Origin of the sequence: Brevibacterium sp. 2SA (assembly GCF_005502845.1) — a bacterium.
Taxonomy (GTDB): Bacteria; Actinomycetota; Actinomycetes; order Actinomycetales; family Brevibacteriaceae; genus Brevibacterium.
Map to the genome: position 1 here is coordinate 1 of NZ_SCMW01000023.1, position 50,086 is coordinate 50,086.

At 68.5% G+C, this 50,086-nt stretch carries 47 protein-coding genes; 20 read left to right on the plus strand and 27 right to left on the minus strand.

Annotated elements, in window-relative coordinates:
• Positions 1-105: 105 nt before the first annotated feature.
• Positions 106-1,116, plus strand: coding sequence for a trehalose-phosphatase (locus tag FFS20_RS09790; protein WP_137825664.1), 1,011 nt, complete (start codon positions 106-108; stop codon positions 1,114-1,116).
• Here FFS20_RS09790 and FFS20_RS09795 read toward each other — a convergent pair.
• Together FFS20_RS09795 and FFS20_RS09800 are read right to left on the minus strand one after the other, a co-directional pair.
• Entirely contained in the window at positions 1,064-2,161 is a 1,098-nt protein-coding gene (locus FFS20_RS09795) for a LacI family DNA-binding transcriptional regulator (RefSeq protein WP_137825665.1), read from the minus strand. The genes FFS20_RS09790 and FFS20_RS09795 overlap by 53 nt on opposite strands.
• Positions 2,158-3,138: a LacI family DNA-binding transcriptional regulator gene (locus tag FFS20_RS09800; protein ID WP_137825666.1), complete on the minus strand. Its 981-nt coding sequence runs from the start codon at positions 3,136-3,138 to the stop codon at positions 2,158-2,160. Before FFS20_RS09800 ends, FFS20_RS09795 begins: the two co-directional genes overlap by 4 nt.
• 406 nt (positions 3,139-3,544) lie before the next feature.
• On the opposite strand from FFS20_RS09800, the gene FFS20_RS09805 reads away from it, so the two are divergent.
• From FFS20_RS09805 to FFS20_RS09820, 4 genes are all read left to right on the plus strand, one after another.
• A complete protein-coding gene (locus FFS20_RS09805) occupies positions 3,545-4,252 on the plus strand; it encodes an ABC transporter ATP-binding protein (RefSeq protein WP_249356775.1) in 708 nt (235 codons plus the stop codon).
• A 3-nt stretch (positions 4,253-4,255) separates the two neighbouring features.
• Positions 4,256-5,554 carry a DUF4032 domain-containing protein gene (locus FFS20_RS09810; protein WP_137825667.1) on the plus strand — a complete coding sequence of 433 codons (1,299 nt, stop codon included), beginning with the start codon at positions 4,256-4,258 and terminating at the stop codon, positions 5,552-5,554.
• 161 nt (positions 5,555-5,715) lie between these two features.
• The gene (locus FFS20_RS09815; protein ID WP_249356776.1) at positions 5,716-6,561 is read left to right on the plus strand and encodes an SDR family NAD(P)-dependent oxidoreductase; all 846 of its coding nucleotides are present in this window, start codon (positions 5,716-5,718) and stop codon (positions 6,559-6,561) included.
• Between the two features lie 269 nt (positions 6,562-6,830).
• Positions 6,831-8,315 carry an amino acid permease gene (locus FFS20_RS09820; protein WP_137825668.1) on the plus strand — a complete coding sequence of 495 codons (1,485 nt, stop codon included), beginning with the start codon at positions 6,831-6,833 and terminating at the stop codon, positions 8,313-8,315.
• Between the two features lie 34 nt (positions 8,316-8,349).
• Here the strand turns inward: FFS20_RS09820 and rlmB are convergent, their stop codons facing one another.
• Positions 8,350-9,291, minus strand: coding sequence for a 23S rRNA (guanosine(2251)-2'-O)-methyltransferase RlmB (gene rlmB, locus FFS20_RS09825; protein WP_137825669.1), 942 nt, complete (start codon positions 9,289-9,291; stop codon positions 8,350-8,352).
• A gap of 65 nt (positions 9,292-9,356) precedes the next feature.
• Positions 9,357-10,808 carry a cysteine--tRNA ligase gene (gene cysS / locus FFS20_RS09830; RefSeq protein WP_137825670.1) on the minus strand — a complete coding sequence of 484 codons (1,452 nt, stop codon included), beginning with the start codon at positions 10,806-10,808 and terminating at the stop codon, positions 9,357-9,359.
• 188 nt (positions 10,809-10,996) lie between these two features.
• Between cysS and FFS20_RS09835 the strand changes: the two genes are divergently transcribed.
• The 8 genes from FFS20_RS09835 (at position 10,997) to FFS20_RS09865 (ending at position 17,775) form a co-directional block, all read left to right on the plus strand.
• Positions 10,997-12,586, plus strand: coding sequence for a sodium-dependent transporter (locus FFS20_RS09835; protein WP_137825671.1), 1,590 nt, complete (start codon positions 10,997-10,999; stop codon positions 12,584-12,586).
• On the plus strand, positions 12,586-12,696 hold the full coding sequence (locus FFS20_RS09840; protein ID WP_137825672.1) for a methionine/alanine import family NSS transporter small subunit: 111 nt from the start codon (positions 12,586-12,588) through the stop codon (positions 12,694-12,696). The genes FFS20_RS09835 and FFS20_RS09840 overlap by 1 nt, the downstream gene beginning before the upstream one ends.
• A 248-nt stretch (positions 12,697-12,944) precedes the next feature.
• Entirely contained in the window at positions 12,945-14,036 is a 1,092-nt protein-coding gene (locus FFS20_RS09845) for an S-(hydroxymethyl)mycothiol dehydrogenase (RefSeq protein WP_137825673.1), read from the plus strand.
• Positions 14,036-14,707 (plus strand): MBL fold metallo-hydrolase, encoded by a 672-nt coding sequence (locus FFS20_RS09850; protein WP_137825674.1) that lies wholly within the window; start codon positions 14,036-14,038, stop codon positions 14,705-14,707. Before FFS20_RS09845 ends, FFS20_RS09850 begins: the two co-directional genes overlap by 1 nt.
• 187 nt (positions 14,708-14,894) lie before the next feature.
• Positions 14,895-15,260, plus strand: a complete 366-nt coding sequence (locus tag FFS20_RS09855) for a VOC family protein (protein ID WP_137825675.1) — start codon at positions 14,895-14,897, stop codon at positions 15,258-15,260.
• Positions 15,261-15,431: 171 nt separating this feature from the next.
• Complete coding sequence (locus tag FFS20_RS09860; protein ID WP_249356777.1) at positions 15,432-16,856, plus strand: amino acid permease; 1,425 nt, start codon at positions 15,432-15,434, stop codon at positions 16,854-16,856.
• Between the two features lie 144 nt (positions 16,857-17,000).
• Positions 17,001-17,489, plus strand: a complete 489-nt coding sequence (locus FFS20_RS18340) for a hypothetical protein (RefSeq protein WP_249356778.1) — start codon at positions 17,001-17,003, stop codon at positions 17,487-17,489.
• Positions 17,482-17,775, plus strand: coding sequence for a transcriptional regulator (locus FFS20_RS09865; RefSeq protein WP_249356779.1), 294 nt, complete (start codon positions 17,482-17,484; stop codon positions 17,773-17,775). Before FFS20_RS18340 ends, FFS20_RS09865 begins: the two co-directional genes overlap by 8 nt.
• Before the next feature lie 60 nt (positions 17,776-17,835).
• Here FFS20_RS09865 and FFS20_RS09870 read toward each other — a convergent pair whose 3' ends face one another.
• The 4 genes from FFS20_RS09870 to FFS20_RS09885 all read right to left on the minus strand — a co-directional run bounded on the left by FFS20_RS09870 (position 17,836) and on the right by FFS20_RS09885 (position 20,863).
• The gene (locus FFS20_RS09870) at positions 17,836-18,903 is read right to left on the minus strand and encodes a hypothetical protein (protein ID WP_137825677.1); all 1,068 of its coding nucleotides are present in this window, start codon (positions 18,901-18,903) and stop codon (positions 17,836-17,838) included.
• Positions 18,900-19,379, minus strand: a complete 480-nt coding sequence (gene ispF / locus FFS20_RS09875; RefSeq protein ID WP_137825678.1) for a 2-C-methyl-D-erythritol 2,4-cyclodiphosphate synthase — start codon at positions 19,377-19,379, stop codon at positions 18,900-18,902. The genes FFS20_RS09870 and ispF overlap by 4 nt, the downstream gene beginning before the upstream one ends.
• A gap of 93 nt (positions 19,380-19,472) precedes the next feature.
• On the minus strand, positions 19,473-20,384 hold the full coding sequence (locus FFS20_RS09880; RefSeq protein ID WP_171007048.1) for a 2-C-methyl-D-erythritol 4-phosphate cytidylyltransferase: 912 nt from the start codon (positions 20,382-20,384) through the stop codon (positions 19,473-19,475).
• Positions 20,381-20,863, minus strand: a complete 483-nt coding sequence (locus FFS20_RS09885; protein ID WP_137825680.1) for a CarD family transcriptional regulator — start codon at positions 20,861-20,863, stop codon at positions 20,381-20,383. The genes FFS20_RS09880 and FFS20_RS09885 overlap by 4 nt, the downstream gene beginning before the upstream one ends.
• Before the next feature lie 319 nt (positions 20,864-21,182).
• Between FFS20_RS09885 and FFS20_RS09890 the strand changes: the two genes are divergently transcribed.
• Entirely contained in the window at positions 21,183-21,830 is a 648-nt protein-coding gene (locus FFS20_RS09890) for a hypothetical protein (RefSeq protein WP_137825681.1), read from the plus strand.
• A 182-nt stretch (positions 21,831-22,012) separates the two neighbouring features.
• Here the strand turns inward: FFS20_RS09890 and FFS20_RS09895 are convergent, their stop codons facing one another.
• Positions 22,013-22,693, minus strand: coding sequence for a response regulator transcription factor (locus FFS20_RS09895; protein ID WP_137825682.1), 681 nt, complete (start codon positions 22,691-22,693; stop codon positions 22,013-22,015).
• A complete protein-coding gene (locus FFS20_RS09900) occupies positions 22,690-24,090 on the minus strand; it encodes an ATP-binding protein (protein ID WP_249356781.1) in 1,401 nt (466 codons plus the stop codon). The genes FFS20_RS09895 and FFS20_RS09900 overlap by 4 nt, the downstream gene beginning before the upstream one ends.
• 229 nt (positions 24,091-24,319) lie before the next feature.
• On the opposite strand from FFS20_RS09900, the gene phoU reads away from it, so the two are divergent.
• The gene (gene phoU / locus FFS20_RS09905) at positions 24,320-24,982 is read left to right on the plus strand and encodes a phosphate signaling complex protein PhoU (protein WP_137825683.1); all 663 of its coding nucleotides are present in this window, start codon (positions 24,320-24,322) and stop codon (positions 24,980-24,982) included.
• Positions 24,983-25,176: 194 nt separating this feature from the next.
• Here phoU and FFS20_RS09910 read toward each other — a convergent pair whose 3' ends face one another.
• Positions 25,177-26,121 carry an EamA family transporter gene (locus tag FFS20_RS09910; RefSeq protein ID WP_137825684.1) on the minus strand — a complete coding sequence of 315 codons (945 nt, stop codon included), beginning with the start codon at positions 26,119-26,121 and terminating at the stop codon, positions 25,177-25,179.
• A 71-nt stretch (positions 26,122-26,192) separates the two neighbouring features.
• Between FFS20_RS09910 and FFS20_RS09915 the strand changes: the two genes are divergently transcribed.
• On the plus strand, positions 26,193-27,104 hold the full coding sequence (locus tag FFS20_RS09915) for a LysR family transcriptional regulator (RefSeq protein ID WP_137825685.1): 912 nt from the start codon (positions 26,193-26,195) through the stop codon (positions 27,102-27,104).
• Positions 27,105-27,174: 70 nt separating this feature from the next.
• Here FFS20_RS09915 and FFS20_RS09920 read toward each other — a convergent pair whose 3' ends face one another.
• Positions 27,175-27,918, minus strand: a complete 744-nt coding sequence (locus tag FFS20_RS09920) for a phosphoglyceromutase (protein ID WP_137825686.1) — start codon at positions 27,916-27,918, stop codon at positions 27,175-27,177.
• 96 nt (positions 27,919-28,014) lie between these two features.
• On the opposite strand from FFS20_RS09920, the gene FFS20_RS09925 reads away from it, so the two are divergent.
• Positions 28,015-29,034 carry a bile acid:sodium symporter family protein gene (locus FFS20_RS09925; RefSeq protein ID WP_171007043.1) on the plus strand — a complete coding sequence of 340 codons (1,020 nt, stop codon included), beginning with the start codon at positions 28,015-28,017 and terminating at the stop codon, positions 29,032-29,034.
• Between the two features lie 4 nt (positions 29,035-29,038).
• Here the strand turns inward: FFS20_RS09925 and FFS20_RS09930 are convergent, their stop codons facing one another.
• From FFS20_RS09930 to FFS20_RS09960, 7 genes are read right to left on the minus strand one after another with little or no spacing between them, the layout of a single operon-like run.
• Entirely contained in the window at positions 29,039-29,425 is a 387-nt protein-coding gene (locus FFS20_RS09930) for a DUF1801 domain-containing protein (RefSeq protein ID WP_137825687.1), read from the minus strand.
• Positions 29,425-30,177 (minus strand): YbjN domain-containing protein, encoded by a 753-nt coding sequence (locus FFS20_RS09935; RefSeq protein WP_137825688.1) that lies wholly within the window; start codon positions 30,175-30,177, stop codon positions 29,425-29,427. The genes FFS20_RS09930 and FFS20_RS09935 overlap by 1 nt, the downstream gene beginning before the upstream one ends.
• The gene (locus FFS20_RS09940; protein ID WP_249356782.1) at positions 30,177-31,562 is read right to left on the minus strand and encodes a glycosyltransferase; all 1,386 of its coding nucleotides are present in this window, start codon (positions 31,560-31,562) and stop codon (positions 30,177-30,179) included. The genes FFS20_RS09935 and FFS20_RS09940 overlap by 1 nt, the downstream gene beginning before the upstream one ends.
• A 10-nt stretch (positions 31,563-31,572) precedes the next feature.
• Positions 31,573-32,397 (minus strand): alpha/beta hydrolase, encoded by an 825-nt coding sequence (locus tag FFS20_RS09945; RefSeq protein ID WP_137825689.1) that lies wholly within the window; start codon positions 32,395-32,397, stop codon positions 31,573-31,575.
• A 7-nt stretch (positions 32,398-32,404) separates the two neighbouring features.
• Positions 32,405-32,716, minus strand: coding sequence for a DUF2516 family protein (locus FFS20_RS09950; RefSeq protein WP_137825690.1), 312 nt, complete (start codon positions 32,714-32,716; stop codon positions 32,405-32,407).
• Between the two features lie 45 nt (positions 32,717-32,761).
• A complete protein-coding gene (locus tag FFS20_RS09955; protein WP_137825691.1) occupies positions 32,762-33,217 on the minus strand; it encodes an AzlD domain-containing protein in 456 nt (151 codons plus the stop codon).
• A complete protein-coding gene (locus tag FFS20_RS09960; protein WP_171007044.1) occupies positions 33,214-34,014 on the minus strand; it encodes an AzlC family ABC transporter permease in 801 nt (266 codons plus the stop codon). Before FFS20_RS09960 ends, FFS20_RS09955 begins: the two co-directional genes overlap by 4 nt.
• An 83-nt stretch (positions 34,015-34,097) precedes the next feature.
• On the opposite strand from FFS20_RS09960, the gene FFS20_RS09965 reads away from it, so the two are divergent.
• Positions 34,098-34,862, plus strand: coding sequence for an XRE family transcriptional regulator (locus FFS20_RS09965; RefSeq protein WP_249356783.1), 765 nt, complete (start codon positions 34,098-34,100; stop codon positions 34,860-34,862).
• A gap of 75 nt (positions 34,863-34,937) precedes the next feature.
• Here the strand turns inward: FFS20_RS09965 and FFS20_RS09970 are convergent, their stop codons facing one another.
• Complete coding sequence (locus FFS20_RS09970; RefSeq protein ID WP_137825693.1) at positions 34,938-36,080, minus strand: FUSC family protein; 1,143 nt, start codon at positions 36,078-36,080, stop codon at positions 34,938-34,940.
• Positions 36,081-36,165: 85 nt separating this feature from the next.
• Between FFS20_RS09970 and pepN the strand changes: the two genes are divergently transcribed.
• Entirely contained in the window at positions 36,166-39,150 is a 2,985-nt protein-coding gene (pepN, locus tag FFS20_RS09975; RefSeq protein ID WP_137825694.1) for an aminopeptidase N, read from the plus strand.
• Positions 39,151-39,312: 162 nt separating this feature from the next.
• On the opposite strand, the gene FFS20_RS09980 is transcribed toward pepN, so the two are convergent.
• From FFS20_RS09980 to FFS20_RS09990, 3 genes are all read right to left on the minus strand, one after another.
• Positions 39,313-40,395, minus strand: a complete 1,083-nt coding sequence (locus FFS20_RS09980; RefSeq protein ID WP_137825695.1) for a C40 family peptidase — start codon at positions 40,393-40,395, stop codon at positions 39,313-39,315.
• A 294-nt stretch (positions 40,396-40,689) separates the two neighbouring features.
• Entirely contained in the window at positions 40,690-41,763 is a 1,074-nt protein-coding gene (locus FFS20_RS09985) for an LLM class flavin-dependent oxidoreductase (protein ID WP_171007045.1), read from the minus strand.
• 154 nt (positions 41,764-41,917) lie between these two features.
• Positions 41,918-44,272 carry an HNH endonuclease signature motif containing protein gene (locus FFS20_RS09990; protein WP_171007046.1) on the minus strand — a complete coding sequence of 785 codons (2,355 nt, stop codon included), beginning with the start codon at positions 44,270-44,272 and terminating at the stop codon, positions 41,918-41,920.
• 282 nt (positions 44,273-44,554) lie between these two features.
• On the opposite strand from FFS20_RS09990, the gene FFS20_RS18110 reads away from it, so the two are divergent.
• Positions 44,555-45,823, plus strand: a complete 1,269-nt coding sequence (locus FFS20_RS18110; protein ID WP_212743321.1) for an NAD(P)/FAD-dependent oxidoreductase — start codon at positions 44,555-44,557, stop codon at positions 45,821-45,823.
• A gap of 245 nt (positions 45,824-46,068) precedes the next feature.
• On the opposite strand, the gene FFS20_RS10005 is transcribed toward FFS20_RS18110, so the two are convergent.
• The 4 genes from FFS20_RS10005 to FFS20_RS10020 form a co-directional block, all read right to left on the minus strand.
• On the minus strand, positions 46,069-46,464 hold the full coding sequence (locus FFS20_RS10005) for a universal stress protein (protein WP_137825698.1): 396 nt from the start codon (positions 46,462-46,464) through the stop codon (positions 46,069-46,071).
• Between the two features lie 241 nt (positions 46,465-46,705).
• Positions 46,706-48,136, minus strand: a complete 1,431-nt coding sequence (locus FFS20_RS10010) for an APC family permease (RefSeq protein WP_137825699.1) — start codon at positions 48,134-48,136, stop codon at positions 46,706-46,708.
• A 42-nt stretch (positions 48,137-48,178) separates the two neighbouring features.
• Positions 48,179-48,991, minus strand: a complete 813-nt coding sequence (locus FFS20_RS10015; protein WP_137825700.1) for a type 1 glutamine amidotransferase — start codon at positions 48,989-48,991, stop codon at positions 48,179-48,181.
• On the minus strand, positions 48,988-50,016 hold the full coding sequence (locus tag FFS20_RS10020) for a dipeptidase (protein ID WP_137825701.1): 1,029 nt from the start codon (positions 50,014-50,016) through the stop codon (positions 48,988-48,990). Before FFS20_RS10020 ends, FFS20_RS10015 begins: the two co-directional genes overlap by 4 nt.
• Positions 50,017-50,086: the final 70 nt, after the last annotated feature.

The following is a 50,086-nucleotide window of genomic DNA, read 5'->3' on the forward strand; positions in this document are numbered from 1 at the left end:
GGCCTCGACGTCGCCGGCATCGCCGGCCCGTCCCGCCGCGCCGGCGTCGAGCGCCGAACCGCAGCCGCCCGCCCCTGAATCCCGTTCCGCGACTTAGGAGACCCCGTGACCTCGGACTCGACCTCGATGCCGCCTGCCGTTTCCGATCCACTCGTGCCCCCGCTCGTCGATCCCGGCGAGATCGATCTGCGCCCGCTCGCCGAGGCGGACGTCCTCCTCGTCGCCCTCGACTTCGACGGGGTGCTCGCCCCCCTGCAGGACGATCCGTCCCGGAGCCGGGTGGTGCCCGCCTCGGCGGCGGCGATCGCCGAGCTCGCCGGACTGCCGCGCACCCAGCTCGCCCTCGTCTCCGGTCGTGACGTCGAGACGCTGCGCAGGCTCGCCTCTCCCCCGCCGGAGACGATGATCGTCGGCTCCCACGGAGCGGAGATCGACCTCGGCGACGGCGGTGACGACTCCTCCGACGAGGCGGGCGCGACTCCGGCGGAGACGTCCGCCGCCGAGGTGAGCATCGCCAATGCCGAGGACAGCGACGACGAGGCGGCGGCTGAGCAGCGGGCCGCGGAGGCGAGCGCTCTGACCAGCGACGAGACCGCTCTGCTCGCCGCGATCGATGACCACCTCACCGAGCTCGCCCGGGTCAGCGACCGCGACGGCTTCGACCTGCGCATCGAGTACAAGCCGTACTCGCGGACCGTCCACACCCGGGGCATGGCGCCGGGGCTGGCGAAGGAGCTGCGCAAGCACGTCGTGTCCGTCCAGTCCGAGCACGGGGGCATCCGCGTCATCGAAGGCCACGACATCACCGAACTCGCCGTGAGCCAGGCGACGAAGGGCACCGGCATCCGCGCCCTCGTCGGCGCCGTCGACCCGACGGCCGCGCTCTACCTCGGTGACGACATCACCGACGAGGACGCCTTCGCGGAACTCGCCGACATGGACGACGAGCTCACCGGGGTGGGCATCAAGGTCGGGGAGGCGCCGACGCAGGCCGAGTTCCGCGTCGCCGATCCCGACGCCGTCGCCGCGCTGCTCACCCGGCTCGCCGAGCAGCGGCGCGGGTTCACCGCCGCTGCGGGGGAACCGCACTCGCCCGCAGGACGAGATCAGGAGTGACCGAGTAGTCGACCCGCGCCGCAGTGCCGGGATTCGCGATCATCGCGAGCACCTCGTCGAGGGCTGACGCCGCGACCGTCTCCCAGTCGTAGCTGACCTGGGACAGGGGCGGGGCGATGACGTCGGCATCGGGCATGTCGCCGACCGTGAGCAGGGAGAGGTCGCGAGGCACATCGAGTCGGGCCCGCGCGGCCGCCTCGAGGATGCCGAACGACAGGGACGGGGCACACGCGATGACGGCGGTGCAGCCGATGTCGAGGAGCTCCTCGGCGGCGGCCACTCCGGCCATCGGCCCGCCTGCGGCTTCGACGACGGGTGCCTGGTCGCGGGTCGCGGGGATGTGGAGGACCGCGGCCATCGACTTCCGGAATCCCGCGATGCGCGCGGCCGCCGCGGTGTCTCGGAGCACCGCGAGCCCGATCCGCCGATGTCCGAGGTGGACGAGATGCTGGACGGCGGTGGCGATGCCGTCGGTGGCGTCGAGGATGATCCGTGAGAGTCCGTCGCCGTGGCGGGCGTTCGAGACGCGGATGAGCGGCAGTCCCCGCGTGGAGAGGCGGGCCGCGAGCGCTCCGGCCGCGCCCCCGCCGAGGACGATCGCCCCGGCGATCTGCGGGCCCGCCGCCTGCGCGGCGCCGTTCGCCGCCGACCCGGAGGTCTGCGCAGCCTCCGGCCCGGAGTCGTCGGGGCGCGGTCCGAGCAGGGATTCGGTGAGCTGGTCGAGGCGCTCGGCCTCGGCTTCGACGTGGACGACGGCGATGCCCTGGGCGAACATCCGATTGGTGAGGATCTCGAAGAGATGCGTGTACGGGTCGACGTTGCCGGCCGGGGCGGCGGGACGCACGAGCGCGATGAGGGGCACCGCGGCGGACTCGGCCGCCGGGACCTCGACGCCGAGGACCGCGAGCGCCTGGCGCACCGCGGCCAGGGAGGACCCGGAGACGGCCTGCGGGTCGCGCAGGGCCCGGGAGACCGTGGCCTTCGAGACTCCGGCGAGGTCGGCGATGTCGGCGAGGCGGACTTGCCGGGACTGACCGGCGCTCACTGTCGGGCCGCCGCGGTCGAGCCCCTCGCCAGGAGGCGGGGACGGAAGACGGGAGGCACCGACGGCAGCGGCGCATCGGTGAGCTTGAGCGTGCTCAGGGTGGCGTCGATGAGGGCGGTGGAGAGACCGTCGACGTCGATGCCGAGCACGGTGGCCGGTGGGCCGGTGAACTTCATCGTCGGGGAGTCCCCGAAGCCGACGAGCGACATGTCGCGCGGCACCTGGAGGTGCCGGTTGCGCAGCCCGTGGAGCGCCCCGTGGAGTTGGAGGGCCGATTGGACGATGACGGCCGTGCACGTCGCATCCTTGAGTTCGAGGACCGCCCGCGACCCGCCCGAGAACGACTTCGGCACCGGGGCGATCCAGTCCTCGAGCGGCAGACCGAAGGAGCGGGCGGGATGTTCGGCAAGGAACCGCTTGATCAGCTGCGCGGCGAGTTCGCCGGTGTCGTTGCAGATCAGTCCGATGCGGCGGTGGCCGATCGCCCGCAGATGCTCGAACGCGGTCGTCATTCCCCCGCCGAGGTCGAGGCGGGCGGCGATGATGTCGCCGCTCGCGTTCTCCCCACCGCCGGCCGACTGCTCGTCGACGCGGATGCAGGGGACCGTCGTCTCCAGTGAGGTCAGTGTCGGGGTGACGAGGGCGACGGCACCGGCGGCGATCGCGAGGTCGAGCGGGGCCGACTCTGTCTCCACCGGCGGCCGGGTGATGAGCAGGCCCCGGTCCTGCAGGGCGGTGGCGACTCGGGTGCACACCTGGGTCTGCCAGTACTCGGGGTTGCCGGGCGCGCCGACGGCCACGAGCCGCCGCGGCGCCTCGGGCAGCAGCGTCGAACGGGTGTAGCCGAGGGCGTCCATCGCCTCGAGGACGGCGGTGCGCGTCGTCGCTGAGACGGTGCCGCGGCGCCCGATGACCCGTGAGACCGTCGCCAGCGACACTCCCGCCCGGGCGGCGACCTCCTCCAGCGTGACCCTCATACCGCGAGTGTACGGTCAGTGGCCCGCCCACCGGGAACTGCGCGGTCACGGCTCTGCCGACCGTCACGGGAGACGTGCCCGGATCCGTGCAGGGGGTGCCCCGCCCCGCACCCGAGAGACGGTGGCTGGGACACCCGGGCCCCACCTCGGCGCGGGGACCAACCCTCATCGCACGGCCGTCCGTCTGATTCCCCGGCAGGACACCTGACTTGCGGCAAGGCACCTGGTCGCGTTCAGCCCGTCCTCAGGCGGGAGGGCGGGGCCTGTCACAGTGCTGAGAATCACTCTACGCCGTGTCGAATTTCCTATCGTCGCCCTGCGCGCACCGCATAGGATGAGGGGTGTTGGGCAACTCCGCCGGGGTACCGGCGATCATCTGCTCACGATCGATGGAGAAGGAGTTGGCATGTCAACAGTGTCGTTGAACGGTCTCAGCCATGTGTATGAGAACACCGTGTCGCCCTCGGTCCATCCGTTCAATCTCTTCATCGACGACGGCGAGTTCCTCGTCCTCTACGGCCCGTCCGGGTCGGGCAAGTCGACGATCCTGCGGATGCTCCACGGACTCGAGGCGCCGAAATCGGGCACGATCCTCATCGACGGCGTCGATGTCACGCACGCGGCGGTCAACGACCGCGATGTCACGCTGGCGCTCGAGTCCTACGCCCTCTACCCGCACATGAGCGTGCGCGACAACCTCGGGTTCGCTCTCCGCGTCGACGGCCTGCCCGCCGAGGAGATCGCCGCCCGCGTCGAATCCGTGGCCGCGACGATCGGGCTGCGCGACCTCCTCGACGCCGTTCCCGGTGATCTCTCCCCGCTCCAGCGGCAGACGATCGCCCTGGCCCGCGCGGTCGTGCGCCAGCCGAAGGTCCTCATCATGGACGAACCCGTCGTCAACCTCGTACCCGAGCACCAGGCCGACACGATCCGCCTCATCAAGGACCTCCAGCAGGACTTCGGGCTGACGACGCTCTACGCGACGTCGAACCTCGAGGACGCGAAGGTCCTCGGCGACCGCATCGCCTTCCTCGACCGCGGTCGGCTCATCGGCGTGGAGAAGCCGGAAGTCGCCGAGGCGCTCGTCGCCTCGGCTGCCGACCCGGAGGTCTGAGCCGTGGCCGGCTCCCCGCCCGCACCGGCCGCTCCCCCGACCGAGACCGGCCCGCTCATCCACGCCATCGACCCGACCGACCAGGCGGCGCTGGCCGGCCTGCCCTGGGAGCTCCCGCTCGAAGACTGGCCGGCCGACATCATCGGCGGGATCCCGCGCGGCATCTCCCGGCACATCGTCCGGTTCATCGAGAACGGCGCCGAGGTGCTCGCGATCAAGGAGACCGAGGACCGACAGGCGCTGCGCGAGTTCGACATCCTCGGCGTGCTCGAGAACCTCGACGTGCCCAGCGTCGAACCGCGGGCCTACATCACCGGCCGCCGCACCCCCGACGGCGAGTCCCTGCCCGGGGCGCTCGTCACCTCGCACCTCGACTTCTCCCTGCCGTACCGGGCGCTGTTCTCCCGGTCGCTGGCCGAGGACACGGCCGGTCGCCTCGTCGACGCGCTCGCCGTACTGCTCGCCCGGCTCCACCTCGTCGGGTTCTACTGGGGCGATGTCTCCCTGTCGAACACGCTCTTCCGCCGGGATGCCGATGCCTATGCCGCGTACGTCGTCGATGCCGAGACCGGAGAACTCCACGACCGCCTCTCCGACGGGCAGCGGGAGATGGATCTGCGGATCGCTAGGACGAACATCGCCGGGGACTTCCTCGACCTCCAGGCCGCCGGGCTCATCGAGGCCTCGGTCGATCCCCTCGCCGCCGGTGACCGCCTCTACGAGGCGTACAACGGCCTGTGGGCCGAACTCACCCGCGTCGAGGAGTTCTCCGTCAACGAACGGTGGCGCATCGACGAGCGGATCCGCCGGCTCAACGATCTCGGGTTCGACCTCGGCGAGCTCACGGTGACGACGGACCTCGACGGGGTCAGCCTCCTCGTCGAACCGAAGGTCGTCGAACCCAACCACCATTCGCGGCGCCTGCTGCGGCTGACGGGGATCGGGGCGAACGAGAACCAGGCGCGGGCGATGCTCAACGACCTCGACTCGTACCGGACGGCTCCCGGGTTCACCGGGGGTGCGCACGGTTCGGGTGAGCACCCTGCGGAGCTGAGCGAGGAGGAGGCCGCGCGGATCTGGCTCGACGAGGTCTACAAGCCGCTCTTCGGGGCGATCCCCGAGAGCCTGATGAACAAGCTCGAACCCGGGCAGATCTTCTACGAGTTCGCCGAGCACCGGCGGGTCATGGCCCACGCCCGGCAGCGCGACATCCCGCTGCGGGAGGCGATCGCGTACTTCATCATGGACGATCTCGCGAAGCTGCCCGACGAATCCCGGTACGTCCAGCCCCCGCCGCGGTGAGGTGCCCCGCGGACGCGGCGGCAGTGACGCGGACAGCAGGGCGAACCTCGGTGAGGTGAACTAGGGTGAGCGCAACGGCACCCGCAGGCAGGCACCACGCGTTCGCGGGCGCGCACCACCGCACCCTGACCGGCGACGATGCCGGACGGAAAGGACCTCCGATGACCCCGGACCCCACCATGCCGACGAACGCGGCCAACCCGTCGATCCCCTCCCTGTTCGACCTCGGCGGGCGCACCGCCGTCGTCGTCGGCGCCGGGTCCGGGCTCGGGCAGGCGAGCGCTCTCGGCCTCGCCGACGCCGGCGCCCGCGTCATCGCCGCCGACCTCAGCCCCGAGGGCGCCGCCGAGACGGTCCGCCTCATCACCGAGCGCACCGGCATGGGCCGACATGACGGTGCGGGCGGCAGCGCCGAGGCGGCCGTCGTCGACATCACCGACCCGGTCTCCGTCGACGCCCTCCTCACCGCTCACCCCGACGCCGAGATCCTCGTCATCACCCCCGGGGCCAACGTCCGCAAACGCCTGACGGCGACGACCGACGACGAGTTCGATCGGGTCATCGACATCAACCTCAAGGGCACGTACCGGCTGATGCGCGGGTTCGGTGCGCAGATGGCGCAGCGCGGACGCGGGTCGATCGTCACCTACGCGTCGTTCAGGGCGCTCACCGTCGAACCGGGCCAGGGCCTCTACGCGGCGGCGAAGGCCGGGGTCGTCCAACTGACGAAGACCCTCGCGAGCGAGCTCGGGCCCGACGGCGTGCGGGTCAATGCGATCCTCCCCGGCCCCTTCGACACTCCCCTGACCCAGCAGATCAAAGCCGACGAGGCGTGGTGGGAGGCCTACGCCGACAAGACGGCACTGGGCCGGTGGGGACGCCTCCACGAGATCGCCGGGCCGGTCCTCTTCCTCGCCTCCGACGCGTCCTCGTACGTCACCGGCACCTCCCAGCTCGTCGACGGCGGGTGGATGGCCCACGACGGTCGGTTCACCCCCGACGTGTGAGCGGCCTGCACGATCACCCCCGCACAGCCACCCTGCCTGTCTCTGCCCACATCGCCACCGTGGGCGAGCACCCCAGGACGACCCGCTGCATCACTCTCCACGAACCACCGTCCCGCATGAGCGGATCGGCCCAGCCGCCTCGGCGAATGTGATCTGAACCTCATCGTGCACGGTCACTGCGGGCGTCGTCCCAGGTGTGAGGCGGTTCACCCTGATCACGGTCAAACCTCGGTGTCAGCGGCCTGTGAACGACATGTGACAATGGCTCAATGAGTTCTCCGCAGCACACGCCTGCCCCACCGTCGGGGCAGGGCACAGGAATCGTCCGCCAATTGGGACGACGCAAGTCGATCACGAGCATGATCAAGGACACCGAGGATGCGAACTCGAAGGAGCTGCGGCGCACCTTCGGTGTCTTCCAGCTGACGATGATCAGCGTCGGCGCGACGCTCGGCACCGGCATCCTCGTCATCCTCGGCGAGGCCGTGCCGATCGCCGGACCCGGAGTGTGGATCGCGTTCATCCTCGCCGGCGTCACGGCCCTGCTCTCGGCCGTCAGCTATGCGGAGATGGCGGGCATGGTGCCCGTCTCGGGGTCGAGCTACTCGTACACGTACGCGACCCTCGGTGAGGGCGTGGCCTGGGTCTGCGGATGGTGCCTCGTCCTCGAATACGCCGTCTCCGTCGCCGCGGTCGCCGTCGGCGCGGCCGACTACGTCAACGAGACGCTGCGGATCTTCGGACTCGAGCTGCCCCCGGCGCTCGCCTCGGGCCCCGAACAGCCCGGCGGGGTCATCAACCTCTCCGCCCTCATCGTCGTCGCCCTTGCCACGATCCTGCTCATGCGCGGGGCGAAGGAGTCCGGCATCGTCAACACGATCATCGTGTTCGTCAAGATCGGCATCCTCGTCTTCTTCTCGATCGTCGCGTTCACCGCGTTCCAGGCCGGCAACTTCGAACCGCTGCTGCCGATGGGCGCGGCCGGAGTCACGGCGGCGGCCTCGGTCGTCTTCTTCTCCTACATCGGCTTCGACGCCGCCTCGACCGCCGGTGAGGAGGCGAAGAACCCGAAGCGGGATCTGCCGCGGGCGATCATCCTCTCGATGGTCATCGTCACGACGATGTACGTCCTCGTCGCCGTCACCGCGATCGGTGCCCGCGAGTGGGAGTGGTTCGAGACGTCGACGGCGCCGCTCGTCCAGATCGTCCACGAGATCACCCAGTCGAACTTCGCGGTCTTCCTCTTCGCCGCCTCCTCGGTGCTCGCGATCTTCTCCGTCGTCATCACCGTCCTCTACGGACAGTCGCGCATCCTGCTGACGATGTCGCGCGACGGCATGGTCCCGCGCCTCTTCGGTGTCGTCTCCCCGCGCACCGGCACCCCGCTCGTCGGCACGCTCGTCACCGGCACCCTCGTCGCGATCACCGCGGCGCTCATCCCGCTCGGCGAGCTCGCGAACGCCACGAGCATCGGCACGCTCTTCGCGTTCTGCCTCGTCAACGTCGCCGTCATCTACCTGCGCGCGACGAAGCCGGAGCTCGAGAGGACCTTCAAAGCGCCGCTGGGGTACACGATCCCCGTGCTCGGCGCGCTCGCGTGTGCGTTCCTCATGCTCAACCTCGGCGGCGTGACCTGGGCGGTCTTCGGCATCTGGATGCTCGTCGGGGCGCTCATCTACTTCGGCTACAGCCGCCGCCACTCCCGCGTCGGTGCGATGAGCGAGCAGGACTACCGCACGAGCCTCAACGCCTGAGGCGCTCAGCGCCCGGACCGGTGACTGAAACCGCTCACCCCCGACGGGCGCGGGCGACCTCGTAGAGACTCACGGCTGCGGCGATGCCGGCGTTGAGCGATTCGGTCGTCGCGGCGATCGGGATCGAGACGATCTGGTCGCACTTGTCGGCGATGAGGCGGGAGAGCCCCTTGCCCTCGGAGCCGACGACGATGCACAGCGGGTCGTTGCTGAAGGTGAGCTCGGGCAGGTCGACGTCGCCGTCCATGTCGAGGCCGACGACGAAGACGCCCTGCTTCTTCAGCTCGTCGATCGCACGGGCGAGGTTGACGACCTGCGCGACCTTGATCCGCGAGGCGGCCCCGGCCGAGGTCTTCCAGGCCGCCGCGGTCATCGATGCCGCGCGGCGTTCGGGGATGATTACCCCGTGCCCGCCGAAGGCCGCGACAGAGCGGACGATCGCGCCGAGGTTGCGCGGATCCGTGATGCCGTCGAGGGCGACGATGAGCGGAGCCTCGCCCCGATCGGCGGCGAACTCGAGGAGATCTCGGGGATCGGCGTAGTCATACGGGGGGATCTGCAGGGCGATGCCCTGGTGGATCGCATCGTCGGTGAGCCGATCGAGGTCGGACCGGCTGGCCTCGAGCATCGAGATGCCGCGGGCCGAGGCGAGCTTGATCGCCTCCTTGACCCGGTCGTCGGAGTCGATGCGGCTGGCCACGTAGAGCGCGGTCGCCGGCACCTCCTCACGGAGGGCTTCGACGACGGAGTTGCGCCCGGCGACCATGTTCGGCCCGAGCTCCTTCTTCTTCCGCTTCGCCTGCGCCGAGGCGTTGGCGGCCCGCTTCGCCTGCGCGGCCTTGTGCGCCTTGTGGTAGACGCGGTCCTCGGCCTTGGGCGTGGGCCCCTTGCCCTGCAGGCTGCGGCGGTGCTTGCCGCCGGATCCCTTGGGCGGGCCCTTCTTCTTCGACCCGCCGGAGCGTGGGTTGGAAGCCATGTCAGTCCTCTTGGTTCGTCGGTGCTGGGTGCGGTGCCCGGGTCTGCCCGGGCGCGTCCGCGGTCTCAGCTGTTCTTGAGATGGTAACGGTAACCGTCGGTCGTGTCCTCGATCGCGACACCGGCGGCGGCGAGCTGATCGCGGATCGCGTCGGCCTGTGCGTAGTCCTTCTCCGCCTTCGCCGCGATCCGCTTGGTCGCGAGGTCGCCGACGAGTGCATCGAGGGCGGCCACGGCCGGTGCGCTGCCGTCGGCACTGCCCCACACCTCGGCGCTGGGATTGACGCCGAGGATGTCGAGCATGAGCTCCACCTCGGCGACGATCCGGGCCAGGTCCGGCTTGTCGGAGCCGGCGTCGAGGAGCTTCGCGCCCTCGGTGACGCGGGCGAAGACGACAGACAGCGCACGGGGCACGCCGAGGTCGTCGTCGAGGGCGGCGGCGAAGTCGACGGGGACGTCGATGATGCGGTCGGCGTAGGAGGCTGCGACGTTCGGCAGCGGCGGCGCCTCGTCCCCGAGCGCCTGCCGGGCCCGGTCGAGGAAGTTCGAGAGCCGCTCGAGCGACGCGGCCTGGCGCTCCATCGCCTCGGGTGAGTACTCGAGCACGGAGCGGTAGCTCGCGCTCGTGAGGAAGTAGCGCACCGCGAGCGGGCTGAAGCGGGCGAAGAGGTCGGAGGCGAAGACGGAGTTGCCGAGCGACTTCGACATCTTGTCCCCGCCGACGTTGAGCAGTCCCGAGTGCATCCAGATGTTCGCGAACTCGTCACCGGCGGCGCGGGACTGGGCGAGTTCGTTCTCGTGGTGCGGGAAGCGCAGGTCGAGCCCGCCGCCGTGGATGTCGAAGTGCGACCCGAGGTACTTCGTCGACATCGCCGAGCACTCGATGTGCCAGCCCGGCCGGCCGCGTCCCCACGGGGACGGCCACGACGCGGTCTCGGGCTCGCCGGGCTTGTGCGCCTTCCACAGCGCGAAGTCCCGGGGGTCCTTCTTCCCGCGCATGTCCGAGTCCTCGGCCGGCTCCATGTCCGTCAGCCGCTGGTTCGTCAGCTCCCCGTAGTCGGGCCACGAGGTCGTCGAGAAGTAGACGTCGCCACTGTCGTCGAGCGCGGTGTAGGCGTGACCGGCATCGATGAGGCGGCTGATGAGCTCGTGCATCTCCGTGATGTGGCCGGTCGCCCGCGGTTCGTAGCTCGGCGGGAGGACGTCGAGGGCGTCGTAGGCGGCGGTGAAGGCGCGCTCGTAGAGGTAGGCGTGGGCGAACCAGGGCCGTCCCTCCTCGACGGACTTCGAGAGGATCTTGTCGTCGATGTCCGTGACGTTGCGGATGAGGGTGACGTCGTAGCCGCGGTAGAGCAGCCAGCGGCGGAGCACGTCGAAGACCGACGCGGACCGCAGGTGCCCGATGTGCGGTTCGCCCTGCACCGTGGCACCACACGCATAGATCCCGACATGGCCGTCAGTGACGGGCCGGAGATCTTCGGTCGTGCGGGTGGCGGTGTTGTACAAGGCGATAGTCACCCGCCCAAGTCTACCGGGGATGACGCCGATGCGGCTCGCTCCCGAACCGAGACCATTCGGTGCCGAATTGTGACCCGGGACACGTGATGTGCGCCACCACTCACAAGCAACTCCCAGTAAGCTGGAGGTCGATCATCCGCAATCAGGGGGCATCGACGCCTCCTGGCGGTGAACTACGAAAGGTCATCATGTCTACCACCACACCCCAGAGGGAGGTCTTCGCCACCCGCGGCGCGTTCATCTTCGCGGCCATCGGATCGGCAGTCGGCCTCGGCAACATCTGGCGCTTCCCGTATGTCACGTATGAGAACGGCGGCGGCGCCTTCATCATCCCTTACCTCGTCGCGCTGCTGACGGCGGGCATCCCGCTGCTCTTCTTCGACTACGCGATGGGTCACCGTTCCCGCGGCTCGGCGCCGCTGGCGTTCCGCATGGCGACGAAGGTCGCAGAGCCGATCGGCTGGTTCCAGACCGGTGTGGCCGTCGTCATCGGCATCTACTACGCCGCGATCATCGGCTGGGCCGGCGCGTACATGTTCTTCTCACTCAACCAGGCGTGGGGCGATGACGCGGAGACCTACTTCTTCGGCAGCTTCCTCCAGATGGGCGATCCGGGGGTCTCGTTCGAGTTCGTGCCGATGATCCTCATCCTCGTCATCGTCGTCTGGGTGATCACCCTCGCTGTGCTCCTCGGCGGCGTTCAGGCAGGCATCGCCCGCTTCTCGAAGATCTTCATCCCGCTGCTCATCATCCTCTTCCTCGCGCTCGTCATCCGCGCGCTGTTCCTGCCCGGTGCGGCCGAGGGACTCAATGCGCTGTTCACCCCGGACTTCTCGGCACTCGCCGACCCGACGGTGTGGATCGCCGCCTACGGGCAGATCTTCTTCTCACTGTCGATCGCGTTCGGCATCATGATCACGTACGCGTCGTACCTCAGGCGGAAGACGAACCTCACCGGCTCCGGCCTCGTCGTCGCGTTCTCGAACTCGGGCTTCGAGATCCTCGCCGGCATCGGCGTCTTCGCCGCGCTCGGATTCATGGCCGCGGCGTCGGGCTCGCAGGTCTCGGACGTCGCGACCAGCGGCATCGGGCTGGCGTTCGTCGCGTTCCCGACGCTGATCTCCGAGATGCCCGGTGGCGGGCTCTTCGGCTTCGCGTTCTTCGCGTGCCTCGTCTTCGCCGGCCTCACCTCGCTCATCTCGATCGTCCAGGTGCCGATCCAGGCGCTGCGTGAGAAGTTCGGGATCGGCAACAAGGCCTCGATCCTCCTCGTCGGCGGTGGCATGGCGATCATCTCGATCCTGCTCATGTCGACCGTCACCGCGCTCTACGTGCTCGACACGATGGATGCCTTCGCCAACAACATCGGCATCGTCGGCGCAGCCGTCGTCGGCCTCATCGTCGTCGGCTGGTTCGCCCGCAAGCTGCCCGTGCTGCGCGACCACCTCAATGCGATCTCGAGCTTCAAGGTGGGCTGGTTCTGGATGATCATCCTCGGCGGTGTCACCGCTCTGGTGCTCGCGTACATGCTCATCACCCAGATCATCACCTATGCCACCGAGGGCTACGAGGAATACCCTGCACTCATCATCGGCGTCTTCGGCTGGGGCATGATCGCGCTGCTCATCGTCGTCGCGATCGTCCTCTCGCTCATCAAGTGGCCGAGGAAGACGCTCGAAGAGGCGGACGCGGCGATCGCCGATTCCGTCGCCGAGGAGCAGAAGGGCCACCACACCGGTCGGCATGCCGCCGATGAGACCACCCGAGGAGGGAACTGATGGAACCGTCAGCCATCATCATGATGATCATCGCGATGGTCACGGTCTGGGGCGGCCTCATCGCCGCGATCGTGCACCTGCGCAAGCATCCGGACACCGACGTCGACTGATCACCACCTGATCAGCGCCAGCGGGGCGTCTCCCATCCTCGGGAGGCGCCCCGCTGCGCATGCGCGCTGACGTCGCCCCACCTCGGCGAGGACGTCCCGTCCATCCTGATCCCACGGAGGCCGGACGGACGTCACACGATGCGGACGCGCTGGTCGGCGGCTGCGTGACGTGGTTAGGGTGGACAGCGTACGAACCCCATCGGCGCGCAGCCGCCGCGGTCGCGCACCGATCACCTCTAGGAGGCGCAATGCCACAGACTGTCAAGGGCGTCATCGCGCGCAGCAAGGGCGCACCGGTCGAGCTCACCGACATCGTCATTCCCGATCCCGGCCCCGGTGAGGTCGTCGTCGACGTCCAGTCGTGCGGGGTCTGCCACACGGACCTCCACTACCGCGAGGGCGGGATCAGCGATGACTTCCCGTTCCTCCTCGGGCACGAGTCGGCCGGCGTCGTCTCGGAGATCGGCGAGGGGGTGACGAATGTCGAGGTCGGCGATTTCGTCATCCTCAACTGGCGCGCCGTGTGCGGCGAGTGCCGCGCGTGCAAGCGCGGGGAGCCGTGGTACTGCTTCAACACACACAACGCCGAACAGAAGATGACACTCACCGACGGCACCGAGCTCACTCCGGCCCTGGGGATCGGGTCGTTCGCGGAGAAGACGCTCGTCGCCGCCGGCCAGTGCACGAAGGTCGATGAGTCGGATCCGGCGGTCGTCGGTCTGCTCGGCTGCGGAGTCATGGCCGGCATCGGCGCGGCGATCAACACCGGCGGGGTCACACGCGGCAAGTCGGTCGCGGTCATCGGCTGCGGCGGCGTCGGCTGCGCGGCGATCGCCGGGTCCTACCTCGCCGGATCGGGCACGATCATCGCCCTCGACATCGACGACCGGAAGCTCGAGTGGGCGAAGGAGCTCGGCGCCACGGAGACCGTGAACACGAAGGGGATGAGCGAGGACGAAGTCGTCGCCGCGATCCAGGAGCGGACGAACGGCTTCGGCGCCGACGTCGTCATCGATGCGGTCGGTCGGCCGCAGACGTGGCGGCAGGCGTTCTACGGGCGCGATCTCGCCGGCACCGTCGTCCTCGTCGGCGTGCCGACCCCGGAGATGGAGCTGACCGTGCCGCTGCTCGACGTGTTCGGTCGCGGCGGCAGCCTCAAGTCCTCGTGGTACGGCGACTGCCTGCCCGAACGCGACTTCCCGATGCTCGTCGACCTCTATGAGCAGAAGCGCCTGCCGCTCGAGAAGTTCGTCACCGAGCGGATCGGCATCGGCGACGTCGAGGCGGCGTTCGCGAAGATGGAAGAGGGAACCGTGCTGCGATCGGTGGTGGAGGTCTGATGGCTGGGATCGATCATGTCGTGACGTCCGGGACGTTCTCGCTCGACGGCGGGACCTGGGATGTCGACAACAACGTGTGGATCGTCGGGGATCAGTCGGAGGTCATCGTCATCGACCCCGCCCATGATGTCGATGCCATCGCCGAGGCGGTCGGACCGAGAGAGGTCAAGGCCATCCTCCTCACGCACGGTCATGACGACCATGTCGGCGTCGTCCGTGACTTCGCGAGCCGGGTGGGCAATCCGACGATCTACCTCAACCCGGATGACTACGTGCTCTGGGACATGACCTACGAGGGCTACCGTCCCGAGGGGCAGATCGCCGATGGCGACACGTGGCGGGTCGGCGGGGTGACGATCAGGGCACTGCACACGCCGGGTCACTCCCCCGGATCGACGAGCTTCTTCATCGAGACCGGGCTGCCGGTTCCCGCCTCGGCGGGGGCGGGGTCTGCGGTCGGGCCGGTGCTCTTCTCCGGGGACACGCTCTTCAACGGCGGTCCCGGAGCGACGGGTCGCTCGCATTCGAGTTTCGAGACGATCATCGAGTCGATCAGGGATCGGCTCTTCACTCTGCCCGATCCGACGATCGTCCTCACCGGCCACGGCGAGTCGACGTCGATCGAGGCGGAGAAGCCGAGCCTCGAAGAATGGATCAAGCGGGGGCACTGAGGGTCCTGCACCGGAGCGCCTGAAGACGCAGTGTCTGCAGACTCCGCCCGGCTGCCGAGGCGCCGCGACACCGCTCACCCGGTGTCGCGGCGCTTCGGCATTCAGCCTCCGGCACGCCCACCCCGCACAGGGCAGTCCCGCCCTCACACCCCTATACACCGCGCGGCGCGTCGACCACACTGGTCTCATGGCCAAGACGAGCAGAATCATCAGCGTCTCCGTCCCCGTCAGCGACCTCGACGAGGCAACCCGCTTCTACACCGACGTCCTCGGATGCTCGGTGACCTACGACGGTGAGCCGATGCCCGGCAACCGCATCGTCGAGGTGGCACCACCGGGGTCGGACATCGCGATCGTCCTCATCCCGCAGGGCAGTCAGATCCCCGTCGCCATCCGCCTCGAGACACCCGACGCCGAGGAGGCGCACGAACGCATCTCGGCCGCCGGTGTGACGATCCACAACGACGAGGTGCTGCGCTGGCCGGGCGTCCCGCCGATGTTCTCGTTCACCGACCCCGACGGCAACGGCCTCGTCTACCTCCAGGACGACTGAGTCCCGCCTGACCTCCAGGACGACTGAGCCCCACCTGACGTCCGCGACGACCGAGTCGCGCATGCAGCCCGCGACGACCGAGCCCTGCACCCCTACACCACAACGACGGATCACCGTGTCGCACCCCACCCCGTGAGACGGGCATCACCCTGCGCCCGTTAGACTGCTCTGGTGCCTGATTCACATTCGCAGTCGCCAGTGACCGCCGACTCCGCCAAAGCCAGCCCCCAGTCCACCCCCGACGGCTCCGGCCTCAAGGCCGGAATGCGGCCCCGCCACCTCGTCATGATGAGCCTCGGCTCGGCGATCGGCGCCGGCCTCTTCGTCGGCTCCGGGGCGGGAGTCCAGGCCGCTGGGCCCGCGGTCCTCGTGTCCTACGTCGTCGCCGGCCTCATCGTCATCTTCGTCATGCGGGCGCTCGGCGAACTCGTCGCCGCCGATCCCAACCCCGGTGCGTTCTCCCACTACGCCGGCAAGGCCATGGGCCCGGCCGCCGCGTTCGCCGTCGGTGCCCTGTGGTGGGTGCAGCTGTGCCTCGTCGTCGCCGCCGAGGCGACCGCCGCCGCGCAGATCGTCGCCGGCTACCTGCCATCGGTTCCGCAGTGGGTGCTCGCGCTCATCATCATGATCGTCTTCACCGCGATCAACCTCACGACCTCCGGCAGCTTCGGTGAGTTCGAGTTCTGGTTCTCCCTCATCAAGGTCGCGTTCGTCGCCCTCTTCGTCGTCCTCGGCATCGCCTACCTGCTCGGCTGGACCCCGGCGGCTCCCCCGACCGAGATCTTCGCCGACGGCTTCATGCCCACCGGCATCCCCGGTGTCGCCGCCGGACTCCTCGTCGTCGCGTTCGCCTTCGGTGGCATCGAGATCGTCGCGGTCGCCGCCGCCGAGACCTCCGACCCCAGCCGCTCGGTGTCGAAGGCGATCAAGACGATCGTCTGGCGCATCCTCTTCCTCTACATCGGCTCGGTCGCGATCATCGTCCTCGTCCTCGACTGGACCGACCCCCGCCTCGCCGACTCGCCGTTCGTCGCCGTCCTCGACACCGCGGGACTGCCGTTCATCGCCTCCCTCCTCGCCGCCGTCATCGTCATCGCGCTGCTGTCGTCGATGAACGCGAACATCTACGGCGCCTCCCGGATGTCGTTCTCGATGGCCCGCCGCTCGATGCTGCCGTCCGGCCTCGGCCGCACGAACCGGCGCGGCGTGCCCGTCGCCGCAGTCCTCGCGACGTCTGTCTTCGGCTTCATCGCCGTCGCCCTCAACTACTTCTGGGCCGCCGAGGTGCTCGGCATCCTCCTCCAGATCGTCGGCTCGACGCTCATCGTCACGTGGGTCGCCACCCTCGTCTCGCAGCTCATCCTCCGCCGCCGCGCCGAGGCCGCCGGCACCCCGCTGCCGCTGAAGATGTGGCTGTTCCCCTGGCTGACGTACGCGGCCCTGGCCGGCATCGCCGTCATCATCATCCTCGGCCTCACCGTCGAATCGGTCCGCACCCAGATCATCGGCACGCTCATCTTCACCGTCGCCCTCTACCTCATCGGCATCGCCGTGACCCGCCGCAACCGGGCGAAGGGCATCGCCGCCGAGGTGTGACCCGAACCCTGCCGTCAGAATCGGCGTCCGTCGGCATCCTCGCCGAGGTGGTCCTCGAGTCGGTCCCTGCACCGCGCAGTCAGTGCGGTGCAGGGACCGACTCTTGTGTTTCCATCATGGAAACATTGAGGTAGAGTTTCCTCTATGGAAACACAACAGGTCTCAGACCACGACCGAGAAGAGGCGCGCCGAGCACTCCTCGCTGCGCGCCGGGAGGAAAGGAAGACCTCCTCCGGACACATCCCCAAGTGGCTGCTCGTGTACGGCGCAACCCTGAGCTTCGGCTTCGCCTGGACCAACCTCGCACCACCACCCGATTCAGCGATCACCGTCGGCGCGGTCATCGCGCTCACCACTGCCATGATCATCCAGATCGTTCTTCTCGTGAGGTATGTGTGGCACCCGAAGGGGTATCGGTTCGTCAGGATCCGGTGGAAGGTCCTCCTCACCATTGCCTGCATTGCGATGCTGCTTGTCGGCGGGACATCCGTGGTGGCGGCACTGCTCGGCAATGACAGAAACACCGTGTCCGGCGTCTGGTCGATCATCGCCGGCGTTCTCTGCCTCCTCCCGGTCCTCCTCGACGCAGCCGAGAAGCGCTGGCCGAAGCGCAAAGGACACCGCAGTGCCTGACGCCGAATTCAATCCGCTCATCCACGCCCCGATCCGCTTGCGCATCTGCGCAATGCTGTCGCAGGCGAAGGGCATCGAATTCGCCGAGATCCAGTCTCGCCTCGACATCTCCAAATCGGCGCTGAGCAAGCACCTGTCACAGCTCATCGACGCGGGCTACGTCGACGAGACGAGCATCGTCCGGCTCGGCCGCTCGCGGCAGTGGCTGTCACTGACACCGGCGGGCCTCGCCGCCTACAGATCCCACCTCGCCGCGCTGCGCCGCATCATCGACGCCGACGACTGATGGCGTCGCCCGACTCGACTGGAGTGACCCTGCGGCCTCTGCCCGGCGGACGCTGAGTTCTCAGCGCCCGCCGGTGTGCGTCCGCAGCTCAGCGGCCAGTGCGCTCAATGCCTCGTGTTCGCGGGCTGCGCTGATCCACCCGTCGAGCATCGCGAGCGTCTGGCCCTCGTGCCTGGCGAAATGGCGACCGGCATACTCGCGCATCGGGATCGGCGAAATCCGGTCGGCGGCCTCGAGCACCGCGCGAGCGACCGCCGGCACGACCGGCACCGGGACCCCGGTGACGGCACGGACCGCCTCGGCGGCGGCATCGCTCGGCAGCCGCAGATGATCGAGCAGCCGCTCCCACTCCCCTCCCCCGGCACTCAGCTGCGCGACGTACGGGATGAAGAGGGTCGGTGAGGAGATGAGGAGGTCGAGCGGCACGGTGACGACAGTCGGACCGAGCTCACGCGCCAGGGCACGCAGCGGATGCTTCGGACCGGCGGCGAGGAAGACCGGTGCCCCGAACGGTGACCAGAACCGCACTTCATGACCAGGCTCGATGTCCGGTGAGGGGGCGAGTCGTTCGGAGAGGAACGCTGGGGAGAACACGACGACCTCGGCGCCGGGAAAGAGCCCCTTCGCGACGCCGACATCCCCGCCGACCTGGCTTGTGATCGCCAGCCACCGCGGGGCGACGGCCCTGATCGCCGAGGCGACCGCCGCGTCGAGATCACCCGGCCGGGTGGTGAGGACGACGAGATCCCACGTCGTCGGCACACGGCTGCGCGTGCGCTTCCCGTGTTGCGCAGCGGCGCGGGCCCGCGCCACCGAGACTCCGGACCCGAGGGGTCCCGAGGCGACCGGGTCATCGTCGGCCGACGCGATCCGGAATCCTCCCGCATCGTCGATGCCGGCCCAATCGGTGATCGTCACCCGCCTCGTCGCGGCGACGTCGGTGACACTCCAGCCGGGTTCATCGGTGTCCGAATCGGTGGGCGCATCCAGCCACCGCACCCGCCGCGGGTAGGCTGCCCGCGGTCGCTCGAGCGGGGTTCGGGTGACGACGACCGTCTCGTGCCGACGACCGAGCAGTGCGGCACCCGCGATGCCGACGGCACCCGCACCTTGGAAGAGGATCCTCATGGCCGGTACACCAGCGCATTCGCGATCGCGGCCACGCCTTCGCCGCGGCCCGTGAGCCCGAGCGCATCCGTCGTCGTCCCCGACACGGACACCTCGGCCCCGGCCGCAGCGGACAGCGCTTCCTGCGCCTCGCTGCGCCGCTTGCCGATCTTCGGACGGTTCCCGATGACCTGGACGGCGATGTTGCCGATCTCGAACCCGGCGGCGCGGACGAGTCGGCCCGCCTCGGCGAGGAGACTCACTCCGGACGCCCCGGCGAATTCCGGGCGATCGACGCCGAAGTGCGCGCCGAGGTCGCCGATGCCGGAAGCGGAGAAGAGCGCATCACAGCAGGCGTGCGCGGCGACATCGGAGTCCGAATGGCCGTCGAGCCCACGCTCACCCGGCCACAGGAGGCCCGCGACCCAGAGTTCACGGTCGGGGTCGTCGGCGAACGCATGGACATCGACACCGATTCCGGTCCGGGGAATGGTCATCGCGGGGCTCCTAATCGGTGAGGCAGTCGCCTGCTCGGTGAGGCGGTCGTCGACTTCCAGAATAGGTGCCGGCCGGCGCGAACGCCCGAGCGCTCACACCGAGTCGGGATGCGACCGACCGCGCTCGCGGGCGATGTGCTCGGCGAGGACGAGGTCGAGCGGGTACGTGATCTTCAGCGATTCCTCGTCGCCGGGCACGGCAACGACATCGACGCCGAGGCGCTCGACGAGCCCCGCATCATCGGTCGCCGCGCGGGCGGCCTCACCCAGCGTCCGGACTTCCGCCCGGTAGCTCGCATGCGCACGGCGCAGCGTCTCGGCGGCGAAGCCCTGCGGCGTCTGGACCCGGCGCAGACTCCCCCGGTCGAGGTCGCCGCGGAGGACCTCGACATCGGCAGGCTGCTCCCGAGGTGTGTCCGGATACTCCCGAGGTGAGTCCGGCTGCTCCCCAGGTGAGTCCGGCTGCTCCCCAGGTGGAACCGGCTCGACATCGGCGTCATTGTCCAGCGGGATCCACCTCGGGGACTCTTCGGCCCGGCGGACGGTGTCGATCATCGGCAGGACGGGCACGACCGCCTCGGCGCCGGACGACACGGCGGCGGTCACCCGATCGAACACGGATGGCGGGGTGAGCGCGCGGGCGGCATCGTGGACGAGGACGGTGTCCGGGTCCCCGGCAGCTGCGAGGGCCGCTTCGACGGACTCGACACGGTCGGCGCCACCCTGGACGACGATGATCTCGATGGCCTCCGGAGGGACGCGGCCCTTTCCGGACCCAGCACCCCCGGCGAACCGTCGGCGCACCTCGGCGACCTCCGCCTCGGCCAGGGACACGAACACCTCGGGAGCCGCGACCACGATCGTGGTGGCGACTCCCGAGGTGATGATGGCGTCAAGACTGTGCGCGAGCAGAGTGCGGCCGTCCACCTGGACGAAGGCCTTCGGCTCGGTGTGCCCCAAACGCGTGCCCGACCCTGCGGCCGGGACGATGACGCAGGTGCTCAGGACGCGAGCACTTCGTCGAGGAGCGCTTCGGCTTCGGACTCCTCTTTCTTCTCCGCGAGGGCGAGCTCGGAGACGAGGATCTGGCGTGCTTTCGACAGCATGCGCTTCTCACCGGTCGACAGTCCGCGGTCCTGTTCGCGGCGCCAGAGGTCACGGACGACCTCGGCGACCTTGATCACGTCACCGGACTGCAGCTTCTCAAGATTCGCCTTGTACCGGCGAGACCAGTTGGTGGGTTCCTCGACGAATTCCGCCCGCAGGACGTTGAAGACCTTCTCCACACCCTCTTCGCCGACGACGTCACGGACGCCGACGAGATCGCAGTTCTCCGCGGGGACCTCGATGACGAGGTCACCATGGGCGACCTGGAGCTTGAGATACAGTTTCTCCTCACCTTTGATGGTTCGTTGCCTGATTTCTTGGATTGTCGCTGCACCGTGATGTGGATAGACAACAGTGTCGCCGACCTGGAAACTCATATTCTCTTCAAACCCCTTTCGCGGAATCCCAGTTTACCATGAGGCGCGCCACAGAAATCGCCCAGGATGGGGTTTCCTCATGCTAGGCTCGGCCTTTTTGGCCGCAGTCATCAGGATCTCGCCGAGGCGGCGCAGGCGTCCCAGCGGACGCGCAGAGAACACCGGTCAGGTTGTCGTCTTCGTCACCGTCGGTCACGTCGTCAGCCCGGCAACTCGGGTTGGCGTCAGCGCCTCGGGAAGTTCACAGACAAGGTTCTACAGCTGGTCAAAAACCGGGTAGTATACAGACGGATCTTGTATTGCCACTTCAAGGAGCACAATGAAACGGCACAACCGCGCAGCTCTCGCACTTGCCGCCCTCGCGCTCGTCATCCCCGTCAGCGGATGCGCGAGCCTGATCTCCCCTCAGCAGACGGCTGAGTACCGCTACAACGGCGGCGACGGCGCGTGGGGATCGGTCGGCGATGTCGAGGTGCGCGGCCTCCTGCTCATCATGGACGAGAGCGGCGAGGGCCCGGCCCAGCTGTTCTTCACGCTCATCAACAAGGGCACCGAGGCGGCCGATGTCACGGTCGCGGTCTCCGGAGACTCCTTCTCCGAGACGGTTCCCGCCGGCGAGACCTTCATCCAGGATCCCGAGAGCCCCCAGTCGACCGACAGCGAGCAGCTCATCGTCGACCCCATCGACGCGAAGCCCGGTGACCTCATCGACGTCACCGTCTCCACGGGCGGCCAGGAGCAGACCATCGAGACCCAGGTCCTCTCGAACGTCCTCCCCTACTACGAGGAGTACCTCCCGTCGGAGTCGCCGTCGGCGGTGCCGACCGACGACGCCACCGAGGAGACCTCGACCGAGGGCACCGGTACGGAGACCTCGACCCCGACCGAAGGCGCTGCGAGCACCGAAGGCACGACGTCGACCGAGGGCACGACCGCGACCGAAGGCACCGCAGCCGCCAACGGCTGACGCCGCCCACCGGGCCTCACCGGCCTTCCGGCACGCACGAACCTCCCGGCGCGCACCATCTGCGCCACAGCACGAAGGAGCCGCTCACCACAGGTGAGCGGCTCCTTGTGTATGGGTCTGTGCTCTTGGGGTGCCGGTGCTCGCGCAGGTCCTCTGTGCCGAGGCCCCGCACGCCGCAACCGTTACGCCTCGAACTTGTACCCGAGGCCGCGGACGGTGGTGAGCAGCTGCGGCTCGGACGGATTCTGCTCGACCTTCGCGCGCAGGCGCTTGACGTGGACGTCGAGGGTCTTCGTGTCCCCGACGTAGTCCTCGCCCCAGATCCGGTCGATGAGCTGACCGCGGGTCATCACGCGCCCGGAGTTGCGGACGAGGATCTCGAGGAGTTCGAACTCCTTGAGCGGCATCGACAGCTCCTCCCCGCGGACGGAGACGACGTGGCGCTCGACATCGATGCGGACTCCCCCGGCTTCGAGGATCGAATCGTCGAAGCTCTCGGCTTCGACATTGCGCCGCAGCACCGCGCGGACGCGGGCGAGGAGCTCGCGCGAGGAGTAGGGCTTCGTCACGTAGTCATCGGCACCGAGTTCGAGCCCCACGACCTTGTCGATCTCCGAGTCCTTGGCCGTGAGCATGATGATCGGCACGTTCGACTTCGCCCGCAGCTCGCGGCACACTTCGGTGCCCGAGGCACCGGGCAGCATGAGGTCGAGGAGGACGAGATCGGCGCCGTTCCGGTCGAACTCCGCGAGGGCCCTGAGGCCGTCATCGGCAACGGTCACCTCGTACCCCTCCTTGCCGAGCAGGTACGACAGCGGATCCGAGAACGAATCCTCGTCCTCAACAAGCAGAATTCGAGTCACGTCGTGAGCTTCCTTTGTTCGCTTCCAGTGGGCAAAACCTGGGCGGTCCCATTCTCCTCCGGACCCTCACCGTTGTCACCGCCGCCCGCCGAGGCGGTCCCCGGGTCACCATCGACCCTATCGCCACCGGCCTGGCCGGCACCGGGCCGCTCGTCAGCGGCCTGTGCGTCGGCGTTCTGCTCGTCCCCGGCCCGGACCGCGTCGCCCCCGGCCTGCGCCGAATGCTCGAGCAGCACCCCTTCGGGGGCGGTCGAGGTCGCCTCGGCGACGGTCTGCGTGCCGGCCAGCGGCAGGACGATCGTGAACGTCGACCCCTTGCCGAGCTGGCTCCACACCCTCACCTCGCCGCCGTGGGTGGCGACGATGTGCTTGACGATGCTGAGCCCGAGACCTGTGCCGCCGGTGATCCTCGAACGGGCGGGATCGACGCGGTAGAAGCGCTCGAAGACCCTCTCAGTGTCCTGCCGGGACAGGCCGATGCCCTGGTCGGTCACGGAGATCTCGACGCGTTCGTCGACGAGTTCGACGCCGACGCCCACGCGGGTGCCGTCGGGCGAGTAGTTGATCGCATTGTCGATGAGGTTGCGCACCGCGTTGACGAGGAGCTCGTAGTTGCCTTCGACGAGGAGGCTCGTCGGCGGGGCGATCTCGATGTGGATCCGCTTCGCCTCGGCGCGGGTGTGAGCGCGGTCGGCGGCGTCGTCGATGACCTCGGCGGCCGAGATCTTCTCCGTCGTCGACGGGGCGGCGTGGTCCTGGACGCGGGAGAGGTCGATGATCTCCTGGACGAGCTGGGTGAGGCGCTTCGATTCGCGCTGCATGCGTCCGCCGAAGCGCTCGACCGCCGCCGGGTCGTCGGAGAAGTCGGTGACCGCCTCGGCGAGGAGGGCCATCGCCCCGATCGGCGTCTTGAGCTCGTGGGAGACGTTGGCGACGAAGTCCCGACGGACGGCGTCGACGCGCTTCGACTCGGTCTGATCGTCGCAGAGGACGAGGATGAACGCGGTGCCCAGAGGTGCGATCCGCGCATGGAGGTAGCGGAGGACGGCGTCGGAGGCCTCGCGCTTCTGTTCGAGGTCGATCTCTTCGATGAGCCCCCGCGCCCGCACCCGCTCGACGACCTCGAGCATCTCCGGTGACGTCAGGGAATGCCCTCTGACCAGGCCGAACGTATAGGCGGCCGGGGAGGCTTTGACGACGTCATCGCCGGCATCGAGGACGATCGCCGCCGATTGGAGGACGGCGAGCACCTCGGCGATGCCCTCGGGCAGATCGTCTTCGGAATGCAGGTCGGCAGCATCGCGGGAGCGTTCGCTGAAACGGAACGCCAAAATGCCCGCTATGCCGAGTCCCAGGCCGACGATGCCGGTCAGGACCGCTACAATCAAGAGATCCACGTGAACAAGCTTAGGCGCAGTCTGCTTGCCGGTCGCACCGGATTCACCCGCTGACAGGGCTTTTGGCGAGGAATTCACCGAACCGCCAGTTGCCGTTCACGCGGCGATGGAAAGCTGAAGTCAGTGTGCCTGCCGGGACAAGCCGCACTGTCGAGCAGTCCGAGCACGGCCGATCCCGAGATCTGCGCCACGCACTCTCACCTCGCACGAGACAAAGGAAGCATCCTCAATGCGCGAAGTCTTCAGGAATGAGCTCGATGAGCTGGCCACCCAGCTCGTCGAGATGTCCACCAAGGTCCTCGACTCGATCCGCCTGGCGAATCAGGCCCTGCGGAGCAATGACCTCGAGCTCGCCGAACGCGTCATCGAAGCCGACGCGAAGATCGATGCCATGCAGCACACCCTCGACCAGCAGGCCGCCGAGATCCTCGCCCTCCAGGGTCCCGTCGCCTCCGATCTGCGCGCCGTCATCGGCGCGTTGCGGATGAGCGCCTCACTCGAGCGCATGGGCGACCTTGCTCGTCACATCGCCCAGCAGGTGCGCATCCGCTACCCCGAATCCGCGATCCCCAAGCACTTCGAGCCGACGTTCCTGCGGATGGGCGATTCGGCGGAGAAGATCGCCGAGGCGACCGAGAACCTCCTCAACAACCCCGGCCTGTCGATGGTCCCGACGATCAACGCGATCGACGAGGAGCTCGACGAGCTCCACCTCTCCGTGTTCGCGCAGCTCGCCGACGCCCCCGCCGAGGACCTCGCCCCGCGCCACATCGCCGATGTCACGCTGCTCTCGCGCTACTACGAGCGTTTCGGCGATCACGCCGTGTCGGTCTCGCAGAAGGTCGAATACCTGCTCACCGGCAACTGGGAGCCCTACCTGTCCCGGAAGTGAGCGCGAGCCCCGGTTCCCGTGAACTCAGGTTCGGCTGAGCCCGGGTTTACCTGAGCCCGGGTTGACCTGAACCCGGGTTGACCCGATCCCGGGCCCGTACTGACGACGATCGCCGAGGTGGTTGACCCACCTCGGCGATCGTCGTTTCCGTGTCCGCTGGGCGCGTCTCTGCTCAGCGCATCAGGGTGCCCCGCTCACCCCGAGACGGCGTTCGCGGGCGCCTCTCGGGCGACGACGTCACGTCTGCGTCGGCGGGGCACCCCCCTGATCCCTCGCGCGATCGTCCGATGCACCCCCGTCGTCACCGCGACGCCGAGGATGAGGAGGGCCCCGCCGATGAGTTCGGGCACCGTCGGCCGGTCGCCGAGGACGAGCCACGCCGCGCCGACCCCGACGGGCGGGACGAGGAGCGTGAACGGGGCGACCTGCGAGGCGGGGAACCGGGCGAGCAGGGAGTTCCAGATGACGTACCCGATGAGCGAGGCGACGCCGGCGGTGTAGACGACCGAGGCGAGGACACCCCACGTCGGGTGCGTGAGGGAGGCGACCACCTCGGTGGGGCCGTCGATGAGCAGGGAGAGCCCGAGCATCGGCAGCGGCACGACGAGACCCGACCACACGGTCATCTGCAGTCCGCTGATGCCCGGCTTCACCCCGCGGGCGATGACGTTGCCGATCGCCCAGGACAGTGCGGCACCGAGGCAGACGACGAAGGCGACGACGGGGATCGACGCCTGGAGGCTCAGGCCGATGACGGCGAGGCCCGCGACGCCGATGAGGATGCCGATGATCTGGCGCCGGTTGGGGATCTCCCGCAGCGCGAGCGCGGCGACGAGGACGGTGAAGGCGGCCTGGATCTGGAGGATGATCGAGGACAGCCCGACGGGGAGGCCGAGGAAGAGCGAGGTGTAGAGGAGCCCGAACTGCCCGGCGGACATGAAGACGCCGATGAGGAGGATGCGCCCGAAGCTGCCGCGCGGGAAGGGCACGAAGAGGATCGCGGGGATGACGACGACGGTGAACCGCGCCGCGACGAGGAGGAGGGGCGGCCAGTCCCGGAGTCCGAAGTCGATGAAGATGAAGTTGACGCCCCAGAGGACGACGACGAGGAGGGCGAGGAGGTAATGGACGGGGCGCATGACTTCAGGATCTCAGCGCCCAGCTATAAAATCCATTGAAAGTCACTCCAGTCATTCATTACGATATTTTGATGATCGATATCGTCGCCCTGCGCACCCTCGTCGCTCTCGACGGGCTCGGGTCCGTCACCGCCACGGCCGACTCCCTCGGCTACACGCCGGCCGCGGTCAGCCACCAGCTGCAGAAGCTCTCCCGCTACCTCGGCGCCCCGGTCACCGAACGCACAGGCCGCGGCATCTCGCTCACGCCCATGGGACGCGAGCTCAGCAGCCGCGGGTCGCAGATCCTCCACGACCTCGAAGGCATCGAGTCCGAGGCCCGGGCCCGCTCAGGTGACCCGCGCGGCCGGATCACCGTCGGCGGGTTCTCCACCGGCATCCGCGGCCTGCTCGTCCCCGCGCTGCCCCGGCTCGCCGAGGCCGCGCCCGAACTCACGGTGACGAACGTCGAATCCGACCCGGACGAACTCGTCGAGATGGTCTCGGCGGGGCGGATCGACGCGGCCCTGATCTTCGACTGGAACAGCTCCGTCCTCCGCCTGCCCTCGACCCTGACCTCGGAGATCATCGCCGTCGACCGTGCCGACATAGTCATGCCGTGTGACCATCATCTCGCCTCGCGCGCCGAGGTGACACGCGCCGACCTCGTCGGTGAGGTCTTCGTCTCCGCCCCGCGCGGGGCGGTGTGCCATCGCTGGCTCGTCGCGCTCTTCGAGGACCTCGGCAGCGAGCCGCGGGTCGAGTACTGGGCGGTCGAGTACGACACCCAGGTCGAGTTCAGCCGGTCGGTCGGCGCACTCGCACTCGTTCCCCGGCTCGGTCGCCCGCACCTGCCGTCCGATGTCACGGCAGTGCCGCTCGACGACCCCTCGATCGCCCGGTCGATCCACACCGTATGGCGGCGGTCGATGACGAACTCCCCGGCGATCGCCGTCCTGCGCAGGCAGATGCAGGCGATCGCCGGGGAGTTCGCGGAACGCTGACGAGCGCCAGCCGGGCTCGTGTTGAGCCGGGCTCAGGCTCTGCCGGGTTCCGGCTCGGGTCGGCTCGGGCTCAGCGGCCCTGGTTCGCGACCTTGCCGATCGCCTCCTCGGCCGCTGCGGGGTCGAGGTAGGTGCCGCCCGGGGTGACCGGCGTGAAGTCGTCGGTGAGTTCGTAGTGGAGCGGGATGCCGGTGGGGATGTTGAGTCCCGTGATGTCCGCGTCGGAGATGCCGTCGAGGTGCTTGACGAGGGCCCGCAGCGAGTTGCCGTGAGCGACGACGAGGACGGTGCGGTTCTCCGAGAGTTCGGGAACGAGGACGTCGTACCAGTAGGGCAGGAGACGGTCGATGACGTCGGCGAGGCATTCGGTGCGCGGCACCGAGTCGCCGAGGTTGGCGTACCGCGGGTCGCCGACCTGCGAGAACTCAGAGGCGTCAGAGAGCGCGGGCGGCGGGGTGTCGAAGGAGCGACGCCAGGTCATGAACTGCTCTTCGCCGAACTCCTCGCGGATCTCCTTCTTGTCCTTGCCCTGCAGCGCGCCGTAGTGGCGTTCGTTGAGCCGCCAGCTGCGGTGGGTGTCGAGCCACGAAAGGTCGGCGGACTCGAGGGCGAGGTTCGCGGTGAGGATGGCCCGCTTGAGGCGGGAGGTGTGGACGACGTCGGGGATGAGATCGGCCTCGCGCAGGAGCTCTCCGGCGCGCTTGCCCTCGGCCCGTCCCTTGTCCGTGAGGGTGACATCGACCCAGCCGGTGAACAGGTTCTTCTGGTTCCATTCGCTCTCGCCGTGGCGCAGCAGGATGAGGTTATGTGTCATGGCCCCTATTTTCGCACGGGCGGCGTCCCCCACTCGACGGTTCCATGATGTGGTAGTTCGTCTTGCCTGACGGGACGACGGGGCTAGTATTCGGCTATGTCCGATTCAGCACAGCACCCGAGTCCCGCCCCGGCGCAGACCGCCCGAGCCGACCGCAGTTCGATCATCGCCGTCACTGCCCTGCCGGTCCTCGTCATCCTCGCCGGCGTCCTCGGCTTCCTCAGTCCGGACACGTTCACCCCGCTCGCGCCGACGATCACGTGGAGCCTCGGCGTCGTCATGTTCTTCATGGGGCTGACATTGACGCTGCCGGACTTCGCGCGGATCGCGAAGCGTCCGTGGATCGCCCTCCTCGGCGTCGTCACGCAGTACGTCGCGATGCCGCTGCTCGGACTCCTCGTCGTCACCGTCTACGATCTGCCGCCGGAGATCGCCGTCGGCGTCATCCTCGTCGGCTGCGCGCCGGGCGGGACGGCCTCGAACGTCGTGACCTATCTGGCGAAGGGCGACGTCGCATTGTCCGTGTCGGTCACGACGCTGTCGACGCTCATCGCTCCTGTGCTCACGCCGCTGCTCACCCTGTGGCTTGCGGGGTCGTACATGGATGTGCCGTTCTGGTCGATGTTCGTCTCGATCTGCCAGACGGTGCTCGTGCCGGTCATCGTCGGTGTGCTCGTGCGCCTCGTCGCCTCCCGGTTCGTCGACCGGATCGCCCCGGCGCTGCCGTGGCTGGCCTCGCTGGCGATCGCCTACATCGTCGCCATCGTCGTCGCCGGTTCGGCCGGCTCGATCGCCACGGCGGGCATCCTCGTGCTGCTCGCGGTCATCACGCACAACGTGCTCGGGCTCGCCGTGGGCTACGGCGTGGCCGCCGCGTGCCGTCTCGACACGCCCACCCGCCGGGCCCTCTCGTTCGAGGTCGGTCTGCAGAACTCCGGGCTCGCCTCGACGCTCGCGACGACGTACTTCTCTCCGCTCGCGGCGCTGCCGGGTGCTGTCTTCAGCGTGTGGCACAACGTCTCCGGTGCCGTTCTCGCCTCGATCTTCGCGCGCCTGCCCTACGGCAAGCCCCCGGCCGATGCGTCCCGCACCGCGCCGGCGCGGCAGGACGCGTGAGGGCTCACATCCACTTGACGCCGTCGACCTCGAACTCGCGGATGCGGTAGCTGATCATCTCAGCGAGGAGGTCGGTGGGGATCTCCTCGTCGTAGGGCAGCTTGATCGAGCCCTTGCCCGTGTCGAAGTCGCTCAGCCGATCCGCGAAGGCCTCCTTCGTGCTCGGGGTGAAGACGAAGTTCGCATGGTGTGTGTACCCCGCGAAGACGAAGAGGATCGAGTCGAGGAAGTATGCAGGGTTGCCCCATTTGATGCCCTCACCGGCGGTCGGGGCGTGCTCCCGGCTGAGATCTCGCAGCTGCGTGAGGAAGTCCCGCTGCGCCTCCGAGTCGAAGGTCGCGATGTATTCGTCGACGGTGCCCGGCTTGCTGAGATCGACGCGTTTGATCATCACCTCTCCCCTCCCTCAGGCGCGGTCACGTCCGCGGGCTCAGCCGCCTCGGTGCGCTCAGCGCCCTCAGACTGGTCGGACCCGATCGCCCCCGCCTGCTCGGACCCGAACGTCCCCGACTGCTCGGATCCGGGCGACTCAGCCTGCTCGAATCCGGGCGATTCCGACCGCTCCGGTCCGATCGTGCCGAGGAACTCATTGTCGGGACCGGAGAGCACATGCTCGAACGCCGCGAGGTTCCGCGTCGACTCCCCGCGGCTGACCCGCCACGCCCACTCCTTCTTCATCCCCGTGAGGAAGCCGATGAGGAGGAGTTCGTTGAACGATTCGTCGGCGACGGTGAGGAACTCCCCCAGCAGCCCGTCGAGGTCATCGAGCAGCCGAAGCACTGGAACCGTGGCCCGGAGATAGACGTCGCCGAGGTGGTCGACTCCGAACGCGGTCGCCGCGAGCTTCATGTTCTTCCGCAGCAGCCAGCGGTTGAACTCCGCGGCGTTCTCATCCGGGTGGCGGATGACGAACGCGGCGAGCTCGGCGGTCCGGGCCGAGATGACGATCGAGACCGTCGTCTTGAGCTTCCGCTCCCCCGGCAGCACGACCGCGATCGACGAGTCGTCGACGCTGTCGACCTCGACCTCGTTCGCGCTCGCCCACTCGGTGATGCCGGACATGATCTCAGCGGCCCTCGTCGGGGCGTCCGTCCCGGCCGTCGGAGCCGGGGTCTCTGGAGGTGCGGATTCGGGCTCTGTCATCAGAGCGACCCCCCGCACAGGCCGGGAGCGGCGAGGTCCCGCTCGATCGGTTCGACCGCCTCGGCGAGGGCGTCGAGCACCGTCGCCACCGTCGTGTGCCAGTCGAACCGCTGCGAGCGGGCCACCGCGTGCTCGCCGAGTTCGGCGCGCAGCTGCGCGTCGCCGAGCAGCCGCTCGAGGGTGAGCGCCCAATGGCGCGGGTTGTGGTCGGCGATGAGGAGACCGGAGAAGCCGTTCTCGACGACCTCCGGCAGACCGCCCACCGCCGAGGCGATCGCGGGCAGCCCCGAGGCCGCGGCCTCGGCGGCGACGAGCCCGAAGGATTCGCTGCGCGACGGGACGAGGAGGACATCGGCGGCACGGTAGTACGTGACGAGATCGGCCGCCGGCACCGGCTGCCTGACCTCGATGTGCGGGTCGACGGCGACCGCCGCCGAGAGTGCGGTGTGGAAGTCCGCGGTGTGGAGATCCGTGCTGTGGAGATCCGCGGTCCGGAGGTTCGTCATCTGACGCCCGGATGCCGCGAACTCAGCACTGCGGTGGTGCGAGGAATCGGCCGGCTCGGCCCACCCCGAGGCGGCGCCGAGGAGGATCCCGCGGGTGGACGCCGCCAGCTCCGGGTTGTTCTCCTGCAGGCAGGCGAGGGCATCGACGACGACGTCGGTGCCCTTGATGAACTGCATTCGCCCGACGTAGAGGACGAGGTGCTCGTCGGTGGCGATGCCGAGCTCCCGCCGCGCCGCAGCCCGGGAGCCGGGTGAGAAGAGATCGTGGTCGACGCCCGGGCGGGCGACGATGACGGAGTCCGGAGCGGCGCCGAGCTCCCCGATGAGGTCACGGCGTTCGGCGGGAGTGTTGGCGACGAGGAGGTCGACGCGGTGGGCGATGCGCTCCTCGGCCCGCAGGCGCCGAGGCGATTCGTCCTCGGTCTCCGAGTCCCGGTTCTTCACGGCACCGATCGTGTGCATGCTCGCGATGAGCTGCGGGCGAGCCCGGGTGACGTCATTGCCCGTGACGAGCGCCTGTGCCTTGAGGGCCGCCTCGGCGGAGATCCAGTAGTGCGCCCACACGAGGTCAGCGGCGGCATACGCGGGATGTGCGGCGAGCAGGCGCGCAAGGTCGTCGATCCGCCCGGCGAGCGCATCCTTCGTCGCGGCGTCCGTGCGCAGCCAGTGGAGGCGGATGTTCTCCGACAGCGTCACGGTGTCGGCGTCGGGCCGCTCGGTGCCGTTCCCGTTCGGGTCGGCGGTGAAGACGTCGACCACGTGTCCCATGGCGGCAAGGGCCCTGACCGTGTGGTCGACGTAGACGTTCATCCCGCCCGCGTCGCCCTGCCCCGGCTGCGCCGCGGGTGAGGTGTGGAGGGAGAGGACGGAGATGTGCACGGTCGCCAGTCTAGCCAAAGAACTCGCTGAGGATTCGGCGGACCTCATGGCGGCCGCGCCACAGGATCGATCCGGCGGGCAGGACCTCGAGGCGTGAGCCGGGGACGGCGGCCGCGATCTCCTCGGCGACGAAGACGGGATGAGCGGGGTCGTCCTCGTGGGTGAGGACGAGCACCTCGCCCGCGAACTCGCGCAGCCGGGTGAGTCCGGTGTCGAACTCGGCGGGGTCGCCGACGCCGGCGGCGGCGATCTCGAGGGCGAGACCGAGCCCGTCGGACATGTCGGTGTGGACGAGGTTCTCCGCCTTCGCCCGCGTCCAGGCGCGGGCCGGGACGAGGGCGGCCACCTCGGCGGGTTCGCGGGAGAGCATGAGCTCGGTGATGCCGTCGACGTCACCGGCGGCGACGAGACCGCGCAGGGACTCGAGGTACGCGGTGTGGGCGTGGGCCACCTCGGCGGGGAATCCGGCGAACGATGCGGGCAGGACGAGGGCGACCTTCTCCAGTCCGGCGGCGGCCGGGTGCCCGGTGCTCAGCAGCCGGAGGAGACCGCCGGCGGACATCGAGACGCCGAGGGCCCGCGTCGCGGAGGTCGCGGTGAGTGCGTCGGCGAGCGCCTCGGCGATGAGGGCGTAGTCCCACCCCGGCCCGGGTGAGGGTCGGCCGCCGTGGCCGAAGAGGTGGAGGAAGTGCTTCGTTCCCGTGATGCCGGTGCCGAACGGGCGGGTGTCGCGGATCGCGCCGGCGAAACCGTGGCTGAAGAGGGTGTGAGGGTCGCCGGTGCCGAACGTCGAGATGTACCCGGTCTCGGGACCGGGGAGGTTGGCGTCGCTCATGCGCGGGTCAGGCGTTCCGGTTCCGCGGGTCGACGGCCTTGATCTTCGGGCGCACGTCGGTGAGGTAGACGATCGCACCGACGAGGGCGAGGAGATTGAGGAAGATGATGCTCTGGCCCAGCGGCGGCAGGGCGATGAGGGCGAGCGCGAGGCCGACCCCGAGGAGGATCACCCAGAACTTCTTGCTCTGCTTGTCCACGGCGCGGTAGTTCTCATCCTTGTACCGGAGCGCATCGACGAACGCCCACAGCTGGACGCCGAACGCGGCAACCGTGAGGGCGAGAAAGACGAGGCGCTGAAAGTCAGCAATGAGTTCCATGCCCACCAGGGTAGCAACCGCCGGTGCCGACGGCATCGGGGCAACTCACAGGATGCCTGAGACCCGCAGACCCGCGCACACGCCCATGGCGAGGACGACGCTGACGAGCATCGGCACCCGCAGGATCGCGGCGAGCACCCCGACGCCGACGCCGATGAGTCGCGCCGGATCGGCGAGGTCGCGGCCGTCGAAGATCGCCGTCGTCGCGAAGACGGCGCCGATGAGGACGACGGTGGCCCGGTCCATCCACTTCGTCACCCGGGAGGTCGGTTCGTCGGGGACGACGTCCGCACCGGTGGCGGCCGGGTCGTTCGCCGGGGTGGTTGCGCTCGGGGTGGCTGTGCTCGCCGAGGCGGGGGCGCGGTCGTCATCGGCGGCGACGAGGGCGCGGCGCTTGCCGCGGGTGGCGAGCGCGGCCCCGACCTTGACCCCGGCGAAGCGCATGACGTACGTGCCGATGGCCAGGGCGGCGAGCGCGATGAGGAAGGACGTCGCAGTCATCGGGTGGCCTCGCTTTCGGGTGCAGTCGTGGTCGGGGTGGCAGGCAGGTCGTTCTCCTTGCTCTTCCCAGCCCCGGCACCCTTTCCCTTCCTCATCCTCCGCGAGCGGACTGCACGGCGGACCAGCCAGCCGAGGGCGACGACAGCGAACACCGACAGGGAGGTCACCGCGCCGAGGCCGAGCGGCAGGATCGGCGTGAGCAGCACAGCGACGAGGATGCCCGCCAGGGTGAGGCAGAGCGTCTTCCGGTTCTTCAGGTCACCGCGGATGAGGCAGAAGAGGATGATCGGGAACGCGGCGTCGAGTCCGAGCATGTCCGCGTCGACGACGCTGCCGAGCCATTGGCCGACGACGGCACCCGAAGGCCACATCAGGGCGATCGCCGCCCCCATGAGGAGGAAGGCGTGCCAGCGCTGGCGGTCGCCGACTCCGGTCCGGGCGACCGCGGTCGATTCGTCGTTGATCCAGTGGGCGGCGATGAGCGCCCGCCAGTCCTGCGGGAAGAAGGGACCGACGGCCATGCCGAACGCGAAGTTCCGCGAGTTGACGAGGAGACCGGCGAGCACCGCGAGCACCGGGGCCCCGCCGGCGGCGATGACGCCGACGAACGTGAATTCGGCCGCCCCGCCGAGGGCGAAGGCCGCGAGCAGCAGCGTCTGCCACCACGCGAACCCTGCGGTCGCCGAGATCGCACCGTAGGACAGGGCGACGGCGACGATCGTCACCGTGATGATCGCGACGGCGCGGTAGGTCGACGCCGGAAGCACGCGATCGATCGTGCGGAATGCTGAACTCATGTTCACCATAGTGCACACTCGCCCATTCGTTCGTCAACCCGAACGGGGCATCGGTCTGATGAACACCACGGTACGATGGTGCCATGAGTGCAGCTTCGAACGATTCGTCTCTCACCGACCACGCCGGCGACGTCGACCGCACCGACGATGGCGCCGACCGCGTCGACGTCGACCGCGCCGACGATGTCGCCGACTCCGATGAGATCGTCGACTCTGGCGCCGATGATTCCGCGCTCGGCGACTCATCCCTCGGCGACCCATCCCCCAGCGACACGTCCCCCGGTGAGGTCGTCCCGGAGGACTCGCGGACGCCAAGGGCCCAGGTCGCCGCGGCGGTGAAGCGCGAACGCCAGCGCGCCGGCCTCTCCCTCTCGGAGGTGGCGCGCCGTGCCGGCATCGGCAAGTCGACGATGTCCGGCCTCGAAGCGGGCACCGCCAATCCGAGCCTCGAGACGATGTGGGCTCTGGCCGCCGCCCTCGACATCCCGCTCTCCCGACTGCTCGATCCCCCGCAGCACGAGGTCGCCCTCCACCATGTCCGCGACATGCCGAGCCTGCCCTCGACGTCGGCGAACTACGTCGCGACGCTGCTCTCGACGTCCCCGCCGACCGCACGGCGCGACATCTACTTCATCCAGGCCGAACCGGGCGAGTCACGCAATTCCCACCCGCACCCGGCGGGCACGATCGAGCACGTCATCGTCGGCCGCGGGGCGGCGCGGATCGAGGCGCTCGGACAGTCGTACGAACTCGTCGCCGGCGACTATCTCGTCCATCCCGGCGATCAGCCGCACACGTTCACCGCGCTCGAACCCGGCACGAACTGCATCTTCGTCATCGAGAGCTGACAGCGCTGCCGTCGAGAGCCGACGACAGCCTCGGCGAACCCTGACGACGCCCTCATCGAAAACTGACAGGACGCGTCACTCCACGGGCGGCCCGTCGGCGTTGTCCTCGGCGAGGGAGGGCAGCCGGTCGTGGGCGGCGTCGTTCGTCAGACCGGCCGCTTGAAGGAGATCGGCGGCCACCGGCCGCAGGAGCAGGACGAGGGATTCGTCGTGGATGTCCCAGCTCTTCTCCGCCCGCGGATCGAGTTCGCCTGCGGCCTCGGACAGGGCCACCTCGGCGAGGGAGCGGTCGGTGCCCCTCCGCAGTGCGATCTCGAGCTTCTTCGCCCCGTCGGCCAGGGATTCGACGTAGTCGGCGATGATCGGCTTCTTCACCCCGAGCTCGGTGATGCCTACGACCCTGCGCGCGATGACGCGGATCGTGCGCATCGCCCGGTCGGAGTAGGTGTGGGCGCGGGAGAGTCGGGTCACCTCGGCGGCATGACGGCGACCGCGCGCATTGATCTTCGCGGCCTCCTTCGACACCTGGAGCGAGGACCCCCACGAATCGATGATGTCCTGAGTCTCGCGGGCACGGGTGAGCGCCCGCATCGCGAGTTCGGTGTCGGCGTCCCGCAGCGCCCGCGACATCATGGTCAGCACGCTGCTCACCTCGTCGAGGAGGTTCGCCGCGAGCGCCCGCGGGACCTTGCGGGCGTCGCGGGGCATGATGAGGGCGAGGATGATCGCGAAGAGCGAACCGACGAGGGCGTCGAGGGTGCGCGGGAACGGCAGGGTCGTCGCGGTCGCGGGAACGACGACGACGTAGACGGACTGGACGGCGATCTGCGTGATGAAGATGCCCCCGGAGTTGAGCACCGTGCCGATGACGAGGCCGATGATGAGGGTGAGGGCGAGCTGCCAGATGCCGGACCCGTAGATGTTGACGAGCACCTCGCCGACGAGCACCCCGAACGTCGCGCCGAAGCCGATCTCGAGCGAGCGGCGCAGGCGGCGGTCGGCGACGGGACCGATGCCCACGGCTGCGGCGACGGCGGCGAGGAACGGGTAGGGATGGCCGAGGACGTAGACGCAGAACGCGTACGCGGCGGTCGCGGCGATGGGGATCTGGATGAGCTGTCCGAAGTTCGCGCCGACGCGTTTGAATCCCATGCGCAGACGATGGGCGACGACGTTGAACCCTCGCTTGGCCAGCCCGCTGACCTCGACTTTCGCCATGCTTTCCGACCCCCTCCCGCGCTCGCTGTACTCAGATTACCGGAATTGTGACATGCTAATGTCGGTGCGCCGAGGAGGCTGAAGAATGACGACGAACCTGACCCGAGACGAAGCGCAGAGCCGATCTCATCTGCTCAAGGTCAAGACTTACACCGTTCATCTCGATGTGAGCAATGCCGAGTCCGATGCTGATACGTACCTCTCCCGCACCGTCGTCGAGTTCAAGGCTCGCGCCGACGCCCAGACCTTCATCGACCTCATTGCCGACTCCGTCTCTCTGGTCCAGATCAACGGGGAGGACCTCTCCCCCGCCGAGGTGTTCGACGGTGCCCGCATCACGTTTCCCGTCCGTGAGGGCAAGAACACCCTGACTATTGAGGCGCGGGCACGGTATTCGACCTCGGGTGAGGGCCTGCACCGGTTCACCGACCCCGCCGACGGCAAGGTCTACCTCTACTCACAGTTCGAACCGACCGATGCCCGGCGCGTGTTCGCGAACTTCGACCAGCCCGATCTCAAGGCGAAGTTCGTCTTCAGCGTCACTGCCCCCGAAGCGTTCCAGGTGCTGTCGAATCAGGCCGAGACGAGCCGTGAGGCCACTGGCGACGATGCCGTGACCCATTACTTCGCGCCGACGCTCAAGCAGTCGAGCTACATCACGTGCATCACGGCCGGCCCCTATGAGGGGGCGACGGACACGTGGACGGACCCGGTGACGCAGGAGACGGTTGACCTCGGCGTGTGGACCCGGGCCTCCCTCGTCGATCATCTCGACGCCGCCGACATTCTCGGGATCACGAAGGCCGGTCTCGACTTCTTCAGCGCCGAGTTCGACTACCCCTACCCGTGGGGCAAGTACGATCAGATCTTCGTTCCCGAGTACAACCTCGGCGCGATGGAGAATCCCGGCCTCGTCACCTTCACCGACGCGATGATCTTCCGCGACAAGGTCACCGACGCGATGTACGAGTCGCGCGCGAACGTCATCCTCCACGAGATGGCGCACATGTGGTTCGGCGATCTCGTGACGATGAAGTGGTGGGACGACCTGTGGCTCAAGGAGTCGTTCGCCGATTACATGGGCGGGCTGGCGCTCGCCGAGGCGACGCGGTTCACCGACGGCTGGGTGACGTTCGCGCTGCGTCGCAAGGCGTGGGCGTACATGCAGGACCTCTACCCGACGACGCATCCGATCGTCGCCGACATCCCCGACGTCGAGGCGGCGAAGCTCAACTTCGACGGCATCACGTACGCCAAGGGCGCCTCGGTGCTCAAGCAGCTCGTCGCGTACGTCGGGCGGGAGGCGTTCTTCGCCGGGTCCCGGCTCTACTTCAAGCGCTTCGCGTTCGGGAACACGGAGCTCGCGGACTTCCTCGAATGCCTCGCCGAGGCGGCTCCCGAGCGGGACATCGCCGGCTGGGCGGACGCGTGGCTGGGGACCTCGGGGGTCTCGGAGCTCTCGCTCGCCCTGACGACGGGGGACGACACCAGGTCGGCTGGCACAGCTGGGTCAGCGGGCGATGCCGGGTCCACGGGCGACGCTGGGTCGGCTGGCGACGCCGCGTCGTCGCGGGGTGCCGGAGCCGCGCGTGATGCTGCGCGGGCGAGCATCACGGGAGCGCGGATCTCGCAGTCGGATTCGGCGGAGGGTGCGAAGCTGCTGCGGCCGCACACGCTCGAGATCGCGACCCTCGGTCGGGCCGGGCGCGACATCGTGCCGCTCGATTCCGTGGTCTTCGACTTCGATGAGGAGTCCGCCGAGGTGGAGCAGCTCATCGGTCGCACGCGCGGTGACATCGCCCTCCTCAACTACGGCGACCACGACTATGCGCGGGTGCGCCTCGACGAGGCGTCGACGGAGACGGCGGTGACCGCGGTGTCGCGGATCAAGGATCCGCTCTCGCGGGCGCTTGTGTGGTCGGCCCTCGACAATGCGGTGCGCGACGGGCTGCTGCCGGTGCAGAGGTATCTCACGGCGTATGCGCGCAGCCTCGGCAAGGAGAGCAATCCGGGGATCATGGCCGGTCTGAGTCAGACGGCTCTGCTCTGCCTTGATCAGTGGGTGGCCGAACGCAATTTCGAGACGGCGATCTCCGGGCTCCTCGGGGCCGCGCTCGATGCGCTCGCGACGGCGAAGTCCGGGTCGGATGCGCAGCTGCATCTCGCGAATCTCGTCCTCTCGCTGACCGCGCGCACGGCGCGCTGCATCGAGGCCAACCCGTCGATCGCGATGGGTCGCGCGTTCGCCACGCAGGTGCTCACGGTGCCGGTGGGCGAGGAGATCGACAGCATGAGCCCCCAGGTCGCCGAGGAGGCGGCACCGGAGACGCCGCCCGCGGCTGAGGCCGATGCTGCGTCCGAGGCCAGTGTTGCGTCCGAGGCCAACCCTGCGTCCGGCTCCAGCACTGATGGTGCCAGCGCCGACCGTGCGGCGGCCGCCGGGAAGGGCGCGGACTCCGGGTCAGCCACTGCCTCACGACGGTCCTCCGCGCGAGCTGGGGCGAGCGGGCCCGCGGAGCATGCGGCCGCCTCGCTGCCGTTCCGGGGGCTCATCAACGATCATGCGCTGCGGTGGAACGCGCTCACCGCTCTTGTCAGCCTGGGGTGGGCGGACCAGACGGACATCGCCCGCGAGACCCACCTCGACCAGAGTTCCTCGGGGCGACTGCGCGCCGAGACCGCGAGTGCGGCTCTGCCTCTGCCGATCGTCAAGATGCGCGCATGGGAGGCGATCCTCGATGCGTCCCAGCTGAGCAATGATGTGCTCTCGGCGATCATCTCCGGATTCGTCGCCCCCTCCGCGCTGCCGATCACCGAGGTCTACGTCGACGAGTACTTCGAGCGGCTGCGCGGGTTCTGGGCGGACAATTCGATCGAGATCGCCAGGCGGCTCGTGCTCGGGCTCTATCCGCGCTGGTCAGATGATGAAGAGGGCGTTGTCGAGCGGACCGACGCATGGCTCGACGAGAACGCCGATGCGCCGGCGGCCCTGCGACGCCTGCTCATCGAGCGCCGGGACGACCTCGCGCGGGCGATCTTCCTCAAGTCCCGCCAGACCTCGCGGCACTGACCCGCCGAGCCGGCCGCGCGTCACCACGACCGCCAGCCATCGCCTCGGGGGACGGGGCCCGGACTCACGCACCCGCCTCGGCGGACCGGCCCCCATCAAACGCCGGAAGCCGGCCACAGGACGACTGCGGCCGGCTTCAGCGCGGGAACGAATGGAGAAGCATCAGATGATGCGGCGGGCTCCGGAGAACTCGTTGCCCTTGTCCCAGTCCTTCCAGTCGACGACGTAGACCGTCTTCGAGGCGTTGGGTGAGTGGATCATCTTGCCGTCGCCGATGTACATGCCGACGTGGTGAACGGTGCCCGAGCTCGTCGAGAAGAAGAGCAGGTCGCCGGCCTTGAGGTCCTTCGACGAGACCTCCTTGCCGACCTTCGCCTGGTCGCCGGAGTCGCGCGGGATGTCGATGCCATGGGCGCGGTAGATGCTGTAGGTGAAGCCTGAGCAGTCGAAGCCGTAGGCGGAGACACCGGCCCACAGGTAGCGGAGGCCGTCGAACTGCTTCGCGGTCTCGACGAGGTCGTCGCCGGAGGGCTTGGCGGGCTTGTCACCCGCTTCGTAGACGGCGACGTCGTCGACGTCGATCCACGCCGCCCCGCCGCCGGGCAGGGCCACGCGCACGTCCTCGACGTCCTGGGCGATGAGGGGAAGCTCGACGTTGAAGCTCGGGTCGGCGCCCGTGTCCTTCGTGAACTCGATGCCTTCGAGCTCGGTCGTCTTCGCGGTGACGACAGCGCGCGGCTGGTCCTTCTTCAGCGAGCCGAAGCGGTCGTTCTCGACGAGCTGCTTCGTCGGCAGCCAGCCGGGGTAGCCTTTGTCGTCCTTCGGGGTGGACTGGTCGTTGACGGCGACCTTCGCCCAGTCGCCCTTGATGTCGAGGACGGTGACGGGTGAGCCGTAGACGGCCTGGGTCTCGGTCTTGCCGGTCAGACCGCGGCGCACCTCGGTGTCCTTGAGGTTGTCGTTCCATTTGTCGAGGTCGACGGGTTTGCCCAGAGCCGGTTCGTCGACCTTGCGCGGGGAGGACGTGTCCTTCCACAACGTGGCGACGGTGACGTCGACGTAGGCGGTCTCGCCCTTCTCGATCTTGCCGTCGGTGATGGGTTCGAGTTCCTGTCCGGGCACGACGGAGGCCGCCATGGTGGACGAGGAGTTCGTCGAAGTCAGATTGCTCGAGATGGCAGGAGCGCCGGCACTGAGCACGAGCCCGAGTCCGAGCGCCGCCGAAACAGCGATTCTGGTACGCATTGATTCTCTTTCGGTCTGCGGGAGTGACCTGGGGTCGCACCCGCGCGGGGGAAGCCGCCGAATGTTCATTTCTCTGCGTTCCGTCACCCTGCGCACCGACCTGTCTCGGCCGATTCTCAGGGCATCGAAACGATGCACGCAGACGATTCTACTGTCTCACCCGGATATTGTCTCGGGTCAGACGGTGAACAGTCCGTTTCCCGGACTGCTGCTCAGCGATCGGGCTCACCGCAAGGGGTTCACTCTTGGAGCTCACCGCAAGAGGCTCACCGCAAGGAGCTCACCGTAAGGGGCTCACCGCAGGATCTCACCGGCGAGCAGCTCGAGGGTCTGGACCCGTGCGGCATCCTCACGCAGGTCTTCGCCGTCCATGGCACCGGCCACGGGCTGGAGCATGACCTCGTCGACCTCGAAGCGGGCGGCGAGCTCCTCGATCTGGGTCTTCGCCGACTGCGGGTCGCCGATGATCCAGTTCTTCGACAGCTCTTCGGCGACCATGCGCTCCTGATCCGTCATCACCGAGCGCACATCATCACCGGCCAGTCGCAGCGGTCCCATCGCCCCGCCGGTGCGCAGCCGTGCCATCTGCAGCATGAACGGTTCGGATCGCAGCCGAGCCTCCTCCTCGGTGGGCGAGACGACGGCGTTGACGGTGACGAAGGTGCGCGGCTCGTCGCCGTAGGCGCCCGGGGTGAAGTTGTCACGGTAGATCTTCATGCCCGTCGTCGCGCCGGCGGCGAAGTGGTTGGCGAAGACGTAGGGCATGCCGAGTTCCGCGGCGAGGCGTGCGGAGTACCCCGAGGATCCGAGCAGCCACGGCAGCACCTGGGTGCCCGGGACGGGTGCCGGAGTCGCGCGCAGCGTGTGTTCGCGTCCGCCGTGCAGCGGGATGCGCACACCCTCGGCGGTCATCAGGGCCAGGGTGTCGATGACGTGCTGGGGGAACTGTTCGACGGGGTCAATGGTCTGACCGTTGCGGTCGACCATCCGTCCTTCGCCGAGGTGGCCCCGCATCGCCGCTGAGGTGATCGGGTCCGTGCCCGGTGCCCGTCCGATGCCCAGGTCGATGCGGTCGCCGTAGATCGCTGCGAGGAGGGAGAAGAGTTCGGCGACGGCGAGTGGGGCGTGGTTGGGCAGCATCACTCCACCGGAGCCCAGTCGGATGCGTTCGGTGCCCTGGCCGAGGTACATGAGTTCGGCTCCGGGCATCGTCGAGGCGATCGACGGCATGTTGTGATGTTCGGCGACCCAGTAGCGGGTGTAGCCGAGTGCATCGGCGGCGCGGACGAGTTCGTGGGACGCGGCAAAAGCGTCTGAGGTTGTCTGCCCGACGCGGACGGGCACGAGATCGAGAAGGGAAAGCTCCATGTTCAGGCCAACAGTCGCCTTGAGGCGATCATTCCATGACCTGGCTCACACACGGCGCTGACCAGGATCGATCGCCGTGCCCGAGGGTCGTCTGCCCGCGAGTCGTCAGCCCGAGGCGAGGGCACACTCGTCCCCTCAAGCCTCGATTGCGCTGCTATCCGAAGAGGGTATCGGCGATGTCGTCGGCGATGAAGCGGGTGTGGAGGATCGGCCGTCGCGCTGGGTCGATGGTCGCCGGCGGCACCCAGGCGGCCCTGCCGTCGAAGAGCGTGATCGTCTCCCAATCGGTTCGGTCGATGAGATGGTGGTGGTAGCTGCACGCCAGGGTGAGGTTGTTGATGTTGGTCTTGCCGCCCTCGGAGAACGGCACGATATGGTGCGCTTCGCACCAGCCCGGCGGGGTCTCACAGCCGGGGAATGTGCAACCCTTGTCGCGTGCGGTGAGGATCGCGAGCTGGCTCTTGTTCGCATACCGGTTCTCGGTCTCAACGCTGACCGTCCGGCCTTTCTCGCTCATGAGGTGGAAGAAGACGGTCTTGTTGAGTCCTTCGCGGACGGCGGTGTCGATGGGGAAGCTCTCAGCGGCTCCCGTCGTCGCACGGCCCCTTCCTTGGGCGATGTCTTCGGCCTTGGCGGTGACGACGAGCGCGAACGGTGCGCCTGCACCGACGCGGTCCATTTCGATGCGACCGATGATCGTCGCGAACCGCTCGTAGATCCGATTGCGCACGGACGGCTGGGCACCGACCATGGGCACGGGGATGCCGTCGTCGCGCATTCCGTACCCCGCAGGGACATCCGCGGCACGCGAACTCTGGGCCGACGCGACGGGAAGCTGCTGGGGAGTCGGATCGACGGCATCGTAACGGTCACCGCAGAGCACCTCGGAGAACAGTTGGACGACGTCGTCCGCCGCATCATCGGCGCTCGGATCGCTGTTGCTCCTCAGGTCACCGTTGCCGGCCGGATCACCGCTGCCGGCGGCCGCGTCGTCGGCGCTCGGATCACCGCTGCTGCCGACCTCACCGCCGTGACGCGCTTCGTCATCGGTGCTCAAACCCGCGTCGTCACCGGCTGGCTGCACACTTGTGCCCGGCTCCTCGTCATCGACTGACTGAGTACCGTCGGAGCACGAGTCGGTGCCGCTCTCGGACTCGGACTGCATGCGTGAGGTGAGCAATCCGTGCATGATCCCACCGACCACGGCATCCAAGCGACCCCGGAGGTCCCAGGTTCCGTCCTTGCGGGCGCGCAGATGGACGGCGAAGTCCTCTCGCGGAGTGTCGTCCTTGGGCAGTTCGCCGTCGGGATCAAGCCATTTGAGGATCTCGTCGAATAGGATCCTGATGTCCTTGACGTGCACGGCCGGTGCCTTGTCGACGAGGATGCTCTCCGCCTCGAGTCGTTGCGCCTCGGTGACCGAGCGCGGAAGCTCTCCGATGAAGCGGGTGATCAGACCGGCTTGCACCGTCGACAGCCGACCGGAGCGCAATCCCTCCGCGATCGCCGGATTGACGGGTTCGAGCGATTCCCCTGAGGTGGTCACCCGCTTGCCCAGGTTGTCAGCCAGATCGACGCGCCGTGCGGCTTCTCGCGAGGACACCCCGCAGCGATCCCGCACGAGGTCCTTCGTCGTCTTCGCGCCGTAGTCCCGTGGAGCCCCGACCCGCTGGAACACGGAGAGAGTGACGACCGAGAGCGCTTCGGCGAGGCGGTTGATCGTCTCGATGCCGTCGAGCATCGCGATCGCCTCATCGGGACCCATCGGTCGCGCGAAGCACTCCAGTTCGTCGACGAGCGTGCGCAGACCCTCGATGCTTCCGGTCATCTCCGGTGCGAGCGACGAGAGGTCAGCCCACGCTTCGTCGTTGAGCAGAGGGTGGACCGGCGAGACGGTCTCCTGCGCATTGTCCGCTGTGACTTCGACCTGATCTTCCTCACCCACCTCGGGATGACTATGGCCCTGGGCCGCGGCGTCGCTCGAGTTGTCTGCGCTGCCTGCACGGGCGTCGGCAGCGGTGCTGACATGTTGGGAGCGGGAATCAGTGCTGACACCCTGGGGGCTGGAATCGGAATCGGCGTCGTCATCAGCGCCGACATGCTCAAGGTCGGACGCCCCAGCCTCGTCGGGGAAGGGGTCGCGGGGTTCGGCAGGCGGCCCGGACACCCTGTCGTGCATGGTCCGGTCGGAGATCGAGCTGGCGAATCCCAACCCGACTTCCCCGTTGCCGGGAGCGGGCCCCAGCCCGCCGAGGACATCACGCTGCCGCTCGATGAGATCGTTCTGCCGGTGGGCGGACGATTCATCCCAGTCTGAGCATTCGGCCGGAATCCACCATGCGTCCGGGCCGGCCCCGGCATCGGGAACATCGCCGCTCGACCGCCGCCTGTCGAGCTTCCGCTGACGGCTGCCGTTCGGAACCCGACCTCCGGCCGCACGCGAGCGGCGCGACATCCGCTTGCGGCGTGCGCTCCGTTGATCGCGACTGCGATCCGGGGTGAGGGTCATGTCCTCGAGGTCCGTCCGTCGTCCTGTGGTTCCTGTGTGATCCATCTTACACCCACAGATGCGAGCAGTGAATAGTGATGTACGAATTTTTTAGATACTTTTCCCTAGTTTGAATTCACCTTCTCAGCGCTCTCCTCGACTTCCTCACCTCGGGAAACCGCCGAGAACAGAGCAGTTATTGCAATTATCGCAAACCTGATTGCAGTCGCGACTGCCTCCGAGCACACTGGTCCCTGTCCACCCATCTCTGCACTGTCCGAATCCAGAAGCGAGGGAACCGTCATGACCCCAGCCACCCAGACCATCACCGCCGACGTCGCCATCGTCGGAGGTGGTGCCGCCGGCCTCGCCACGGCGATCGCTCTCGCTCGCTCCCTGCGCCGGGTCGTCGTCATCGACGCCGGTTCACCGCGCAACCGCACAAGCGCCCATGCCCACAATGTTCTCGGACACGAGGGCATCAACCCGCTCGATCTCGTCGCGAAGGGTCGACAGGAGGCCGAGGGCTACGGGGTCACGTTCATCGACGCCACCGTGACCGGCGCGCAGTCCACCGACACCGAGGCGGCCCCTCCCCACCAGGAGAATGCCCCGACCGGTGGGCACTCCCCCGCCGAAGCGGCACCCACAGTGACCGGTACGCACAGCGCCCCCGCCGAAGCGGCACCCACCGAGGCGGCACCCGCTCACCGCTTCATCCTCGACACGACAGCCGGCACACGGGTCACGGCGCAGCACGTCGTCATCGCCACCGGCATCACCGATGAGCTCCCGGAGATTCCCGGCCTTGCCGAGGGATGGGGAGACACCGTCCTCCACTGCCCCTACTGCCACGGCTACGAGGTGCGCGGGCAGAGCATCGGCATCATCGGCACCACGGCCCTGTCGTACCACCAGGCGATGATGTTCTCCCAGCTCAGCGACCGGGTGACCTTCATCAGGCACGCTGCACCGAACCCGACGCCCGAGCAGGCGGCAATGCTCGACGCCCTCGGCATCGCCTTCGTCGATGCGCAGATCGACGCAGTGCACAGGAACGAGTCAGGCACCGAAGTGACCCTGAGGTCTGCCGCCGGTGCCTCGAGTATCAACCGGCCGAGCGATGGTCGAAGTCACGCCACCGCATCTGAAGTCGCCGGCGCTCCCAGTCACGCCACCGCATCTGACGACAGCGCCGTTTCAGACACCACCGCAGCCGGAGTCACCGCGTCTTACGTCACCGCCGCTCCCGAACACGGAGCCGCCGCATCCGACGACACCGCCTCGGTGCTCATTGCTTCCGCAATCACCCTCGACGCGCTGGTCGTCGGCCCGTTCTTCCGCGCCAACGGCGAGGTCTTCGCTCAGCTCGGCGGCAGCGTCGTCGAGGACCCGAGCGGCATGGGATCATCGATCACCGCGGACCCGACGGGTCGCACCGACATCCCCGGTGTGTGGGCCGTCGGGAACGTTGCGGACATGTCCGCGATGCTCGGAGCGAGCGCGGCCAGCGGCGTGCGCGCCGGCGCGATGATCAACTACGAACTCATCCAGAGCGCCCTCGCCGGCTGAGCCACTGCACCGGGCCCAACTTCATCCGACGGGCACACAGCTCAGCTCAGCTCCGCGCGCACCCCAGCGCGCAACCCAGCACCCAGCTCCGCGCGCAACCCAACGCGCACCTCAGCACGCAACCCAGCACCCTGCTCAGCCCGCAACCCAGCGCGCACCCAGGCACCCAGCCCAGCGCTCAGCTCATCACCCAGCCCGCAACCAAGCGCGCAACCCAGCCCGCAACCCAGCGCTCAGCACTGAGCTCAGTACTCCGCCTTGACGCAGAGCACGGGGCACACGGCGTCGATGATGACCTTCTGGACCGTCGATCCCAGGAGGAACTTGCCCACCGGGGTGCGCTTGCGGGTGCCGAGCACGACGAGCTGAGCCCCCACCTCGGCGGCGGTGGCGATGATCTGCTCCGCCGGGTCGAGCTCATTGCCGGGAGCCCGGATCTCCCCGGTCACCCCCGCCTCGGCGAGGATGGACTCCACCTCGGCGATCTCCTTCTCACCGAGGCGGTGGGAGTCCCGCCGCACGACCGGCCGGGAGGCGTTGACGACGATGACGCTGCTGTCGTGCTTCTTCGCCTCCGCGATCGCGGTGTCGAGGGCCGCGCGCCCGTCCGGGGTATTGACGTAGCCGACGATGATGGTCATGGTTCACCTTCGCATTCGGTTCGCTGCCGCCCGGTCGGGGCGGACGTGAGCATGGTGGGTGGGGCGGGTTCGGTCGTGCCTCGCCGAGGCGGTCGGAACTCCTCCGCACGACCTCGCCGAGGCGGTCGCAGCTCCTCCGCACGATCTCGCCGAGGCGGTCGGAGCACTTCCGCACGACGCCGACCGAGCGGGACGACGCTCCCCCGCCGGGACATCCGGGACACCCGGGACGGCACGGCCATCACGTGAGGTCGTCCGGGTGGCGGAAGCGGGTGCTGCGGCCCTTGACGGAGCGGTTCCACAGCCAGGTGATCGCCCAGAGGACCACGCCGATGCCGATGAGCGCCACAGCGATCTGATACTGGATGAGATCGTCGAGTCGCGCCCACGGTCCGACGAGGAACGCGCACGTGAAGACGCCGAGCCAGGGGAGGAACGTCGGCGATCGGAAGTGCTCGTGATCGACCGGCTGGCGGCGCAGGATGAGCACCGCGACGTTGACGACGGCGAAGACGGCGAGGAGCAGCAGCGATGTCGTGCCGCCGAGGGAGGCGGTGACGGTCTCGGGCAGGATGCTGGTCACGGCGATGATGAGGGCGAACGCGATGAGGGTCGTGAAGATGATCGACACCCACGGCGAACGGCGGTTCTTCAGCACCTTCGCGAACACCGGCGGCAGCACGTTCTGCTTCGCCATGCCGTAGAGGAGGCGGCTGGCCATGAGCATGTTGATGAGCGCCGAGTTCGCCACGGCGAACATCGTCATGAATGGGAAGATCGCATCGATCGGAATCCCCGGGGCACCGGCCCGCACGACGTCGAGCAGCGGGGTCTCACTCGCGGCGAGCTGACCGATCGGGACGGCCGCCACGGCGACGATCGAGACGAGGACGTAGATGACGCCGGTGATCGACAGGCCCGTGAGCATGATCTTCGGGAAGATCCGCGGATCCTTCGTCTCCTCGACCATGTTGACCGAGTCCTCGAAGCCGACCATCGAGAAGAAGGCGAGCGCGGTGGCTCCGGTGATCGCGAGGAACACGCTCTTGTCCTCGGCGGTCTCGAAGATGACGACCCGGGAGAAGTCGGCATTGCCGGAGCCGAGGGCGAAGAAGCCGACGACGATGACGAGCAGCAGGCCGGTGAGTTCGATGAGGGTGAGGACGACGTTGAACCACACGCTCTCGGACACGCCGCGCAGATTGATCGCGGCGACGAGAGCGAGGAATCCGAGCGCAATCCACATCACCCCGGTGCCCGAGATGTCCCAGCCGAAGCCGGCGACCATGTTCGCGGCGAAGACGTTCGACGCCGTCGACGCCGAGGTGATGCCCGAGCTGAGCACCGCGAACGCGACGAGGAACGTGATGAAGTGGATACCGAACGCCTTGTGCGCATAGAGCGCGGCACCGGCGGCGCGCGGGTACTTCGTGACGAGCTCCATGTACGAGCAGGCCGTGATGAGGGCGACGGCGAAGGCGAGGAGGACCGGCGCCCAGCCGGCTCCGCCCACCTGACCGGCGACCTTGCCGGTGAGCGCGTAGACGCCCGTGCCGAGGATGTCTCCGACGATGAAGAGGAGAAGGAGCTTGGGCCCCATCACCCGCTTCAGGGTCTCCGGCTGCTCACCGTCCTTCGAGGTGTCCGCTGACGCTGTCTCGCTGTGACTCACGATTCCTCCGTAGTCGTCTCGAGGCGCTCAGTCCGCAGTCGGTCACCCGCGCTGGTCACGGACCACGGTGAGGAACGCTGTGAAGAGCCTCTTCGCTTCGACGAGGCTGTCCCCCTCACGCTCCTCGGCCTCTCTTTCGAGTGTGTCCTTATTAAACCCCAGTTTGGCCAGCTTCTCCTCGTCCCACCGCGAGATATTCTGCGCGGTCGCCTCGGGATGGAACTGCGTGCCCCACGCCCGCCCGACGCGGAAGGCCTGGATGCGACACGCCGGGCTCGTCGCGAGCAGCTGTGCCTCGGCGGGGAGGTCGACGATCCGATCGACGTGGCTCTCGAGGAACGACGGCCGCGCGGACACCGCGGAGAACACGGGATCCTCGGCGGCCGCCTCGGTGAGGTCGATCCACGTGTACCCCTTCTCCGGGGTTCCCGACTGCGCCTGCACGGTCCCGCCGGCGACGTGGGCGATGAGCTGCCCGCCGAGGCAGAAGCCCAACTGCGGGAGGCCCTGGTCGAGTGCGCGGCGGACGAGGTCGGCCTCGCCGCGCAGCCAGGGAGCGCGGTCGGTCTCGTCGGGCATGAGTCCGCCGCCGAGGAGGATGAGGCCGTCGAAGCGGTCGAGCTCGGTCGGTGCGGGCACCCCGGTCTCAGGGGCGGTGCGGACGTCGACGTCGATGCCCGCCTCGGCGAGCCAGTCGGCGAACTTCCCCGGTGGGGAGTCGACGTCGTTGACGATGACGAGGACCCGGGGCGCGGGTGGCGCCGTCGCAGGGGGATTGGAAGCGGTGCCCGCCCCAGCCTCGGAGGTCGCACTGACGTCGGCTGCCGCCCCGGCGGTTGCCCCAGCCCCCGTCATGACTCCCCCAGGAACGACACGTACGCGTCCTCGTGCGCCTCGAGGACGCGCATGACGTTGTCGAAGCCGAGCTTGCGCAGGTCGGACTCCGACCAGCCTCGGCGGGAGAGTTCGGCGAAGAGGTTCGGGTACTGGCCGGCATCGCCGAGTCCGATCGGCAGCTCATCGACGCCGCAGATGTCCCCGCCGAGCCCGACGTGGTCGATACCGATCCGCTCGCGCACGTAGTCGCAGTGGTCGGCGACATCGGCCACGGTCACCTCGGGGGCGGCCCCGTTCTCGCCGGCTTCCGCCCAGTCCCAGCGTTCGCGCGAGACGAACGACGGGACGAACGTCATCATTGCCACTCCCCCGTTGCCCGGCAGACGGTCGAGGACGTCGTCGGGGATGTTGCGCGGGTGCGGGTTGAGGCCGCGGGCGCACGAATGGCTGAAGATCACCGGCAGCGTGGTGAGGTCGAGGGACTGGTGCATGACGCTCGGCGCGACGTGGGAGAGGTCGACGATCATGCCGATCCGGTTCATCTCCGCGACGACCTCGCGGCCGAAGGCGGTGAGGCCGTCATGCTGGGGTTCGTCGGTCGCCGAGTCCGCCCACGAATGCGTCGTCGACCACGTCAGCGTCATGTACCTCGCACCCGCACGGGCGTAGCTGCGGAGCATCGCCAGTGATTCGTCGATCTGCTGGCCGCCCTCGACTCCCATGAGCGAGGCGACGCGGCCGGCATCCCGAGCGGCGGCCACCTCGGCGGCGGTGCGGGTGAGCTTCAGGCGCTCGGGGTACGCGGCGACGAAGCGGCGGACCGCATCGATCTGCTCCCACGTCGCGACGACGGCGTCGGCCCCGGTGATCGACGAATGGACGTACACCGACCAGAACTGCGCGGCGACGTGACCGTCCCGCAGCTGATCCATCGTCGTGAACGGCGAGATCTGCGGGTCGTTGAGCCCCTCGACGCTGTAGTCGCGCTCCTCCCGCAGCCACCACGCGAGGTCGTTGTGTCCGTCGAAGACGTCGATGCTCATCTGTGTCCTTTCGCGGCGGGGACGGTCATCCTCGCCGAGGTTGTCGCGGGGTTGGGGGGCAGTGCTGGGT

Excerpts from the sequence above, each read along its gene's own strand:
- FFS20_RS09800 (WP_137825666.1), bottom strand. The coding sequence starts at position 3,138 with ATGAGGGTCACGCTGGAGGAGGTCGCCGCCCGGGCGGGAGTGTCGCTG.
- FFS20_RS09805 (WP_249356775.1), top strand. The coding sequence starts at position 3,545 with ATGTCAACAGTGTCGTTGAACGGTCTCAGCCATGTGTATGAGAACACC.
- FFS20_RS09815 (WP_249356776.1), top strand. The coding sequence starts at position 5,716 with ATGACCCCGGACCCCACCATGCCGACGAACGCGGCCAACCCGTCGATC.
- FFS20_RS09820 (WP_137825668.1), top strand. The coding sequence starts at position 6,831 with ATGAGTTCTCCGCAGCACACGCCTGCCCCACCGTCGGGGCAGGGCACA.
- rlmB (WP_137825669.1), bottom strand. The coding sequence starts at position 9,291 with ATGGCTTCCAACCCACGCTCCGGCGGGTCGAAGAAGAAGGGCCCGCCC.
- FFS20_RS09835 (WP_137825671.1), top strand. The coding sequence starts at position 10,997 with ATGTCTACCACCACACCCCAGAGGGAGGTCTTCGCCACCCGCGGCGCG.
- FFS20_RS09840 (WP_137825672.1), top strand. The coding sequence starts at position 12,586 with ATGGAACCGTCAGCCATCATCATGATGATCATCGCGATGGTCACGGTC.
- FFS20_RS09845 (WP_137825673.1), top strand. The coding sequence starts at position 12,945 with ATGCCACAGACTGTCAAGGGCGTCATCGCGCGCAGCAAGGGCGCACCG.
- FFS20_RS09850 (WP_137825674.1), top strand. The coding sequence starts at position 14,036 with ATGGCTGGGATCGATCATGTCGTGACGTCCGGGACGTTCTCGCTCGAC.
- FFS20_RS09855 (WP_137825675.1), top strand. The coding sequence starts at position 14,895 with ATGGCCAAGACGAGCAGAATCATCAGCGTCTCCGTCCCCGTCAGCGAC.
- FFS20_RS18340 (WP_249356778.1), top strand. The coding sequence starts at position 17,001 with ATGGAAACACAACAGGTCTCAGACCACGACCGAGAAGAGGCGCGCCGA.
- FFS20_RS09870 (WP_137825677.1), bottom strand. The coding sequence starts at position 18,903 with ATGAGGATCCTCTTCCAAGGTGCGGGTGCCGTCGGCATCGCGGGTGCC.
- ispF (WP_137825678.1), bottom strand. The coding sequence starts at position 19,379 with ATGACCATTCCCCGGACCGGAATCGGTGTCGATGTCCATGCGTTCGCC.
- FFS20_RS09885 (WP_137825680.1), bottom strand. The coding sequence starts at position 20,863 with ATGAGTTTCCAGGTCGGCGACACTGTTGTCTATCCACATCACGGTGCA.
- FFS20_RS09890 (WP_137825681.1), top strand. The coding sequence starts at position 21,183 with ATGAAACGGCACAACCGCGCAGCTCTCGCACTTGCCGCCCTCGCGCTC.
- phoU (WP_137825683.1), top strand. The coding sequence starts at position 24,320 with ATGCGCGAAGTCTTCAGGAATGAGCTCGATGAGCTGGCCACCCAGCTC.
- FFS20_RS09910 (WP_137825684.1), bottom strand. The coding sequence starts at position 26,121 with ATGCGCCCCGTCCATTACCTCCTCGCCCTCCTCGTCGTCGTCCTCTGG.
- FFS20_RS09915 (WP_137825685.1), top strand. The coding sequence starts at position 26,193 with ATGATCGATATCGTCGCCCTGCGCACCCTCGTCGCTCTCGACGGGCTC.
- FFS20_RS09920 (WP_137825686.1), bottom strand. The coding sequence starts at position 27,918 with ATGACACATAACCTCATCCTGCTGCGCCACGGCGAGAGCGAATGGAAC.
- FFS20_RS09925 (WP_171007043.1), top strand. The coding sequence starts at position 28,015 with ATGTCCGATTCAGCACAGCACCCGAGTCCCGCCCCGGCGCAGACCGCC.
- FFS20_RS09930 (WP_137825687.1), bottom strand. The coding sequence starts at position 29,425 with ATGATCAAACGCGTCGATCTCAGCAAGCCGGGCACCGTCGACGAATAC.
- FFS20_RS09935 (WP_137825688.1), bottom strand. The coding sequence starts at position 30,177 with ATGACAGAGCCCGAATCCGCACCTCCAGAGACCCCGGCTCCGACGGCC.
- FFS20_RS09945 (WP_137825689.1), bottom strand. The coding sequence starts at position 32,397 with ATGAGCGACGCCAACCTCCCCGGTCCCGAGACCGGGTACATCTCGACG.
- FFS20_RS09950 (WP_137825690.1), bottom strand. The coding sequence starts at position 32,716 with ATGGAACTCATTGCTGACTTTCAGCGCCTCGTCTTTCTCGCCCTCACG.
- FFS20_RS09955 (WP_137825691.1), bottom strand. The coding sequence starts at position 33,217 with ATGACTGCGACGTCCTTCCTCATCGCGCTCGCCGCCCTGGCCATCGGC.
- FFS20_RS09960 (WP_171007044.1), bottom strand. The coding sequence starts at position 34,014 with ATGAGTTCAGCATTCCGCACGATCGATCGCGTGCTTCCGGCGTCGACC.
- FFS20_RS09965 (WP_249356783.1), top strand. The coding sequence starts at position 34,098 with ATGAGTGCAGCTTCGAACGATTCGTCTCTCACCGACCACGCCGGCGAC.
- FFS20_RS09970 (WP_137825693.1), bottom strand. The coding sequence starts at position 36,080 with ATGGCGAAAGTCGAGGTCAGCGGGCTGGCCAAGCGAGGGTTCAACGTC.
- pepN (WP_137825694.1), top strand. The coding sequence starts at position 36,166 with ATGACGACGAACCTGACCCGAGACGAAGCGCAGAGCCGATCTCATCTG.
- FFS20_RS09980 (WP_137825695.1), bottom strand. The coding sequence starts at position 40,395 with ATGCGTACCAGAATCGCTGTTTCGGCGGCGCTCGGACTCGGGCTCGTG.
- FFS20_RS09985 (WP_171007045.1), bottom strand. The coding sequence starts at position 41,763 with ATGGAGCTTTCCCTTCTCGATCTCGTGCCCGTCCGCGTCGGGCAGACA.
- FFS20_RS09990 (WP_171007046.1), bottom strand. The coding sequence starts at position 44,272 with ATGACCCTCACCCCGGATCGCAGTCGCGATCAACGGAGCGCACGCCGC.
- FFS20_RS18110 (WP_212743321.1), top strand. The coding sequence starts at position 44,555 with ATGACCCCAGCCACCCAGACCATCACCGCCGACGTCGCCATCGTCGGA.
- FFS20_RS10005 (WP_137825698.1), bottom strand. The coding sequence starts at position 46,464 with ATGACCATCATCGTCGGCTACGTCAATACCCCGGACGGGCGCGCGGCC.
- FFS20_RS10015 (WP_137825700.1), bottom strand. The coding sequence starts at position 48,991 with ATGACGGGGGCTGGGGCAACCGCCGGGGCGGCAGCCGACGTCAGTGCG.
- FFS20_RS10020 (WP_137825701.1), bottom strand. The coding sequence starts at position 50,016 with ATGAGCATCGACGTCTTCGACGGACACAACGACCTCGCGTGGTGGCTG.